General features: G+C 70.4%; 53 protein-coding genes and 3 pseudogenes. 29 read left to right on the plus strand and 27 right to left on the minus strand.

Going from position 1 to position 57,594, the window contains the following annotated elements:
* The 6 genes and pseudogenes from BL253_RS31335 to BL253_RS45565 all read right to left on the minus strand — a co-directional run.
* Positions 1 to 578 (minus strand): annotated as a pseudogene (locus BL253_RS31335) (hypothetical protein); the annotation flags it as partial.
* Entirely contained in the window at positions 575 to 1,147 is a 573-nt protein-coding gene (locus BL253_RS45560; RefSeq protein ID WP_420801736.1) for a nucleoside-diphosphate kinase, read from the minus strand. The gene BL253_RS45560 and the pseudogene BL253_RS31335, both read right to left, overlap by 4 nt.
* Positions 1,093 to 2,085 (minus strand): thymidylate synthase, encoded by a 993-nt coding sequence (locus tag BL253_RS31345; protein WP_076820918.1) that lies wholly within the window; start codon positions 2,083 to 2,085, stop codon positions 1,093 to 1,095. The genes BL253_RS45560 and BL253_RS31345 overlap by 55 nt, the downstream gene beginning before the upstream one ends.
* Positions 2,082 to 3,089 (minus strand): hypothetical protein, encoded by a 1,008-nt coding sequence (locus BL253_RS31350; protein ID WP_198946477.1) that lies wholly within the window; start codon positions 3,087 to 3,089, stop codon positions 2,082 to 2,084. The genes BL253_RS31345 and BL253_RS31350 overlap by 4 nt, the downstream gene beginning before the upstream one ends.
* A gap of 80 nt (positions 3,090 to 3,169) precedes the next feature.
* Entirely contained in the window at positions 3,170 to 3,334 is a 165-nt protein-coding gene (locus BL253_RS44195; protein ID WP_241835309.1) for a hypothetical protein, read from the minus strand.
* Between the two features lie 84 nt (positions 3,335 to 3,418).
* Positions 3,419 to 3,796, minus strand: a pseudogene (locus BL253_RS45565) (ATP-binding protein); the annotation flags it as partial.
* A gap of 206 nt (positions 3,797 to 4,002) precedes the next feature.
* Here BL253_RS45565 and BL253_RS31360 point away from each other — a divergent pair.
* Entirely contained in the window at positions 4,003 to 5,220 is a 1,218-nt protein-coding gene (locus BL253_RS31360) for a helix-turn-helix domain-containing protein (protein WP_076820920.1), read from the plus strand.
* 43 nt (positions 5,221 to 5,263) lie between these two features.
* Here the strand turns inward: BL253_RS31360 and BL253_RS41940 are convergent, their stop codons facing one another.
* On the minus strand, positions 5,264 to 5,875 hold the full coding sequence (locus BL253_RS41940) for a hypothetical protein (RefSeq protein WP_131831615.1): 612 nt from the start codon (positions 5,873 to 5,875) through the stop codon (positions 5,264 to 5,266).
* Between the two features lie 128 nt (positions 5,876 to 6,003).
* Between BL253_RS41940 and BL253_RS31365 the strand changes: the two genes are divergently transcribed.
* Positions 6,004 to 6,918 (plus strand): hypothetical protein, encoded by a 915-nt coding sequence (locus tag BL253_RS31365; RefSeq protein ID WP_131831616.1) that lies wholly within the window; start codon positions 6,004 to 6,006, stop codon positions 6,916 to 6,918.
* Between the two features lie 151 nt (positions 6,919 to 7,069).
* Here BL253_RS31365 and BL253_RS31370 read toward each other — a convergent pair whose 3' ends face one another.
* Both BL253_RS31370 and BL253_RS31375 read right to left on the minus strand, forming a co-directional pair.
* The gene (locus BL253_RS31370) at positions 7,070 to 9,040 is read right to left on the minus strand and encodes a WD40 repeat domain-containing serine/threonine protein kinase (protein ID WP_076820922.1); all 1,971 of its coding nucleotides are present in this window, start codon (positions 9,038 to 9,040) and stop codon (positions 7,070 to 7,072) included.
* Positions 9,041 to 9,052: 12 nt separating this feature from the next.
* On the minus strand, positions 9,053 to 9,610 hold the full coding sequence (locus tag BL253_RS31375) for a hypothetical protein (RefSeq protein WP_076820923.1): 558 nt from the start codon (positions 9,608 to 9,610) through the stop codon (positions 9,053 to 9,055).
* A 434-nt stretch (positions 9,611 to 10,044) separates the two neighbouring features.
* Between BL253_RS31375 and BL253_RS31380 the strand changes: the two genes are divergently transcribed.
* The 8 genes from BL253_RS31380 (at position 10,045) to BL253_RS31415 (ending at position 15,040) form a co-directional block, all read left to right on the plus strand.
* Positions 10,045 to 10,239, plus strand: a complete 195-nt coding sequence (locus BL253_RS31380; RefSeq protein WP_076820924.1) for a hypothetical protein — start codon at positions 10,045 to 10,047, stop codon at positions 10,237 to 10,239.
* Positions 10,236 to 10,469 (plus strand): hypothetical protein, encoded by a 234-nt coding sequence (locus BL253_RS31385; protein ID WP_076820925.1) that lies wholly within the window; start codon positions 10,236 to 10,238, stop codon positions 10,467 to 10,469. Before BL253_RS31380 ends, BL253_RS31385 begins: the two co-directional genes overlap by 4 nt.
* A 147-nt stretch (positions 10,470 to 10,616) precedes the next feature.
* Positions 10,617 to 11,489 carry a DNA cytosine methyltransferase gene (locus BL253_RS31390; RefSeq protein ID WP_076820926.1) on the plus strand — a complete coding sequence of 291 codons (873 nt, stop codon included), beginning with the start codon at positions 10,617 to 10,619 and terminating at the stop codon, positions 11,487 to 11,489.
* Positions 11,490 to 11,529: 40 nt separating this feature from the next.
* Positions 11,530 to 11,739 (plus strand): hypothetical protein, encoded by a 210-nt coding sequence (locus tag BL253_RS31395; RefSeq protein WP_076820927.1) that lies wholly within the window; start codon positions 11,530 to 11,532, stop codon positions 11,737 to 11,739.
* Between the two features lie 109 nt (positions 11,740 to 11,848).
* The gene (locus BL253_RS31400; RefSeq protein ID WP_076820928.1) at positions 11,849 to 12,172 is read left to right on the plus strand and encodes a hypothetical protein; all 324 of its coding nucleotides are present in this window, start codon (positions 11,849 to 11,851) and stop codon (positions 12,170 to 12,172) included.
* Positions 12,173 to 12,177: 5 nt separating this feature from the next.
* Positions 12,178 to 12,387, plus strand: coding sequence for an ABC transporter permease (locus BL253_RS31405; protein WP_076820929.1), 210 nt, complete (start codon positions 12,178 to 12,180; stop codon positions 12,385 to 12,387).
* A gap of 73 nt (positions 12,388 to 12,460) precedes the next feature.
* A complete protein-coding gene (locus BL253_RS31410) occupies positions 12,461 to 14,596 on the plus strand; it encodes a cell division protein FtsK (RefSeq protein ID WP_076820930.1) in 2,136 nt (711 codons plus the stop codon).
* Positions 14,597 to 14,782: 186 nt separating this feature from the next.
* Positions 14,783 to 15,040: a hypothetical protein gene (locus BL253_RS31415; protein WP_076820931.1), complete on the plus strand. Its 258-nt coding sequence runs from the start codon at positions 14,783 to 14,785 to the stop codon at positions 15,038 to 15,040.
* Here the strand turns inward: BL253_RS31415 and BL253_RS31420 are convergent.
* Positions 15,037 to 16,473, minus strand: a complete 1,437-nt coding sequence (locus BL253_RS31420) for a recombinase family protein (RefSeq protein WP_076820932.1) — start codon at positions 16,471 to 16,473, stop codon at positions 15,037 to 15,039. The genes BL253_RS31415 and BL253_RS31420 overlap by 4 nt on opposite strands.
* Positions 16,474 to 16,542: 69 nt before the next feature.
* Here BL253_RS31420 and BL253_RS31425 point away from each other — a divergent pair, with 69 nt between their 5' ends.
* The 3 genes from BL253_RS31425 to BL253_RS31435 all read left to right on the plus strand — a co-directional run bounded on the left by BL253_RS31425 (position 16,543) and on the right by BL253_RS31435 (position 18,605).
* A complete protein-coding gene (locus tag BL253_RS31425) occupies positions 16,543 to 17,010 on the plus strand; it encodes an SAM-dependent methyltransferase (protein ID WP_076820933.1) in 468 nt (155 codons plus the stop codon).
* Between the two features lie 97 nt (positions 17,011 to 17,107).
* A complete protein-coding gene (locus BL253_RS31430; protein WP_198946478.1) occupies positions 17,108 to 17,755 on the plus strand; it encodes a TetR/AcrR family transcriptional regulator in 648 nt (215 codons plus the stop codon).
* Positions 17,756 to 17,789: 34 nt separating this feature from the next.
* A complete protein-coding gene (locus tag BL253_RS31435; protein ID WP_076820934.1) occupies positions 17,790 to 18,605 on the plus strand; it encodes a PIG-L deacetylase family protein in 816 nt (271 codons plus the stop codon).
* 9 nt (positions 18,606 to 18,614) lie between these two features.
* On the opposite strand, the pseudogene BL253_RS31440 reads toward BL253_RS31435, so the two are convergent.
* Positions 18,615 to 18,875, minus strand: a pseudogene (locus tag BL253_RS31440) (DUF2277 domain-containing protein); the annotation flags it as partial.
* 171 nt (positions 18,876 to 19,046) lie between these two features.
* On the opposite strand from BL253_RS31440, the gene BL253_RS31445 reads away from it, so the two are divergent.
* Positions 19,047 to 20,768: an AMP-binding protein gene (locus BL253_RS31445; RefSeq protein WP_076820935.1), complete on the plus strand. Its 1,722-nt coding sequence runs from the start codon at positions 19,047 to 19,049 to the stop codon at positions 20,766 to 20,768.
* Here BL253_RS31445 and BL253_RS31450 read toward each other — a convergent pair.
* Together BL253_RS31450 and BL253_RS31455 are read right to left on the minus strand one after the other, a co-directional pair.
* Entirely contained in the window at positions 20,765 to 21,772 is a 1,008-nt protein-coding gene (locus BL253_RS31450) for a DMT family transporter (RefSeq protein ID WP_076820936.1), read from the minus strand. The two genes, BL253_RS31445 and BL253_RS31450, sit on opposite strands and share 4 nt — an antisense overlap.
* 148 nt (positions 21,773 to 21,920) lie before the next feature.
* The gene (locus BL253_RS31455; protein ID WP_076820937.1) at positions 21,921 to 22,463 is read right to left on the minus strand and encodes a CGNR zinc finger domain-containing protein; all 543 of its coding nucleotides are present in this window, start codon (positions 22,461 to 22,463) and stop codon (positions 21,921 to 21,923) included.
* Between the two features lie 39 nt (positions 22,464 to 22,502).
* Between BL253_RS31455 and BL253_RS31460 the strand changes: the two genes are divergently transcribed.
* Entirely contained in the window at positions 22,503 to 23,633 is a 1,131-nt protein-coding gene (locus BL253_RS31460; RefSeq protein WP_076820938.1) for an EamA family transporter, read from the plus strand.
* Between the two features lie 112 nt (positions 23,634 to 23,745).
* On the opposite strand, the gene BL253_RS31465 is transcribed toward BL253_RS31460, so the two are convergent.
* Together BL253_RS31465 and BL253_RS31470 are read right to left on the minus strand one after the other, a co-directional pair.
* Positions 23,746 to 24,174: a VOC family protein gene (locus tag BL253_RS31465; RefSeq protein WP_076820939.1), complete on the minus strand. Its 429-nt coding sequence runs from the start codon at positions 24,172 to 24,174 to the stop codon at positions 23,746 to 23,748.
* A gap of 54 nt (positions 24,175 to 24,228) precedes the next feature.
* The gene (locus BL253_RS31470; RefSeq protein ID WP_241835311.1) at positions 24,229 to 24,672 is read right to left on the minus strand and encodes a helix-turn-helix transcriptional regulator; all 444 of its coding nucleotides are present in this window, start codon (positions 24,670 to 24,672) and stop codon (positions 24,229 to 24,231) included.
* A 198-nt stretch (positions 24,673 to 24,870) separates the two neighbouring features.
* Here BL253_RS31470 and BL253_RS31475 point away from each other — a divergent pair, with 198 nt between their 5' ends.
* The 4 genes from BL253_RS31475 to BL253_RS31490 are packed head-to-tail and all read left to right on the plus strand — an operon-like array spanning position 24,871 to position 31,887.
* Positions 24,871 to 26,391, plus strand: a complete 1,521-nt coding sequence (locus BL253_RS31475; RefSeq protein ID WP_081438885.1) for a DUF3375 domain-containing protein — start codon at positions 24,871 to 24,873, stop codon at positions 26,389 to 26,391.
* Positions 26,384 to 27,040, plus strand: coding sequence for a DUF4194 domain-containing protein (locus BL253_RS31480; protein WP_076820940.1), 657 nt, complete (start codon positions 26,384 to 26,386; stop codon positions 27,038 to 27,040). Before BL253_RS31475 ends, BL253_RS31480 begins: the two co-directional genes overlap by 8 nt.
* Positions 27,037 to 30,489, plus strand: coding sequence for an ATP-binding protein (locus BL253_RS31485; RefSeq protein ID WP_081438886.1), 3,453 nt, complete (start codon positions 27,037 to 27,039; stop codon positions 30,487 to 30,489). The genes BL253_RS31480 and BL253_RS31485 overlap by 4 nt, the downstream gene beginning before the upstream one ends.
* Before the next feature lie 39 nt (positions 30,490 to 30,528).
* A complete protein-coding gene (locus tag BL253_RS31490; protein WP_076820941.1) occupies positions 30,529 to 31,887 on the plus strand; it encodes a Wadjet anti-phage system protein JetD domain-containing protein in 1,359 nt (452 codons plus the stop codon).
* Between the two features lie 58 nt (positions 31,888 to 31,945).
* Here BL253_RS31490 and BL253_RS31495 read toward each other — a convergent pair whose 3' ends face one another.
* A complete protein-coding gene (locus BL253_RS31495; RefSeq protein ID WP_076820942.1) occupies positions 31,946 to 32,560 on the minus strand; it encodes a TMEM175 family protein in 615 nt (204 codons plus the stop codon).
* A 377-nt stretch (positions 32,561 to 32,937) separates the two neighbouring features.
* Here BL253_RS31495 and BL253_RS31500 point away from each other — a divergent pair, with 377 nt between their 5' ends.
* From BL253_RS31500 to BL253_RS31510, 3 genes are read left to right on the plus strand one after another with little or no spacing between them, the layout of a single operon-like run.
* On the plus strand, positions 32,938 to 33,720 hold the full coding sequence (locus BL253_RS31500) for an enoyl-CoA hydratase/isomerase family protein (protein WP_076820943.1): 783 nt from the start codon (positions 32,938 to 32,940) through the stop codon (positions 33,718 to 33,720).
* A gap of 4 nt (positions 33,721 to 33,724) precedes the next feature.
* Positions 33,725 to 34,732, plus strand: coding sequence for an SDR family oxidoreductase (locus BL253_RS31505; RefSeq protein WP_198946479.1), 1,008 nt, complete (start codon positions 33,725 to 33,727; stop codon positions 34,730 to 34,732).
* Between the two features lie 49 nt (positions 34,733 to 34,781).
* Positions 34,782 to 35,996 (plus strand): LLM class flavin-dependent oxidoreductase, encoded by a 1,215-nt coding sequence (locus BL253_RS31510; RefSeq protein ID WP_081438887.1) that lies wholly within the window; start codon positions 34,782 to 34,784, stop codon positions 35,994 to 35,996.
* A 179-nt stretch (positions 35,997 to 36,175) separates the two neighbouring features.
* On the opposite strand, the gene BL253_RS31515 is transcribed toward BL253_RS31510, so the two are convergent.
* From BL253_RS31515 to BL253_RS31530, 4 genes are all read right to left on the minus strand, one after another.
* Positions 36,176 to 37,183, minus strand: coding sequence for a lipocalin family protein (locus BL253_RS31515; RefSeq protein WP_241835312.1), 1,008 nt, complete (start codon positions 37,181 to 37,183; stop codon positions 36,176 to 36,178).
* Positions 37,184 to 37,822: 639 nt separating this feature from the next.
* Entirely contained in the window at positions 37,823 to 38,680 is an 858-nt protein-coding gene (locus BL253_RS31520; protein ID WP_076820944.1) for an SMP-30/gluconolactonase/LRE family protein, read from the minus strand.
* 31 nt (positions 38,681 to 38,711) lie between these two features.
* Complete coding sequence (locus BL253_RS31525) at positions 38,712 to 39,503, minus strand: enoyl-CoA hydratase/isomerase family protein (RefSeq protein WP_076820945.1); 792 nt, start codon at positions 39,501 to 39,503, stop codon at positions 38,712 to 38,714.
* A 114-nt stretch (positions 39,504 to 39,617) separates the two neighbouring features.
* Positions 39,618 to 40,937 carry an ABC transporter substrate-binding protein gene (locus BL253_RS31530; protein ID WP_081438889.1) on the minus strand — a complete coding sequence of 440 codons (1,320 nt, stop codon included), beginning with the start codon at positions 40,935 to 40,937 and terminating at the stop codon, positions 39,618 to 39,620.
* A 296-nt stretch (positions 40,938 to 41,233) separates the two neighbouring features.
* On the opposite strand from BL253_RS31530, the gene BL253_RS31535 reads away from it, so the two are divergent.
* Positions 41,234 to 42,289, plus strand: coding sequence for an NAD(P)H-dependent amine dehydrogenase family protein (locus BL253_RS31535; protein ID WP_076820946.1), 1,056 nt, complete (start codon positions 41,234 to 41,236; stop codon positions 42,287 to 42,289).
* 143 nt (positions 42,290 to 42,432) lie between these two features.
* A complete protein-coding gene (locus BL253_RS31540) occupies positions 42,433 to 43,236 on the plus strand; it encodes an enoyl-CoA hydratase/isomerase family protein (protein WP_081438890.1) in 804 nt (267 codons plus the stop codon).
* A gap of 34 nt (positions 43,237 to 43,270) precedes the next feature.
* Here BL253_RS31540 and BL253_RS31545 read toward each other — a convergent pair whose 3' ends face one another.
* The gene (locus BL253_RS31545) at positions 43,271 to 44,029 is read right to left on the minus strand and encodes a FadR/GntR family transcriptional regulator (protein WP_076820963.1); all 759 of its coding nucleotides are present in this window, start codon (positions 44,027 to 44,029) and stop codon (positions 43,271 to 43,273) included.
* Between the two features lie 304 nt (positions 44,030 to 44,333).
* On the opposite strand from BL253_RS31545, the gene BL253_RS31550 reads away from it, so the two are divergent.
* Complete coding sequence (locus BL253_RS31550; protein ID WP_076820948.1) at positions 44,334 to 45,515, plus strand: amidohydrolase family protein; 1,182 nt, start codon at positions 44,334 to 44,336, stop codon at positions 45,513 to 45,515.
* A complete protein-coding gene (locus BL253_RS31555; RefSeq protein WP_076820949.1) occupies positions 45,512 to 46,843 on the plus strand; it encodes an acyl-CoA dehydrogenase family protein in 1,332 nt (443 codons plus the stop codon). The genes BL253_RS31550 and BL253_RS31555 overlap by 4 nt, the downstream gene beginning before the upstream one ends.
* A gap of 356 nt (positions 46,844 to 47,199) precedes the next feature.
* Here the strand turns inward: BL253_RS31555 and BL253_RS31560 are convergent, their stop codons facing one another.
* From BL253_RS31560 to BL253_RS31570, 3 genes are all read right to left on the minus strand, one after another.
* Positions 47,200 to 48,330, minus strand: coding sequence for an acyl-CoA dehydrogenase family protein (locus BL253_RS31560; protein ID WP_096336130.1), 1,131 nt, complete (start codon positions 48,328 to 48,330; stop codon positions 47,200 to 47,202).
* Between the two features lie 127 nt (positions 48,331 to 48,457).
* Complete coding sequence (locus tag BL253_RS31565; protein WP_076820965.1) at positions 48,458 to 49,219, minus strand: SDR family oxidoreductase; 762 nt, start codon at positions 49,217 to 49,219, stop codon at positions 48,458 to 48,460.
* A 251-nt stretch (positions 49,220 to 49,470) separates the two neighbouring features.
* On the minus strand, positions 49,471 to 51,144 hold the full coding sequence (locus BL253_RS31570; RefSeq protein ID WP_081438891.1) for a class I adenylate-forming enzyme family protein: 1,674 nt from the start codon (positions 51,142 to 51,144) through the stop codon (positions 49,471 to 49,473).
* 562 nt (positions 51,145 to 51,706) lie between these two features.
* On the opposite strand from BL253_RS31570, the gene BL253_RS31575 reads away from it, so the two are divergent.
* Positions 51,707 to 52,486, plus strand: a complete 780-nt coding sequence (locus BL253_RS31575; protein ID WP_076820950.1) for a FadR/GntR family transcriptional regulator — start codon at positions 51,707 to 51,709, stop codon at positions 52,484 to 52,486.
* 119 nt (positions 52,487 to 52,605) lie between these two features.
* Here the strand turns inward: BL253_RS31575 and BL253_RS31580 are convergent, their stop codons facing one another.
* The 3 genes from BL253_RS31580 to BL253_RS31590 all read right to left on the minus strand — a co-directional run bounded on the left by BL253_RS31580 (position 52,606) and on the right by BL253_RS31590 (position 55,882).
* Positions 52,606 to 54,138 carry an acyl-CoA synthetase gene (locus tag BL253_RS31580; RefSeq protein WP_076820951.1) on the minus strand — a complete coding sequence of 511 codons (1,533 nt, stop codon included), beginning with the start codon at positions 54,136 to 54,138 and terminating at the stop codon, positions 52,606 to 52,608.
* A 243-nt stretch (positions 54,139 to 54,381) separates the two neighbouring features.
* Positions 54,382 to 55,053, minus strand: a complete 672-nt coding sequence (locus tag BL253_RS31585; RefSeq protein ID WP_076820952.1) for a PaaI family thioesterase — start codon at positions 55,051 to 55,053, stop codon at positions 54,382 to 54,384.
* A gap of 88 nt (positions 55,054 to 55,141) precedes the next feature.
* Positions 55,142 to 55,882 (minus strand): TetR/AcrR family transcriptional regulator, encoded by a 741-nt coding sequence (locus tag BL253_RS31590; RefSeq protein ID WP_076820953.1) that lies wholly within the window; start codon positions 55,880 to 55,882, stop codon positions 55,142 to 55,144.
* A 391-nt stretch (positions 55,883 to 56,273) separates the two neighbouring features.
* Here BL253_RS31590 and BL253_RS31595 point away from each other — a divergent pair, with 391 nt between their 5' ends.
* Positions 56,274 to 56,771 (plus strand): lipocalin family protein, encoded by a 498-nt coding sequence (locus BL253_RS31595; protein ID WP_274535280.1) that lies wholly within the window; start codon positions 56,274 to 56,276, stop codon positions 56,769 to 56,771.
* Positions 56,772 to 57,233: 462 nt separating this feature from the next.
* Complete coding sequence (locus BL253_RS44910; protein ID WP_274535279.1) at positions 57,234 to 57,359, plus strand: hypothetical protein; 126 nt, start codon at positions 57,234 to 57,236, stop codon at positions 57,357 to 57,359.
* The last annotated feature ends 235 nt before the right edge of the window (positions 57,360 to 57,594 follow it).

Raw genomic sequence — 57,594 nt, forward strand, 5'->3', positions numbered from 1 at the left:
ACTCCCGTGCGGCGCTTGTGGCCGATCGCGGTACGGAGCGAGCGGACGGTGGTGTCACTCTTGGAGATCGGCTCTACGCGAGTGTCCGTGATTCCCGCGTAGGTAAACAGCAACGTGACCCGCAGATGCTGTAGCTGCTCTAGCTCCCCTAGATCGGCTTCCGTGACCTTGAAACGGGTGATGACGAGAACGTGGTTAGTAAAGCCACGGACATCAAGGGCATGAAGAACGTGGAAAAGATGTGGCTTCACGCCCGGAAGGAAAGGGTCGGTGGCCTTGTTGAACAGTTGCACGGGCGTGACGTGAGGTCGGAACGCCGGATGGGAAACTAGCTGCTCGACAGCATCGTCGGTCGAGCACAGGAGGTGTGGAACCTTGACCTCGAAGTTGCCCCAGAAATGCCGAACACAATAGCCGCAGTCCAGGGGACAGCCGATGATGTGATTGAGCGATAGTCCCGACTTCCGGTAGCCGACCACGAGGGACATGTAGGGGTCGAGCTTCGCCTTTTCGGGCTCGGAGAGGTACGGCAGKCTTCGGGGTCCGGGATCAATGATCATCGTTGGGTCGATCGTCATGAAGTCACTCCTTCAATCGTAGCGTCGTGGAGTAAATGACGGTTTGCGGTGCCGTACCAGATGGCGAATTCGCGTTCGGCGCCGRCTGGATCATCGGAGGTGTGGATTACGTTCGCGACAAGACGTCCGTCGGCCCTAGCTCGCTGGAATGAATCGACGCCAAATCGCCCACGAATGCTTTCTGGGGCCGCGTTGGTCGGGTCAAAATTTCCTATGAGGATGCGTAGCCTGCGGGCAATATCTGGGCCATATGCGAGCGCGATAGCGACGGGGCGACCAACGTAGGTGGAACACAAGTCGGCCTGTACATCAACCCACGTGAAGYGGGGGCGCCGTGTAGTAAGTAGGTCGTCGTAGTGCGCGAAAATTTGCGTCTCGGATGGTCTCACAATACGGCGGTCTACTAGCGCGGCCTCAACAGCGACAGCCTCTAGTACCTGGTCCATTAGGCCGCGCGCGAGACAGTCCGGTTTGAGTAAGACGACAGACCATTTTGTCCAGTCGATAGCGATGCTCACCGTCCTACTCCGGTCGGCTGCTGGGACGGCCATCTTTGCTCGATGAGCCATCGGTGTCCCGGTCGTAGAAGATCGAGTTTCTCAGGCGTGAGGCTGCCGTCCTGCGTGATTTGCCGATGAACCTCGAACAGAGCTACTACTTGGCGCCAGTACGGGTGCATTCCTTTCCCGTCGTCCGCACCAAAAGCACAGCTATTAGCCCGGAGTCGCTCTTCCCAGTGTGCGACTTCAGAAAGTATGGCCATGGTAACCGGCGGCATGGCTACGGGTCTGAAAGTAGGGCGGGGCGGCTCGGCAAGGATCGCGTCGACCTTCTCTCGGTCTTCCATATTCAGATGCATCGATCCGACATGATGCGAGTAGGTGCCGACCTCGACTCCGAGTAKCCGGGCTGCGAACTCCTGAATAAAGGTGAATGCAAAAATGTCACCGAGCATGCCGACGACCGCGTCATTGCCACGCATGTACGCGGACATGTGAAGTCGGTCCCGCCGTAGCATGAACTGGAGTCCGAGAGTGCAGGCGACGTCGGGGTTGGCCGGATCGACGAGTTCATCGGGACGCATTATGATCATCGCGGCACGCTTACTGTCGGCATCCGAGCGCAATAGAGCGAGTACCCGATCGAATTGACTACGTCCGTCAGCGCCACCCGTGGTGAACAGTCTGGGGCCGTATGCGGTGCCGGTCAATGTGTACCCATCGGCGGAAAACTTGCGCAGCGTGGGAGCGTAGTGAGCGATCATCTCAAGGTCGTCACGACCGGTCAAATACCACAGCGCCTCGGCGTGGTTGAAAATGATGTTCGCCTTGCGCGCCGCAATGTACGGTGTCCGCGCCCGAGGATCGGCGATCGTAAAGCTGACGTTCGTGATCTCGACGGCCGCTTTTCCTCGCGTCCAGGTCGAGTGGGCGGGTTGGTCGCGGAGTTCCGTGAGCACGCGCCGGTACGCAGGCTCGAACGTGGGAAACGTAGGTCCGCCGATCATGAACGCTCCTTGAGAATGCGTACTGCTGCGCGAGCCTGAGTCGAGCAACGAAACGGTTCAACCCGCGCCAGACATGCTGCGATCAGGTCGGCATGTCTTTCCGTACCGGCGATCGACCGGAGCCACGCCACTCTGTCCGTGACGTCACGGCCATTCGTTACGTGAAGCTCCGGCGGCGCGTACCGGTCCGCGTCGTATACATCGGCCGGTACGAGCGGGAGACAGCCAGCCAGCGATGCTTCCCACCACCGCGAGGTCATGTGACCGACTCGCCGGTATCGGTGAGGCAGCAAGAGAACGGTCGCTAGGGCGGTGCGGTGAATTTGTCTCACTTCGCGGTAGCGAACCCTGCCAGTGAAACTCACCCACGGCCACTTCTCGAYGCGCGGCCACTTCCCCGAAACCTGATGTGAAACCAGCGCCGCAGCCGGGGCGAAGAAGTTGTTGAAGTGGTCGTCACGGTCGTACTGGTTACCGACGTAGACCAGATCGAGCGAACGCGGGCGAGCGGCCAGAGATCCTGGGTCTGCTTCGTCGACGAGTTCGTCAGGAACCGGGCAAGGAAGAAAGTCGGTGCCCGGCAGAGGAGACGTTGCAAATTCGCAGACGCGAACCTGAGGAAGGTTGCGTAGCGGACTGTCGATGGCCAACTGTCGGTCGAGATCCCATAGCAGCGTCGGAAGTCGCCTCGCGCGCGTGTAATACTCAACCAAGTCATTTTGGCGATGCAGGTCGCAGGTGTGCCCCGGACTACCACAGACAGTGGTGTTTCTTCCGAGAAGCGGCCACCGCCATTCCAAGAGAACCGCATCCAAAGGTGGAAAATTCACAGAGTCCCACCGGTAACGGTCGGTCAGATCGCAGCCGGCCTCATCAAGGTCACGGTTCGTTTGCAGAAAGACAATTTCGCATCCGGCGGTGACGAGTCCATCTACAAAAGGTCGCCGGTAGGCGCGTGCTCCATCCGGTGTGTCCAGGACTCCGTTTCCCAGAAATCCCCACATGCTGTAGCCCAGACGTATCGGACTTAACAAGGTTCCCGCCCCGCCTTTCGGTCGATCCGCCGCGCAGCGCTACCGGACGCTCAGCGACCGGTTATGAGCGTCGCGACGTCGGGTGAGGTCCGGTCGGTCGGGTCTTCGTGCCAAGCATCGAGCKCACGTAGCCGGTCGGCGACACGCGACAGAACCTTCGGATCGGTGCTGTACTCGATGATCGGCGCGTTCGACATGGGCGCGGGATCGGGCACGGGCTGGGGCCTCCGCGTCGGCATCGGTGCCTCATCAGGCTCGCTCTGTGGGCGCAAGACCTGCCCAGGGAACCGTGCCCACACGACTACCCCGCCGCTTCGCGCGCGATAGGCACCCCATCGGCTAGTGATCGCCGCGACCAGTGCAAGGCCCCTACCTGACTCGCAGTCCACGGGAGGGTGYCGGACGTGCGGCTGGGTAGCGTCAGGCCGGTTCCAGACCTCGATGGCCACGTTCCCGCTCATGACCGACAGACGGGCTGCGATGAACTCGTCATCCGGCCGGCTTGCTTGTACGGCGTTGGTGACCAGTTCTGACACAACGAGTTGGGCGACCTCGACGGCCTGCGGGTCGACGGACCACGCTGTGAGCGTTTGAACGGTTCTCGCGCGTACGGCCGGTACGGCTGCGGCTACCGGCGCGAACCGCGTGACGGCCTGAGCAATGACGCCAGCGGTCACCGCGGCTTCCTCCCTTGGTTGTGCTGTGGCCGGCAGCCCAGCCCCAGGACCGCGCAGGCGGTGAGGTCGGCGGGGCTGGGCGCCTAGAGGAAGGCTCTCAGTACATCAGCGTTAACTGAACGGGCGTGGCGTCGTAGTCTGCTGACGCGGGGCGTCATAGGTAGGACGCTACGGGTGAGTTTCCGGCGACGAGGGTAGGCGGTCCGATGACGGATACGGACCTGGGGGGACGTCTGAGCCAGGTACGGCGACGGCGCGGACTGACGCAGGAGGAGCTAGGCGAACGATCCGGCGTGTCAGTGGCCGTGATCAATAAGCTAGAGCAGGGGCAACGGGAGAGCGTCCGTGTCGTGACGCTGCATGCGCTCGCGCGGGGCCTCGACATACGGACGGCAGAGTTGTTCGAGGGAGCGGCCTACATGGACGACACAGAGGAACGCGGCAGGGTGGCGCTGCTGCCGCTTCGCCGCGTCCTAGAACCAGCGCCGCCCGGACACGGTCCATCAGCGGACGCTGTGTCGGTCGGTGCGCTGCGAGTCATGACAGAAGACGTCGCGCGGCTGTACAACGACTCACGGCTGAACGATGCCGTGACCGAGTTGCCCGCCGTGCTGGCCACAGCCCAAGCGGCCGTAGCAGCGTCCGACGACAGCGACCGCGCGACTACGGGGCGACTGCTCGCGTTCACCTACATCATCACCGGTTCGGTACTGATCCAACTTCGGCATGAAGATCTCGCCTACAGCGCGATACGCCAAGCGGCCGATGCTGCCGCGTCGGTGGGAGACGACCTCATCCGGGGCTCCACCGCGTCCTACCTAGCGTGGATCTTCCTGCGGCAAGGGCGTTTTTCCGACGCGGAAGAGACAGCCGTACGAATGGCGGAGGAAATCGAACCGTCGTTGTCGCAAAGTACCCCAGAGCACATCTCGATATGGGGYCGGCTTCTCGTTCGCGCATCGGCATGCGCGGGGCGCAACAACTCCCCTGAACGGGCGAGCGACCTTCTGAGACTCGCCAGATCTGCCGCMGCAAGGGTGGAGCGAGACCGTCTCGACTATGGCCAATACTTCGCATCGTTCGGACCAACGACCGTGGCCGCGATGGAGGTCGAAATGGCGCTGACCACGGGCGACGCAGTCCGAGCACTGGCGCTGGCGCGCACTGTGCCGTTCTCTGCACATATACCCCAGTCAACATGGACCCGACACCTGCTGGCGGTAGCAGAGGCGCAAACCGCCGTGCGGGACTATAACGCCGCTGTAAATACAGTGGGTCAACTGCGGGACACCGCACCTGAGTGGCTACGAAACCAAAAGCTTGCGCACTACATCGTGCGTGATTTGCTAGACGCCGCGACCGTGCGGCGCGCGCGCAAGGTGGGGCTTGCGGATCTCGCGTCGTATATGGGTCTGCGCCCTTAGCCCGCCCACTCGCTTGCAGTTGCAAGCGGGCTGCAAGCGCAGGTCAGGGCTGTTGTGGTGTGCATCGGTGTGTCCGGGGGCCGCGTCGCGGTCGGGCATAGGTGAGGCCCTCCGCGCGCATGGTCTTGTTGGCCATGATGCGGAGGGCCTCATGTATGTCCGAGGGAGCGACCCGCCGGAAGGTCCGTAGGGACGGCGGTCGGCGGGCGGGTGTGTAGGTAGCGGGAAGTGTGACGTCGGGGTCGGTGCGCTCGGCGAGCGCGAGCGCGAGTTCAATGATCACGTCTGGCTCGTAGGCGCGGGCGAAGCGGTCGACGCTGATGCCGTAGCGCTTTGYGATCAGGGTTCTGCGGCTGGTGAGGGTGGTCCGGGGCTTCCCTTCGAGTGCGAGAAGCGTGCGAGCCGCGTACTGGGCGTCGCCGGTCAGGGAGTCGACCGCGTCGACGAGCTTGGTATGCGCGTCGCGTGCGGCGGTGGGGGCGCGTCGCCCGGCGAGGCTGGCCCGGAAACTGGCTCTACGGGGCTGCGACGGCCTCGGGCGGGCGCTACCCGCTACCCGGGAACGCCCCGGCCCGGTCGTCGCCCGTCGTGCGGCGGGGCGCAGGCCTCTTTGACGTGCGTGACCGCGCTCCGGCGCGGAACAGTCCGCGTCCATGGCTCCCGCCTGACCTAATGGCGGGAGGAATTCGGCACGTGCCGCCTGTAAGGCGGCCCCGAACCGGCGTTGGCGCGCCGACCCGGGGCCTTGATCCACATCCCTGCTGAGACAGGAGACGAAGACCCATGTCCAGTGTCCCGCCATCCGGTGGCTCTGCGTGGCGCAACCCCCCACGGGCGTATGTGGCGTCGATCGGTGACCGCCACCATCTGACCGTCCTTCCCGGTGCCGACCCCGGCGACGTCCGCGCCGCGGTCGCCGCGCTCCAGCCCGGCTCCTACCTGACGTCTCGCCGCTCGCCGCGTGACCGCGACGGGGTGGTGCTGGTGTTCCGGTCGTGGCCCGACGGGGACGCGCCGGTGGACGCCGACGCGCCGACCACTCCGGCCGGCGGCTGGACGCCCGAGGTCGCGGCGCCGGTCGCCGAGGTCCCGCCGGACCTGCTGCGTACGGTCCGCGTGCGCCATGACCGGGCTCCGGTGCCCGCGTGGTGGACGACCGTGTTCAGCACGATCGTCGGCGGGCCGTGGGCCGACCGGCACGACGCGACTAAGGCCGGAGCCGATGACCCGGACGCGCGCGCGGTCTACGGCTGCGCGCAGCCAGACGGCACCGTGGCCGCCCGCCCCGCCCCGGACCAGCTCTCCTGGGAACGCCACCTGTGCACCCATCTGGACCGGTTGCGCGACGACGACGGCGGCCCCGTCCGCTCCCTGCGGGACGACGTCGCGATGCTCGCGCTCCAGGTCGCCGGGGCGCTGGTCGCTGCCGGGTTGCCGCTCGCCGAGACCGGCGGCGCCGAGCCGCACGGCGGCGCGCTTGTCGTCCCGGCCCGCCACGCGACCCCCGCCGGGGTCGCCATCGGCTGGGCCACCCACCCCCACCTGCCCGCCCTCGGCGTCCACAGCGAGGCCACCGCCGCGACGCTGCCGGACGTCATGGGCTACGCCCTCGCGTCCCTACTGGGCACCCTCGGGTTCCGCATCCAGCGGGGTGCTGGCACCCATGCCCATCTGGTGACCGCCGCCCCGACCACGTAGCCGGCACCGACGCGCGTCCACGCAGGCGGCCCCCGACCCCACCGGTCGGGGGCCGCCTGCGTTGCGGCGGCATCGCCGTACGTCCGACCCTGTGCCCCCACCATCCGGCCTCGGGGCTGTTCCGGGGCGACGCCCCGGCGCGTCTTTCGGGTTACGCCGGTGCGGGCCAGATGGTGACGGCGCCGTCCTGGTATGCGGTAGCGAGGGTACGGCCGTCGCGGCTGGTGTCGATGGCCGTGAGTTCACCCGCGTTGCTGTTGAGCGTGGTGACGGTCCGGAGCGCGGCGGGGTTGCTGAGGTCGAGAATGCGTGCGGTGTGGTCGGTGGCCGCGATGGTGAGTGTCTGGCTGTCGGGTGTGAAGGCGGCGGCTCGGCCGGGTCCGAGGGCGTCGCTGATTTCGGTGGCGATTGTCGGGTTTTCGATGTTCCACAGGTGTATGGAGTTGTCCTTTTCGATGGTGGCGAGTCTTTTCCCGTCGGGGCTCACGGCCATGCTGGTGATTTCGTCGAAGCGTGCGATGGCGGCACCGGTCAGCGTTCCTGTGTCGTCTCGTAGCTGGGCCGCGAGGGCGGTCGCGACGATGGGAAAGGTGTTTCCGGGGACGTAGGCGATTCCGACGATCGGGCCGGCCTGTGTCTGGAATTCGCCGATGTGTTCCGGCGCGGCGGGGTCGGTGATGTCCCAGAAGTGGACGACGCCAGCGGTGTTGCCGCCCGCGAGGGTGCCATCGGCGCCGACGGCGAGGTGGTGTATCTGGCCGCTGGTGATGGTCGAGAGCGCGGCGGGACTCGCCGGATTGCTGAGATCCCACAGGTGGATGGTGTCGGCGTCGGCGGTCGCGAGGATACGGGCGTCGGGGGTGAAGGCGGCGGCGGTGGCGGGTGGGGTGTCCAGCTCGGCCAGGGCGCGTGGGTGGGTCGGGTCGCGTAGGTCGATCAGCCGGGGCTTCGCGGTGTCGCTCGCGACGAGCAGGAGTGCGCCGCTGGGGGCGTAGCGGACCGCCGTGACAGCGCCGGTGGTACGCAAGGTGGCGAGCGGCGGGCGTGTGTCGGTGGTCGACGACGCGGCGGGTCGCGTCGTGGCTGCCGCCGGAGCGCCTGTACGCGGCGTGGATGCGCCGCGAACCAGGATGAGGGTGATGGCGAGGGCCGCCGCGAGGACGCCCGCTGTGGCCGCCGCGAGGATCCGGGGCGCGCGTCCGCGGGGGTGCCGCGGTGGCGGCTGGGCCGGCGGGTCGAGCGCGGGCGTGGGCGCCGGCGTCGTCTGCTCCAAGGCTGCCGGCATGTCGGCGTGGGTAAGGCGGCGGGCTGGCGGCGGGGCGGCGGCGGCGGGAAGTGTGATCACTTCCTGGTACAGCTCGGCGGCGGTTGGGCGCTGGTCGGGGTCCTTGGCCATCGCGGCGTGGATGAGCGCGGCGAGCGGCGGGTCGATCCCGTCGGTGTTGGGCGGCCGCCGGGCGATGGCGTGGATCAGGTTTTCGATGTTGTGGGCTCGGCCGAACGGGTAGCGGCCGGTCGCCGCGTGGATGACGAGGCCGCCCCACGCGAAGACGTCGAGAGCGGGGGTGGGTTCACGGCCGGAGGCCTGTTCGGGGGCCATGAACGGCAGGGTCCCGACGAGGCCCGGACCGGTGATGAGCGTCAGTTCGGCGTCGATCGCGCGGGACACCCCGAAGTCGATGACTCGGGCGCCGGTGGGCGAGAGGATGACGTTTCCGGGTTTCAGGTCGCGGTGGATCAGCCCGACGTCGTGGATCGCGGTAAGCGCCGCGGCGACATTGACTCCGGCCCCGAGAACCTCCAGCGGTGAAAGGGGGCCGCCGCGCCGGACGGCTGCGGCGAGAGTCGGCCCTGGAATGTAGTCGGTCACGAGATAGGGCGGTTCGGCGTCGAGGTCGGCGTCGAGGATCGCGGCGGTATAGAAACGCGGAACCCGGCGGGCGTAGTCGACTTCCCGCGCGAGCCGGGCGCGGAACGCGGGGCCGTCGAGGGCTTGGTGCATGACCTTGACCGCGACCAGGTGACCGCCGGGGTTCCGGGCCAGGTAGACGGTTCCCATGCCACCGGCGCCGAGGCGGCTTATGAGCGTGTAGGGGCCGATGTTGCCCGGGGGCGTGGTCACCGGCGGTTCGCGCTACCCGCGTTCGCGGGGCGCGCGCCCGGCGTCTGGTACCGGGGTGCCGGTCCGGTACTGGTCGGGCGGAGCCGGTGCGTGGCGGGGGCGGCTGTGCTCGGGGGCGCCGTGGGTGGTCAGGTCGCCGAGCCGGGCGCGCTGGTAGATCTCCATCGCCAGCCTGCGGACGAGGCGCGGTTCGTGGTGGCGGCGGATGGTGTCGCCCGCGACCCGGTAGTACGTGCCGGCCTGCTCGCGCCGTTCGGTCCGGGTGAGCATCGGGCGGCGCCCGGCGGGCCGGGCGGCCGGGTGCAGGTCCAGGAGGGCCTCCAGCGCGGGGGCGGCGGGCCGCCCGAGCGCGGCGACCGCCGCGACGATCAACCGGTGTGTCCGGATCGCCCGGTCATGCACGCTGCCCGCGCCGCTGCCGGCCGGGAACACCAGGTCGGTCAGCGCACGGCCATCCTCGGACGCGACCAGATCGGCCGGATGCGAGACCCCGTGCGCTAGCAGTCCGCGCACCAGCGCGTCCAGCCGCTCGACGAGGTCAGCCGGATCGGATGGGTCGGGACGCGACATGGCTCCCTCCTGCGTGATCGGTCCGTACCCGGACGGGCACCCTTCGGACACTGCCCGCGATCAGGCAGATACGGCATCGGATTCGTTCGGGCTTGTGACGCCGTTGTGCCGTCCACGCGCCCGCCGGACCGGGCGCGCGCCGAGGCGGCGCACGGGCGCGGGTAGGACGTCGGGCCACATGTCCGGCGTCGGGTGCGTGCCGGATCGGTGCCGGGTTCACGCCGGGCTGGTGCCGGGTTCACGCCGGGGTGGCGCCGCCGGAATGGCGCCGCTCCGGCGCCGGGACCGCGCCGGGGCGGCGCCGGGTTTAGCCCAGGGAATTTGACGGTTTGAGAACTGCGCGGATAGCGGCGGCGGCGAAAAATCGGTAGTGCAAACGCGGCCTCCGGGAATCGCCGGGTCCGTATCTTCTCTCCGTATCGTCGGGAGCTTTCATGCGCCGTTACTACTACCGTTCGCCGTGGTCGCCGATCATCCGCTGGTCGCTCGGTTTCGGCCTGCTGTTCGTTGTCCTTTCTTTGTTCTCGTTCGTCGCGTCGCGCGTCCTGTCGGTCGTCGGCCCGTTCGTGATCGTCGCGGGCCTGGTCTGGGCGGGGTTCGTGGTCGTGTCCCGGATGCGTGACCGGTGAGGTTCGCTATCGGGCTCGACCCGTTTCCCGGCCCTGGAGTCCACCTGGCCAGGTGGCCGACGGCGTTCCTCCTGGTCGACCTGTCCTGGTGGCTGCTGGAAACCGTGCTGGCGGTCGGTCTGAACTGGCGAGCCGTGCGGGCGTATCCGATCTCGGTTCGTATCTGGCTGGCCGTCGTGTGGGTGCTCGCCTCGGCGTCTCGTTTCCTGCTCTTCCTGGCGCCCTCGTAACGCCAAGCGTCCGGCCTGGCCGTGATTGCTTCCACGGTCCGTCACGTAACCACGGCTCGCCGGAACGACAGGTATCCCGGCGGGATCTGCCGTAATTCCCTGCCGCCGCCCTCTGGGTGTCGGCCTCTACATTCCTTGGACGATTTCATGGCGACTGTATTGGACCTGTTCGCGGGCCCGGGGGGATGGTCCCTTGCCTGCGCACGCCTCGGATTCACCGATATAGGAATCGAGTTCGACCCGTCTACCTGCCGTACTCGCGAGGCCGCCGGCCTGGTCACCGTCGAAGGCGACGTGGCCGCTATGAATCCCGCCGACTTTGACGGGGTCGCTGGTCTTATCGCGTCCCCGCCGTGCCAGCCGTTCAGCGTCGCGGGCCGGGGCGGCGGGCTTTCCGACCCGCGCGGGCCACTGGTCTACCAGCCCATGCGCTACATCCGACGGCTGCGCCCCGGCTGGGTGGCGATGGAGGAGGTCCCCACGGTCCTACCCCTGTTCAAGGGCTTCGCGGCCCGCCTACACGGCCTCGGCTACGCCACCTGGACCGGCATTCTGCGCGCCGAACAGTACGGCATTCCTCAGACCCGGCGGCGCGCTTTCCTGATCGCCACACGAAACAGCCCCACCATTCGCCCGCCGGCACCCACCCATAGTCCTTACCAGCGGGGCGGGCCGCGTGTCTCGCCGCCGTTGAAACCCTGGCGGTCGATGGTCGACGTTCTCGGCCGCGGACTCGTCGACCGGCCCTCCTACACCGTCACCACAGGCGGCAACGCGTGGGGCGGAACCTTCGCCCGTCGCACCCTACGGCAGGCCAAGGAAACCGGCCGCTGGACCGGCGCCCCAGACCCCCTCACGGTCGCCGAACTCGCCGCTCTCCAGTCATTCCCTCCGGACCACCCCTGGCAGGGGACTAAAACAAGCCAGATCTCCCAGATTGGTAACGCCGTCCCACCTGACCTCGCCTACGCCGTTCTCTGCTCCCTCGCCGTCGCCGTTCCCCACACGAAAGCGGCCTGAACACTGCTCAATYCCATCAGTCTCCAACCGGAGGTTCTCCGTGCTCTACCGCCGTGACCGTTACTACCACCGTCCGCTTTTCTGGTGGATGCTGGTCCGCTGGTTTCTGATCATCGCACTGTTGTACCTCGTGCTTTTCGCGTTCTCCTACGTGGTGCAGCACGTCCTACCGGTCATCGGCCCCATTCTGATCGTCGGGGGTCTGGTCTACGGCGGAATCGCTCTGGTCCAGCGCGGCCGGAGCCGGTGAGACTCCCGAGCGGCCTCGACGCCCTTTGCGGCGCACATGTGGAAACCGCCTTCCCTGACAACCAGCTAGCCACTGTCCCCGCCTTTCTCATCCTTGAAAAGGAAATCACATGCTTTTCAGCTACAACACGACGCCAGTCGACGACCTCGGGCCGCTGACCCTGGGCGATCTGGCGATGCGATCCGACCGCGCGMACGACGACCACCTCGCGACCTACACCGCGACCGAGGTCCTCCACAAGGTCTTCATGTCCACCCCGGACTATGACCAGGAATTCTTCGACACCATCGACGCGGCACGCCGACTCATCCAGACCTACCGCGCGAAGACCTACCGGGAATGGCGTGCCGCCTATCGCGTCTGGGCCACCGCCGCCGGGTACGACATTCCCCCGGACGAGGCCGCCGAGCCAGGTGACGAGATAGAGGCCTAAGCGACATGCAGACGACAACCACGGTCATCATCCTTCTCGCCCTTCTCCTCGTGACAGCACTGATCGCGCCGCGGCTACGCGCTCGCAGCCTCGTCCCGCTCGTGTGCATCCTGCTCGGCTGGTTCTGGGCCGGGCCGGGATTCGTCCCCACCATCACGGCCGTCACGGAGGCAATCCGCGACTTCTTCGGGTCGCTACCCATCCACCTCAACTAATCCCGTGTGCGTGCCTCCGCCGTGCCCGCACGGCGGAGGCACGCACCCCCGACGTGGTTGCGGAGATATCGCCATGTCCAAGGAAAACCTCCCCGTCCCGGTCGAACGCTCGGGATGGGTTCCCGACCTTCCCGCCGTCCGCACCGAACTTGAGGTAGCCGGGCGTGAGCGCAGCTATGAATGGGCGCTCGATCCGCCCCCGGACCGTCGACCGGTACCGGTCGATCCCGTCTCGCCTCCGGCGGCGGTCGAGGGCACCCGCCGTCCGGTGATCCCGCCGCCCCTGCGGCGCGGACAGCGCGCCGCGACCCTGCGGCACGCCGGCGGCCGGTGGGCGCACACCAGCGCCTACCACGCCGTGCGCGCGCCCTGGTACGCGGTACTCGTCGCCAAGGCGGCCGTCATCGGCGTCGGTCGACTCGCCGTACGGTTCGGCCGGTGGTGGACCGTCGCCGAGTCCGCCCCGGTCCGCCAGGCCGCCGCTGAAAGCCGTGACACCGCGCTGTGGCTACGTCTGGCCCGCGACCTACGGGCCACCCGCCGGACCCGTTCCCTAACCGTGCTGGCGGCCGCCGTGGGCCTCGTGACGGTGCTCGCCGTTCTGGCGCCCGCGTTCGACCGGTGGTCGCCGCTGGAACGCTTCGCCGCCACGCTCCCGCTGATCGGCGCACTGGCCTACGCCGGGCGTCCGACCGGACGGCCGCTGATCGCTCCGGCGATCGTGGCGCCCCGGTTCCGCAAGCTGTCCGCCGATATCGTCCTGCGCGCGTACTACGCGGCGAAGCTCGGCGCGGACAAGGACGACCAGCGGGTCACGTTCGGTTCGCCCATGGCCCGTGACGGCGACGGCTCGCGCGTCACGGTGGATCTTCCCTACGGGAAGGGATTCACCGACGCGGTGAAGGCCCACGGCGCGATCGCCTCCGGCCTCGACGTGGCCGTCACCCAGGTCTTTCTGACCCGTGATCCGACGTCGCACCGCCGCCACACGCTGTGGGTGGCCGACCGCGACCCGCTAGCCATTCCCGCCGGACGCACCCCCCTGCTACGCGGACAGCCCACGGACATCTGGACTCCCGCGCCGTTCGGCCTCGATGAACGCGCCCGACCTGTTGTCCTCGATCTGATGTGGAACTCGATTCTTGTCGGGGCGCAACCTCGGCAGGGAAAGACGTTCTCGCTCCGGCTTCTCGGCTTGTTCGCYGCCCTCGACCCGTATGTGCGTATCACCGTGGCGGACGGTGGAGGGAAACCCGACTGGCGGAAGTTCGAGACCATCGCCGACCGGGCCGTCTTCGGACTCGCGCCCACCCGAGACGGCGACCCGGTGGAAATCCTCATCGACACGTTGCGGGAAATCCGCACCGACGTGCAGGCCCGCTACGTCGCACTCTCCGACCTACCCCCCGACCTGGTACCAGAAGGGAAACTAACCCGAGACATCGCCCGGAACCCGAAGTACGGCATGCCCGTGCGGATGCTTCTACTCGACGAGTTCCAAGAGTTCTTCTCCACGGGAAACCCGACCGCCKACACCGAGATTGCCACACTGCTGGTCTATCTGATCAGGGTCGCTCCGGCGGCCGGTGTCATCATCGGCAGCGCCACACAGCGACCCTCGGGAATCGGGTCCGGGGACGTCGCACGGAAGTTCACCGACTACCGCGACAACCATCTGGTCCGTTTCTCACTGCGTACCGGTTCGTGGCAGGTCTCAGACCTTGTGCTCGGCGCGGGTGCATTCAGCGAAGGACTCGACTCGTCGTTGCTGGCCGCCGAGCACAAAGGCGCCGGGATTCTGCGCGGCGCCAGCGACGTAAACCCCACGGTCCGTACGTTCCTGGCCGACGCCGAAGACGCCGCGCACCTGCTCACGATCGCCCGGAAGTTCCGCGAGTACACCGGCACACTCAGCGGCCAGGCCGCCGGACAGATCACCCCCCGCCAACAGCGCGACGTCCTGGCCGACGCGCTGTCGGTATTCGCGGACGGCGCGTCCGGCCTGCACTGGACCGAACTCGCCGCACGGCTCGCGACCGCCTACCCCGAGCACTACCGCAACGCCACGGCAGAAGCGATCAGCGCGCAGCTACGGGCGCTCGACGTCCCGAGCATCGCCGTCCGCCGAGACGGACAGGTCCAAAAGGGCGTCCGCGTGGCCGCGATCCGCACCGCCCACCAACGCCGGACCACCGGCGGCGGGACGTAACCGCCAGCCGGGGGTGTAACTCCAAAGTTACACCCCCGGTTACCCCCACACCCCGCCTGACTAGCACCGACGCCACCCAGTAACCGGTAACCGCGACCCGCCCCCGACGCCCGAAACCCCCCGCCAACCGCGCCCGCGACCCGCCGACCCCGTTACCCGTTACCCGTTTCCGCAAGGAGCCCCACCGTGAGCGCCGCCGACCCGCCCGAGACAGACGCGGTCCGCCGCTGGCTCGCCGAACAACGCGCACGCGCCCCCGAACCCAGCGACATCACAGGGCCGGAGGAAGACACCCCGGACCCTCCCAGCGGCGTTGACCCTCTCCCGCCCGAGGAGATCGTCGTGATACTCCCGGCCGAAGACTTCAGGCTCCCTGACGTACTCCGGCACATCGAAGCCGGAAGGATCGTGCGCATCATCGCCGTTCCCCCGCCATCCACCTAGCGGCTTTCCCGGCGGAAGCACAACCCATTACCAAGGTCCACGATTGCGCCCGCGTCACCCGTGCCCGTGACACCTGGACCAATCGTGATGCCCCACTGCCCGCCATCCGCGGACAGCGCCAGACCCCATGACTGTTTGATAGCGCGGACCATTCCCCGCTTCACCTCGATGTCACCAGCCGCCCACATCTGGYCGACCGTCTGCCCGGTTTCCGCATAGTCATACATGTCAGGGACAACCACGAATCCGTCGATGGCCGCCCRCAGGGCCTTACGCGCGGCGACCAGCTTGTCTAGCTCATCATCGTCGTCCGTCACGGAAAGACGACCTTGAATCCTGGCAAGTTCCGCCCGCATCTCGTCCCGTTCGTGACCGTTCCCCGCCACACGCTGAAACGCCAGAACCGGCGTGACGTCACCGGACAGCATCGCATCGATGACGTCGATCACGGGCTGGGCGTCACAGCCGGTGAAAACACCGCACGCCTGACGCTGCTTGGCGTGGCCACCACACCGAAGCTTCGGAGCGCGCGGGTTTCCCGCCGGGGTCCGGCCACCGTGCACGTGAAGCTTCGCGCCGCACGACGGGCACCCGAGAATCCCRCTCAGCCAGTTAGCGGCCTGCGCCACCGGACGGCCACCCTTGTTCCCCCGTCCGTCCGTCATGTTCGCGGCAAGTACGTTGTTCGCCCGCCACCACAACGGCGACTCGACCACCGGGGCAACCTGATGCCCCCACACCTCGGTAGCACCCTCATGCGTATATCGGCATTCCACCACCCCCGTGTGATTCGCGGAAAATCGCACAAGGTTCTTAATCGACGCCGGGTACAGATCATAACGGCGACCGATTGACAGCAAGGACTCGCCGTCAGCGACACGCTCGTAAATATCCCTGACCGCGTCCGGGTTGGCACAGTAGGCTTGCTTCGCGTAGCGATCCCCGCGWGTCTCCCAGAACGCCGGCAGCGGACCATGGTGCCCACTGTTCGCGATAATCATGGAGATCCCTCGGTACGTGGTCCGCCGTACCGTCTGGGACTTCTCGGCATTCGCGTGCTGCGCAACCAGAGTGACAATACGGCCGGCAAAATCCGTCTTACCGAACTGAGGCTCAGCAATCGAGATGACGTCACCACCCGCCGACCGAATACCCAACAGGATCTCCGCCTGCGCGTCCAGATCGTCACGAYGGTCAAGCCGGGACGACTCGGTAACCAGAAGCGCCGAGTAGTCGCCGCGCGCAATATCGGCGATCACCTCACGCAACGCCGGCTCCTGCGCCCCATGGCTCGCCGAGTACCCATGAAGCCGGAACCACTTGACGATCGTGATATCGCGCTGCGCGGCCTCCTCCGTAAGGATCTTGACCTGCGACGTCTCGTCCTGGCTACCCGTGGACACCCGGACAAACCCCGCGCCTAGCTCGCCCACTGTCCCACCCTAGGTGTCGGTGCCGATCTCTGACACCGTGCACACTACCCGACACTCTACGACCCGTACGTGCTCRTCCACGCCCGGGCTTTACTGACCAGCGTTCCCAAGGACGCGACCGCGTATCTGCAGGCCGACCTGCGTGACCCGGAGAAAATCCTGCAGGACGCGACGGCCACGCTGGACCTCTCCCGCCCGGTCGCGGTCCTGCTGCACGGCATGCTGCACTTCGTCCTGGACTCCGACAACCCGGGCCAGGCCATCCGGACCCTCGTGGACGCGGTCCCGTCCGGGAGCTACCTCTCGCTTTCCCACATGGCCGCGGAGATCCGCCCGGAGACCATCCGCAGCATGGACGAGGTAAGCCCGAGCAGCCCGGTCTCCACCGTCTACCGGACACATGACGAGGTCGCGCGTTTCCTGGACGGCCTTGAGCCCGTCGAACCCGGCCTCGTCGCGGTCTCGGGGTGGCGTCCCGATCCCGGCGCCGACACCGCCCCGGTACCCATTTGGGCGGCGGTCGCGCGGAAGCCCTGAGCCGCGGCATCGCGGACCGGGAGGAAGACTCTTCGATCAACGTTAGACGTCTGTCGAGCAAGATTCGACAGGCGTCTAGCCGACTATGCTGATGACGATGACCTCGCCTCGATCCGAAGCCCGCACAGCACGCGGGCGTACCCCGTCACGGGGCGAGCGACAGGTCGACGGAGAGCGGACACGGGCCGCGCTGCTCGACGCCGCGCTCGACGAGTTCACGGCCAAGGGCTTCGCGGGTGCCCGCGTGCGTGACATCGCGACGCGCGCCGGCGTCAGCAAGGACCTCGTCGCCTACCACTTCGGCGGCAAGGACGGGCTCTATCTGGCCGTCCAGGAAGCCTGGCTCAGGCGCGAGGACACCTTCTCCGATCCCGACCTCCCCCTCACCGAGCTGGTCGCCCGCTATCTGCGCGACGCGCTCACCGACCCCCGCCCGCTGCGCCTCCTGCTCTGGCGCGGCCTCACCGACCCCGACCACGCCCCACCCGACGCCGACCCCGAGGCCGAGGATCTCACCGCCACCCGCGCCCGCCAGCAGCACGGCGAGCTACCAGACGACATCGAACCGGCGATGCTCCGGTTGCTTCTCCTCGCCGCCGTCGCCGCGCCGGTCGCGTTCCCCGACACCACGGTCCGGCTGTTCGGGACCTCACTCGACGATCCCTCCTTCGAGGAGCGCTACCTACAGGGACTCCGGGGCCTGCTCGCCCATCTTTCATCCGCGGCTGCTACATCTGCGCAGTAGGCCGCGTTCCCGCATCAGGCGTCCGGAGGCGTTCGTGAGCACCGTGGTGGCCCTGCACGCGCATCCCGACGACGAGGCGCTGTGGTGCGGCGGGGCGCTGGCCATGCTGGCGGCGGCCGGCCACCGCGTGGTGATCGCGGTCGCGACCGACGGCCACCAGGGTGACGGGGCCGACCCTGAGGCCGGCGTCCGGCTGGCCGAGCTGGACGCGAGCGCGGCGGCGCTGGGCGCGGCCCGGGTCGTCTACCTCGGCTATGCCGACAGCGGCCACGGCCCGCTGTTCTTTCCGGACCCCGCGGACCGGCAGCGGTTCGCGCGCGCCGACCTCGACGAGGCGGCTGGCCGGCTCGCGGACCTGCTGCGCGAGGAGAAGGCGTCGGTTCTGCTCAGCTACGACGCGCGCGGCGGGTACGGGCATCGTGATCATGTTCGGGTGCACGAGGTCGGGGCCCGGGCCGCCGACCTCGCCGGCGGCGTCCGCGTGCTGGAGGCGACGCTCCCCCGCGAGACCGTCCAGCGGCTGGTTCGGGTCGGCCGGCTCGGCGCCGTGTTCCGGCCGTCCGCGCCGCCTGGCCAGGCCGCGGCGGCGGAGCCTGCTCCCCCGATGTTCACCCCACGCCGCGAGATCGCCTACCGAGTCGACGTCCGCCGGTACACGCGTCAGAAGCGCGCCTCACTCGCCGCGCACGCCTCCCAGCTCGCCGGCCCGCGCGCTCCGGCCCGCCTTCGCCGCTACGCCACCCGTCTTCCGGTTCCGTTGTTCGCCCTCCTCGGCGGCCGCGAGTACTTCAACGACCCGTCCGCCACCCCCGCCGCCTCGTTCCTGGACGTCTTCACCGACGCCGTCTGACGCCACCGCGCGGCCGAGGCGGGCTCGGACCTCGGGACGGCGCAGCGGCGGGAGGGTCGCCGGAGGCTGGCGGCGCGCCGGGAGCGCGTCCAGCAGGCGGTGGACGATCGCCGCCACGTCGGTGACGGCGCCGTCGAACGCCTCCGCCGCGGCCGGCGGTGGCTGGCGCAGACCGCTGACCTTCCGGATGAACTGCAGCGCGGCTGCCTCGATCTCCTCGTCGGTCGCCGACGGCTCGAGACCGCGCAGCTCCGTGATGTTGCGGCACATGCCTCCACGGTAGATCCCGGCGCCGACAAGCCGGGCCCGCGGACCTCTTCTCCTGACTCGCCGGACGAAGGCTCGCTCCCGGGTTCCGTACGCGGCCGATCCGACCTAACGTCAGTGATCGGCGTCACACAATCGGCGGCGGGGCGCCCGGTGGATCTGGAGGCGGGACGGATGGTGGCCACGACGAACGGGGCGACCTCGGGGGCGAGCGACGACGCCGGTACGGGTGCGGGCGCGGGCGCGGGCAACGGCCCAGGCACGCCCGACCCGGCGCTCGAGGCCGCCCGGGCGTACACCTGGGTGACGCAGCTGGTGCGGCACGCCCATCAGGTCCCGGACGGCGTCGCCCTGCGGTTCGACGGGCGCGGCGTCACCTGGTCCGAGCTCGCCGACCGGGTGTCACGGGTCGCCGCGGCGCTCACCCGGCGCGGGATTCGGCCGGGCGACCGGGTCGCGACGCTGATGCTCAACCGGGTCGAGCACATCGAGACGATCCTGGCCGCCGCCTGGGCGGGCGCGGTCGCCGTGCCGGTGAACTTCCGGCTCGTCGGCGCCGAGGTGGCCTGGATCCTGGACAACAGCGGTGCCACGGCGCTGGTCGTGGACGAGATGACCGCGCCGGTGGCCGCGGCGGCGCGTGCCCTGGTCCCGGTCGAGGTGTGCCTGGTGGTGGGCGGCGACCCGGGGCGGGCCGGGGCCGGAGCCGAGGACTTCGCGGCGGCGGTCGCGGCCGAGCCCGAGCGGCCCGACGAGGCCGGCGCGGCGGGGGTGGCGGGTGGTCGCTTCCCGTACGCCCTCGTCCGCGAGACCGACACGTTCCTGATCATGTACACGTCGGGGACGACCGGGAATCCCAAGGGCGCGATGCTGACCCACCTCAACCTGCTGATGCAGGCGATCACGGCGACACGTTCCTACCAGCTCCTCGACGGCGAGGCGGTGGTCCTCGTCAGCGCCCCGCTCTTCCATATCGCCGGGGTCGGCGCGCTGGCACCGGTGCTGCTGACGGGCGGGCGGGCGGTCGTCATGCCGACCGGCGCGTTCGACCCGGTCGCACTCGTCGACCTGATCGCCCGCGAGCGGGTCACCAACGCCTTCCTGGTACCGACGCAGTGGCAGGCGGTGTGCGAGGTGCCCGGGCTGCGTGAGAAGGATCTGGCCCTGCGGTCGATGTCCTGGGGCGCCTCACCCGCGCTCGCGTCGACGTTGACGGCGATGGCGGCGGCCTTCCCGGGCGTGGCGAACGTCGCCGTCTTCGGCCAGACGGAGCTGTCGCCGGTCACCTGCGTGCTGGATGGCGCCGACGCGCCCCGCAAGCGGGGGTCGGTCGGGAAGCCGGTGCCGACGGTGGCGGTACGCATCGTCGACGACGAGATGCGCGACGTGCCGCGCGGCGAGGTCGGCGAGATCGTCTACCGGGGACCGGGGCTCATGTCCGGCTACTGGCGCGACCCGGAGGCGACGGCGGCGGCGTGCGCCGGCGGCTGGTTCCATTCCGGCGACCTGGTGCGCGAGGACGAGGAGGGATTCCTCTACGTCGTCGACCGGAAGAAGGACATGATCATCTCCGGTGGCGAGAACATCTACTGTGCCGAGGTCGAAAGCGTCCTCGCCGGCCACCCGAAGGTGCGCGACGTGGCCCTGATCGGCGTCCCGCACCCGCGCTGGATCGAGACGCCGCTCGCGGTTGTCGAGCCCACCGACCCGAACGACCCGCCGACGCTCGACGACCTCCTCACCTGGACGAAGGAAAGGCTGGCCTCCTACAAGAAGCCGACCGTCGTCGAGATCGTCGACGTTCTCCCCCGCAACGCCAGCGGCAAGGTCCGCAAGATCGACCTCCGAGCCCGCTACGCGAACCTCCCGGCGCGCAACCCGACGACGTCCGACTAGCGGACGGGCCTGTGACGTGACATGGCCCAGCCGCGCACACCCGGCCGGCGGGCCGACGGCACGGCCGACGGGACGGCCGACAGGGCGGCCGACGGGACGGCCGACAGGGCGGACGGGATTACCAGGGATGGCTCGGCCGGTGCCGGTGGCCGCGGGGAGCTCGTCGCCAGGACCGAGCCGACGAGGATCAGCGCGAAGCCGACGCCGATGGACCAGGTCAGCGGCTCGCCGAGGAAGACCGCGCCGGCGGCGATGGCGACCGCCGGGTTGACGTAGGTGATGACGGTGGCACGGGCGTTGCCGACCTCGCGGATCAGCGCGAAGAACAGCACGAACGCCAGCGCCGTGCAGATCACGCCGAGGGCGACGAGCGCGCCGAGAACCCGGGCGCTCGGGACGGCGCTCGGCCAGGTCGCGGCGGCGGGGCCGGCGTAGACGAGCACGGCGAACGTGAGGCAGGCGGCGGCCATCGGCAGCGACGGCACGTCACCGAGCCGGCGGACGGCGATCAGGGGAGCGACGGCGTAGCAGATCGCGACGGCGAGAACCTCGAGGACCGGCCGGAGGCCGAAGCCGTGAACACCGGGCACGGCGAGCGCCGCGACCCCGCCGGTCCCGATCGCGAGACCGAGCCAGCGAGCCGCGGTGATGCGCTCGGGGCCACCGGCCAGTCGGGTCACGACGATCGCGGTGACCGGGGCGGCCGCGACCAGCAGGCCGGTCAGCGAGCTGGACAGGTGCCGTTCGGCGTCCGAGAGCAGAATCCACGGGCCGAGGATCTCGATCGTGGCGAACGCGAGAATCGGCTTCCAATGGCGCACCACCTGGGTGCGGCCCGCCCGGTCACGCAACGCCAGCGGCGCCAGCACCAGCGCGCCAACACCCGTGCGGGCCAACACCAGCACCGGCCCCGACACCCCTTCGACCGCGACCTTGATGAGCAGATAGGGAACTCCCCAGATCACGCTCATCGCCGCGAACAGCGCCCAGCCCCGCCTCGTCATCCACGCACAACCTTCCGGCCGGGCCGGCAACCCGCTTCAGTCCACGGCGGTCCGCGGCAGTCCGCGTACGGCCATCGCACGCGCCGAGCGTGCGCCGGACTTCAGCTCACGTCCATCTACTTTTTGTCGGGGAAAACGCTAAGAATCTCTATATGGTCGACCCTCGCCGGCGGGCACGGTAGGCGGCGACGGCTTCGCGGTTACCGCAGGCGACCGAGCAGAAGCGGCGGGAGCGGTTGCGGGACAGGTCGATGACCAGGCCCTCGCAGCCGTCGGCGGCGCAGACGGAGAGACGGGACATCTCGTCGAGGCGGATCAGGTCGACCATCGCCATCGCCGTCTCGACCATGATCCGGGTGATGAAAGGCGCGTCCGACGGAACGGCGTGGACGTGCCAGTCGAAGCCACCGTGCCGGACCAGGCGCGGGACGGCGTCGGCGTCGGCGAGCACCTGGTTGGTCAGCTCGGCCRCCTCGTCGCGGCTGCCGGCGAGCAGGCGGCGCAGCGTCGGGCGCAGGGCGCGGACCGCGGCGAGCTCGGCCTCGTCCTCGTCGCGGTGGCCGGTGTAACGGAACTCGTCGAAGAAGTCGTCGAGCTGCTCGACGGTCTCGAGGGTGTCCGGCGGCTGGGCGGAGTTGACCAGCCACACCGCCGCCAGCAGCGACGCCTCAGTGTCATGAGCGAACAGCACGTTGACATATTACACCGATCGGACATAGCGTCATCAGTCATGAGGCCCCTGACACATGACGTGACGGCGGCGGGCGCCGCGCGCGGCGGAGCGGGAAGCTCCGGAGGCAGCGGACCCGCTGGCGAGGCTGGCAGGGCTGGCGGGTCCACGGCCGGCACGCTGTTGGCGCTCGTCTCGGCCGCGTCGTTCGGGATGTCGGGGGCGCTCGCGCGCGGGCTGCTGGACAGCGGCTGGACGGCCGGAGCGGYCGTCACCGCCCGGGTGACGATCGCGGCCGTGGTGTTGCTGGTGCCGGCGTTGGTCGCGCTGCGCGGACGGTGGGGATTGCTGYGGCGCAACGCCGGGCTGCTGGTCGGCTACGGGCTTATCGCGGTCGCCGGCTGTCAGCTGTGCTACTTCAACGCCGTCAATCACATGGAAGTCGGTTCGGCGCTGCTCATCGAGTACACCGCGCCGGTGCTGGTCGTGCTGTGGCTGTGGGCTCGGCACGGGCAGCGGCCAGGATCGCGGACGCTCGTCGGCGCCATCCTCTCGGCGCTCGGACTCGTCGGCGTGCTCGACCTGGTCGGCGGCACCCAGGTGAGCCTGACCGGCGTGCTGTGGGCTCTTGGCGCGATGGTCGGCGCGGCGATCTACTTCGTGCTGTCCGCGGCCGACGACACCGGCCTGCCGCCGATCGTGCTCGCCGCGGGCGGCCTCGTCGTCGGCGCGGTCGCGCTGGTCGTCGCGGGCGCGGTCGGGGTCGTGCCGATGGCCGCGTCGGCGGCGCCCGTGACCTACCGGGACGTGACAGTGCCCTGGTGGGTCCCGCTGGCGCTGGTCGGGCTGGTCGCCTGCGCGCTGGCCTACTGCGCGGGGATCGCCGCCAGCCGGCGGCTCGGGCCGCGCCTCGCCTCGTTCGTCGCCCTGTTCGAGGTGGTGGCCGCGCTCGGCTTCGCCTGGCTGCTGCTCGCCGAGCTCCCCCGGCCCGTCCAGCTGCTCGGCGGCGTTCTCGTCCTGGCCGGCGTCATCACCGTGAAGTCCGGCGAGTCCAGGACCGTCGCACCCACCGAGCCCGCGTCCGCGGCGGCGGCTGTGCCGGCCGCGGCCGCGACCGCGACCGCGGCCGAGGGGCCGGAGCTGGAGATCGAGGTTCCGACGGTCGAGGGGCTGACGGCCGCCGGCGTGTGAGCCGCGGGCGGCGTGACCACGGGCGGCGCGATCACGGGCCGCGCCGCCCGTGGGGCCGCGAGGGCGAGGCCTGCCCGCGTGCCTCCCGCGGCCCGCGCTCCGGCGGCACCGGTCAGACGAAGTCCGCCGGGTTGAAGTTCCGAGGCTCGACGAGGACCAGCCAGTTGCCAGAGTTGTCGCGCATGACCGCCTCGACGCCGTACGGCCGGTGGGATGGCTCCTGGACGAACTCCACACCCTTGACGGTCAGTTCCTCGTAGGTCTTGCGGCAGTCGTCGACCCGGAGCCCGAGCCCGCCTAGCTGGCCCTTGCCGAGCTGGCGGCGGTAGAAGTCGGCGGCCTCCTCGTCGAGCGGCGGCCCAGGGATCATGAGCGTCACATCCAGGTCCGGCTGGCTCGGGTGGCCGATGGTAAGCCAGCGGAAGCCCTCGCCCATCGTGATGTCGGTGCGCACCTCGAAGCCGAGCAGGTCGACGTAGAAGTCGCGGGTCGCCTCCTGGTCGAGGCAGTAGACGGTCAGCAGGGAGATGTTCGTGATCATGCGATCAGCGTAGGCGCGGCTCGGCCGAGCCGGCTTCTCCGAGATTGCGCGAGTTCAGGCCACCGGATCGCCCGCGGTGCCGCGCAGGTCCATGGAACCGCGCATGAACAGGTAACAGCCGGGGACATGCGGGGCGCCGCGGGCCGCCCAGCGGTCGCGGTAGGCCGAGGGCGTCTCGCCAACGAGCTGGGTGAAGCGCGCCGAGAACGACCCGAGACTCGAGAAGCCGACCAACATGCAGATCTCGGTGATGGTCAGGTTGGCGTGCCGGAGCAGGTCCTGTGCCCGCTCGATCCGGCGGCAGGTGAGATAGCGGATCGGAGTCTCGTCGTAGGTCGCCTCGAAGCAGCGGACGAGGTGGAACTTCGATACCCGCGCGACCCGGGCCAGCTCGTCGAGGTCGAGCGGCTCACGGTAGTTCCGATCGATGTGGTCGCGCACCCGCCGCAGGTGCGGCAACAGCTCCAACGGCACCGCCCGTGTCACCGTCGCGGCCACGTCGCACCTCCCCGGCTGGTGATCGGACCACGCCCCGACTGCGCGCCTCCCACCCTCCAGCATCCTCGGTCGCTCGGGCTCGTCACCGGACTGTCCCCAGACCCGCGCCGACCGCGCCGTCGTGCCCCGCGCCAGGCCTGGGCATGCGCTGTTGTCGGAGGTGCCGCCTACGATCGCAGTGATCGGAGGGAGCGGCCATTGGACGACCAGCTGGACTACGAGACGGTCGAGCTGCTGCGGCGCGGCCCGGCCTGGCGGTTGCTGCGCGCCGAGCACGCCCCACTGGTCGTCAGCTTTCTCGCCCAGGTCTTCGTCGAGGAGAACGTCCGCGACATCGCCGCGTCGGCGCTCGCCGGCCGGCTCGACGACACGCTGTACGCGTTGAACCAGCGGCTGGGGGACGGCGCCTACCCACGGCCCGCGAAGGCCTACCTGGAGGACTGGGCCAGCGCGGAACAGGGCTGGCTGCGCAAGTACTACCCGTCCGGCTCCGACGAGCCCCACTTCGACGCGACCCCGGCGCTGGAGCAGGTCGTGTCGTTCCTGTCCGGGCTGCGGGCGAGGACGTTCATCGGCACGGAGTCGCGGCTGAACACCCTGTTCGACCTGCTCCGCCAGATGACCCTCGGGACGGAGACCGATCCGGAGCGGCGTCTCGAGGAGCTGCGGCGCCAGCGCGACGCGCTCGACCGGGAGATCGACCGGGTCGGTCGCGGCGAGCTCGATGTGCTGGATTCGTCGGCCCAGCGGGACCGGTTCCAGCAGTTCTCCGACATGGCGCGCGAGCTGCTGGCGGACTTCCGCCAGGTCGAGACGAACTTCCGCGAGYTCGACCGGAGCCTGCGTGTCCAGATCGCCTCCTTCGACGGCGCGAAGGGCGAGCTGCTCGACGAGGTCCTGCGCAGCCGGGGCAGTATCACCGAGTCCGACCAGGGCAAGAGCTTCGGCGCCTTCTACGACTTCCTGCTCTCCGCGGACCGCCAGGCGCGGTTCACGGCGTTGCTCGACCAGGTCCTGGAGCTGCCGGCACTCGCGGACGCCGACCGACGCCTCGGCACGATCCACCACGACTGGCTCGCGGCGGGCGAGCGGACCCAGGCGACGGTGCGGCTGTTGTCCGCGCAGCTGCGCCGCTTCCTCGACGACCGGGTGTGGCTGGAGAACCGCCGGATCGGGGAGATCCTGCGCGGCGTCGAGGCACACGCCCTCCAGCTGCGCGACGCTCCCGGGCCGCTGCCAGGAGCCGAGCTGGACGAGACGGCGCCCCGGATCGTGCTGCCGATGGAACGCCGGCTGTACGCGTCGAAGCGCCGGGCGGCGATCGACAGCACCGGGCTGGAGGAGGGCGACGGCGAGTTCGACTCGGGCGCGCTCTACGACCAGGTCCATGTCGACCCGGCGGAGCTCGCGACGGCCGTGCGCGACGCGCTGGCCAGTCGGCCCCGGGTCGGCCTCCCCTCGTTGCTGGCGGACCGTCCGCTCCAGCGTGGCCTGGCCGAGCTGGTCGCCTATCTCTCCCTGGGCGATGAGGCGTTCAGCGTGGTCTTCGACGACGGCGCCACGGACGAGCTGACCTGGGACGGCGACGATGGGACGGTGCGGGTGGCGACGGTTCCGCGTGTGACGTTCGTCCGCGCCGGTTGGGCCGCCGTGCCTGACTCGGTCGCCGCGACCGGCCCGGGCCGCGCCGCGGTCGGTGAGGAGCGCGTGGATGGCTGAGCCCACGAGCGGCCGGGGCGGTGGCCGGGCCACCTCGTCCGCGCGGGCCGCGACGGCGGCCCAGTCCGACCTCGAGCTGTCGCTCGTCGTCACCAGCCTGATGAAGGGGCCGGTATACCGGGACCAGCACGAGAAGGTGTGGCGCCACCTGCTCGGCCTGCGCGCGCGGGTGTCCGACTACGTCGCCGTGCTCGGCCTGCAGGTCATCGTGGACGACGCGGAGGGATACGCGTTCCTGCGATCGCGCCCGGATGACGACGGCGGCGAGGCCGTGCCCAGGCTGATCGCCCGGCGGGCGCTGTCGTTCCCGGTCAGCCTGCTGCTGGCCCTCCTACGCAAGCGGCTCGCCGAGTTCGACACCGACAACGCCGACACACGGCTGGTGCTGGCCCGCGACGACCTCGTCGAGATGATGCGGATGTTCCTGCCGACCGGCCGCAACGAGGCCCGGCTGGTGGACGAGATCGACACCCATCTCGGCAAGGTCGTCGACCTGGGGTTCCTCCGTAAGCTGCCGGGCTCCGACGAGACATACGAGGTGCGCCGGATCCTCAAGGCGTTCGTGGACGCCCAGTGGCTGTCGGGCTTCGACGAAGGCCTTGCCCGGTACGCGCGGTCGCTGACCGGCTCAACCGAGGAGGACGCATGACCGCCGTTCGCTCGGAGAACGGTCATCGGAAGCCGCTCGCGGTTACCCCGGACGCGGATGGGGTCGACGCGGTGGGCGACGTGGACGCGGCCGGGCCGCCGCGGCCAGGCTTCCGGCTCGACCGGCTCGAGCTGCTGAACTGGGGCACGTTCCACCGCCGCGTCTGGACGCTGCGCGTCGGCGGGGACAACGGCCTGCTCACCGGCGACATCGGCTCCGGCAAGTCGACGGTCGTCGACGCGGTCACCACGCTGCTGCTGCCCGCGCAGCGGATCTCCTACAACCGGGCCGCCGGCGCCGAGTCCCGCGAGCGGACGCTGCGCTCCTACGTCCAGGGCCATTACAAGTCCGAACGCGTCGAGTCGTCCGGCGGGTCCCGTCCGGTCGGGCTGCGAACCGACGGCAGCACCTATTCGGTGCTGCTCGGGGTGTTCGTCAACGAGACACTCGACACGACCGCGAGCCTGGCGCAGGTCTTCTGGCAGGCCGCGGACGACACCGGACAGCCGGAGCGGTTCTACGCGACCGCCGAGCGCGACCTGGGGATCGCCACGGGCTTCGCCGACTTCGGCGAGGACATCCCCGCGCTGAAGCGCAAGCTGCGCCGGGCCGGTGTCGACGTCCACGACGGCTTCCCCGGCTACGGCCGTGCCTTCCGGCGCCTGCTCGGCATCGAGTCCGAGCAGGCGATGGAGCTGTTCCACCAGACGGTGTCGATGAAGTCCGTCGGCGACCTCAACGAGTTCGTCCGCTCGCACATGCTCGAGAAGCAGGACGTCGGGCGGCGCATCGACGAGCTCGTCGCCCATTTCGAGGACCTGACCAGGGCGCACGCGGCCGTGCGCCGGGCCCGCGACCAGGTCGAGACGCTCACCCCGCTGCTCGCCGACTGCGACGAGTACGACCAGCTCGKCGAACGGGAACGCGCGCTCGCGGCCGAGGCCCAGACGGTGCGGTACTTCGTCGCCGACCGCACCGCGACGTTCCTGCGCGGGGAGATCCGTCAGCTCGACGTGCGGATCGAGCGGGATACGGCGCGCGCGGGCGAGCTCGACGCCCGGATCCGGGCGCTGCGCGCGGACGAGAAGCGTCTCGAGCTTCAGCGCGCCGGTCTCGGCGGGGGCCGTCTCGGCGAGATCGAGCGAGAGCTCGGCCGGCTCGGCCAGGACCGCGCGGCCCGCGAGGCCCGGGCGCGGGTGTTCGACACCCGGCTTGCCGCGCTCGGCCTGGACGCGGTCAGCGACGCCGGGGAGTTCGACGCGCGGCGTCGTGAGTTCACCCAGCTCGGCGAGACGCTGGCCGGCCAGCGTCAGCGGCTGGAGAGCCGCCGGTCGGACCTGGACGTCCAGAGCAGGATGATCCGCGACGAGTCCGGGGCGTTGCGTGACGAGATCGCGAGCCTGCGGCAGCGGCGCAGCAACATTCCCGTGCGGAGCCTGGAACTGCGCGGACGGCTGTGCTCCGAGACCGGCCTCGACACGGCGGAGCTGCCGTTCGCTGGCGAGCTGATCCAGGTCTCGCCCGAGCACCGCGAGTGGGAAGGAGCCGCCGAGCGGCTGCTGCGCGGCTTCGGGCTCTCGCTCCTCGTCCCGGACCGGCACTACCGGGCCGTCTCCGACTGGATCGACCGCAACCACCTGCGGGCGAGGCTGATCTACTTCCGGGTGCCGTCGGCCGCCGGACCGCCGAGGCAGCGGCAGGCTGGCGGCGGAAACGCGCTGCTCGTCGACCGTCTCGACCTGAGGTCCGACTCGCCGTTCCTGCCGTGGCTGCGGCGCGAGCTGGAGTCGAGGGCCGACCACGAGTGTGTCACCACCATGGACGACTTCCGCCGCGCGGCGAAGGCCGTCACCCGCGCCGGGCAGATCAAGCACACCGGCGGCCGGCACGAGAAGGACGACCGCTGGCGGGTCGACGACCGGACGCAGTACGTCCTGGGCTGGAGCAACGAAGAGAAGATCGCCGCGATCGTCTCCAGGGCGGCCCAGGTGCAGGCGGACCTCTCGGAGATCACCAGTCGCCTGGACGCCGTCGCGGGGGACCTCGACGCGGTCGGCGGCCAGGAGAACAACCTCCGGCTGCTCGCGGACACCCAGGCCTGGCGTGACCTCGACTGGCGCACGGTCGCCCAGGAGATCGACGCGCTCGTCGCGGAGAAGGCCCTGCTCGAGAAGGCCTCGGCGGAGCTCGCGGACATCACCCGGCGCCTCGGGGAGCTCACCGACGAGCTGACCCGGGCTGATGCGCAGGGCGACGAGTTGCGCAGACGTCTCGGCGGGCTGCAGACGCGCCGCGGCGACGCCGAGACCGAGCTGGCCGAATGCGAGCAGATGCTGTCCGCGGCCGAGTTCGAGCCGGCGAGCGCCTCGTTCAGTGCCCTGGTGGCCCGGCTGACCGAGCCACGCCCTTCGGCGCCGCGCCAGTGGACGGACGCGGGCCGACGGCTCGACGACGCCCTTCGTCACGAGTCGCGGCAGGTGAGCGACCGCCGCGCCGTGACGGGCCGGCGTCTGGTCGCGAAGATGGGGCGGTTCCGGCAGGCCTACCCGCTGGAGACCGCGGAGCTCGACGACTCGGTGGAGTCGACCGGTGGGTACCGGGAGCTGCACGCCCGGCTGGTCCGCGACGATCTGCCGCGGTTCGAGGCCGAGTTCAAGACCCACCTGAACGTGAACACGATCCGCGACATCGCGACGTTCCAGGCCGAGCTGAACCGGCAGCGCGATCTGATCAGGAGACGTGTCGCGACGATCAACGAGTCGCTGACGTCCATCGAGTACAACGTGGGCACATTCATCCGGCTCGAGCTCGACGACACCCCGAACACCGAGGTCAGACAGTTCCGCGCGGACCTGCGGGCCTGCACCGAGGGGTCGCTCTCGGGCGGCGGCGAGGCCGACCAGTACTCGGAGGAGAAGTTCCTGCAGGTCAGCAGGATCGTAGAACGGCTGCGCGGGCGGGAGGGGCAGACCGAGGCCGACCGGATCTGGACCCGGCGCGTCACCGACGTGCGCAACTGGTTCGTGTTCTCGGCGTCGGAACGGACGCTCGCGGACAACACCGAGCGGGAGCACTACACCGACTCGGGCGGGAAGTCCGGCGGGCAGAAGGAGAAGCTCGCGTACACCATTCTCGCGGCGTCGCTGGCCTACCAGTTCAAGCTCGACTCCGGGCCGCGCACCTTCCGGTTCGTCGTCATCGACGAGGCGTTCGGCCGCGGGTCGGACGCGTCGACCCGGTTCGCGCTCGGCCTGTTCGAACGCCTCGGGCTTCAGCTGCTGATCGTCACACCGCTGCAGAAGATCCACGTCATCGAGCGGCACGTGTCGTCGGTGGGCTTCGTCGACAACGAGTCCGGGAGCTACTCACGTCTACAGAACCTGACCGTCCAGGAATATCGGTCCAGGCGGGTCGGCCGGCTCGCGGCCGAGCTGGCCACCGCGCGGTGACGCGATGACCGTTGACGCGACGGCTGGTGAGGCGATGACGTGGGTGGGGGCGCCGTCAAGGTGAAGGCCTCTGGATGGACGACGCTGGCGGACGTGCGGGCCCGGCTGCGCCGGCGTTGGGAGAACGGCCAGTATCTCGCGGCCTGGGCCAGGGGTGAGCCCTTCGAGACGGTGGAGGTCGTGCTTCGGGGGCCAGCGGCCGGTGAGCTGGCCAACCGGTTCGATGAGGCGCGGGCCTGGAGCCGGGAGTGGCTCGCCGCCGCGGGCCGGTCGGCCGACTTCCGGGTGCCGACCAGGACCGTCGGCGGGCGCAGCATCGGGACCAACGAGATCCCCGCCAGATTTGTCGTCGACGGCGGCTGGGACACGCTGTGGCGGTTCCTCCAGGTGACGGCCGAGGTCCGACGGTTCACCGAGCTGCGCGACATCACCGCGGGCGAGGGTCACATCCTCAGCGCGGCCGGAGTCGTGGAGGCCAGCGCGATGGAACGCCGAGAGGTCGCCGCACCCGACCCGCACGAAGGCACCGTGCCCGGGTTCCGCGGAACCCCCGCGACCGGACCCGGCGACGGCTCCGCCGCGGTCACGGCGCTCGTGGACTGGGTGAACACCCATCCGGCCCGCGTGCTCCAGCACTCGCCCGAGCAGTGGGCCAGGATCCTCGCGACGACCCGATGGCTCGTGCGCGAACGCGGCATGGGGCGGTACCTACGGCAGGTGCCCGTGCCCGGCGTCGACACCAAGTTCATCGAGGCCCACCGAGCGCTGCTCGCCGAGCTACTCGATCTGCTGCTGCCGGACGGCGCTGTGGACCAGGCGGTTCCTCGCGCCCAGTTCGCCCGGCGGTACGGGTTCCGGAGCCAGCCGGTCTACACCCGGTTCCGGTCACTCGACCCGACCTCGAACCGCCTCCCGGGCGTGGGCGAGCTGAGCGTCCGGGTCGAGGACCTCGCGGCGGCGGCGCCAGACGTCGGCACCGTGTTCGTCCTCGAGAACGAGATCACCTACCTGGCCTTCCCCGATGTGCCCGACGCCGCCGCGGTCTTCGGCGGCGGGTACGGGCTCAGCGGGCTCGCCGCGCACCTGTGGTTCGCCGGCCGTCGCGTCCTCTACTGGGGCGACCTCGACACCCACGGCTTCGCGATCCTCGACCGGCTTCGCGCCGAGATACCCGGCGCCAAGTCCTTCCTGATGGATCGCGCCACGCTGCTCGCGCACACCGACCAGTGGGTCCGCGAACCGTCGCCGACCCGGTCTTCGCTCGCCCGCCTCACCCCCGACGAGGACGAGCTCTACCAGGACCTCGTCAGCCACGCCTACGGCAACGCGGTCCGCCTCGAACAGGAGCGCGTTGGCTTCCAGCACCTCGAAGCCGTCCTCGCACGCCTGCACCCGTAACTACCCCAGCCGCCGAATCCGATGGTTGGGCTCGGGCTTCACCGGGCCACCAGACGGGTCAGTCCGGGGTGTCGAGGTCGCGGATGGCGCGTTCGATGCGGCGGTCGGGGATGAGCCATATGAGCGCCCCGCCCGCGTAACACGCGATGGCGATCACGACACCGACGTGTCCGTGCGGGTCGACGAGCTGGGCACACAGAATACYGGTCAGGTAGATCACCGGCGATATCTTGCCTTTCACATCCCGGCCGACGGCCTGCCGCAGCGGCGAACCGGAGCCCTGCCCGCGGATGATGACCAGCTGAAGGATGTAGTACGCGATCGCGGCGAGCATCAGGTTCACGCCGTACAGGACGACGGGGCTGTGGGCGAACTCGCTCTCGTCCATCCAGGCGGTGGTGAACGGGAACAGGGAGAGGAAGAACAGCAGCCCGAGGTTCGCCCACAGCACGACCCCGGTGACCTGGCGCGTCAGCTGGAACATGTGGTGGTGGTTGTTCCAGTAGATCCCGACGTAGACGAAGCTGAGCAGATACGTCAACAGGCCCGAGCCGGCCGCGTGCCGTAGCGCGGCGAAGTCATGGCCCTCGGGAATCTTCAGCTCCAGGACCATGATCGTGATGATGATGGCCAGAACGCCGTCGCTGAACGCCTCCAGCCGGCTCGTCCGCACCGCGTGACCRCCTCACCGCCGCCCTGACCGGCGGCCCTCGGGCGCGGCGTCCATCTCGCCGCACGCATCAATCCGTGTGCCGCCCATAAGACCATCCCGCGCCCAGCGCGCCGCCGGGGCTTCCCCACCCGCGGGACGACCCAGGCGAGGCCGGGCTCGGCGGGCGTATCGCGTCACTTGCGGACGAAGACATCAGGAAGGTAGAACCGTGTTACAACAGGAGCCCCACGGGCTCACCGGAGCGCCCTCCTGACCAAGGAGCGGCCGTCCGCGCTCCCCTCCTGGTGGCCGCGGACCGCGGACCGCTCCGGGGCCGGAGTTCCAGGCCGCTCCTGGGTCGGCCTCGCGGCCGTTGGTGAGGCGGAAGGCGTGCGCACATGGCTGACGAACGGGTCCGGCTCGAGATCGACGGGCCGATCGCCACGATCACGAACAACCACCCGGACAAGCACAACGCCTTCGACGACGCGATGGACCTCGCTCTTTTCGAGATCCTCGACGAGCTGGCGACGCGGCGCGACCTGCGGGCGGTGATCTGGCGGGCGGAGGGGAAGTCGTTCTCCTCGGGCCGCGACGTCGCCGCGATCGGCGGCGGGGCCGTCGAGCTCAGCCACCACGAGCTGATGAGACGCGGTCACCGCGGCATACTGCGGATCCTCGACATCGAGGCCCCGATCCTGGTCGCGATGAACGGCTGGTCGATTGGAGCGTCGTTTCAGCGCGCGCTGATCTGTGACATCCGGGTGGCCGCCCAGGGTGCCCGGATGATGCTGCCCGAGCTTGGCTACGGCGTCATCCCGGACACCGGCGGCATCGGCCGGCTGTACCAGATGTGCGGCCACGGCGTCGTGAGCGACCTGGTACTCACCGGCCGGGCGATGGGCGCCGACGAGGCGCTGGCGCACGGTGTCGTCTCCCGGGTCGTTCCGGCCGACGAGCTGGACGGGACGGTGCGCGAGATGGCCGAGAGGATCGCCGCCGCGCCGAAGGTGTCCGTGAACATGGCGCGCCGCGTGATCCGCCACCTCTCGGAGCCGACGCTGCGCTCGTCGATGGCGGACGAGCTCGTGTTCCAGACCTTCATCAGCAGGTCGGACGACATCGCGGAGATGCGGACGGCACGGGCCGAGGGGCGCCCGCCCCGGTACACGGGGAGCTGACGACATGACCGGCGACGGACCCAGGGGAACGAACCCGACAGGCGATGGGGCCGGTGCGGCCAAAGCCAACGCCGCGGATGGGGCGAGGGCGGCGAACGCGGCGAACGCAGCGAGCGCCGGGACCGGCGACGCTCAGGGTGTCATCGGGCTGTCCGAGCCGCCCGGTCCCGGCGAAAGCGCGTTACCGCCCGGCACGTTCGACGGCGTCGTGGTTGTCGTCACGGGTGGCGGAACGGGGCTCGGGCGGGCGATCGCCACCGAGTTCGCCCGTCTCGGCGCGGCGATCGTCATCGGCAGCCGCAAGCCTGAGCATCTCGAGGCCGGCCGGGAGGCCATGGAGAAGCTCGGTGCCCCGGTCCTCGCGGCCCGCTGTGACATCCGCGACCCGGAGAAGGTCGCGGACCTGTTCGACGCCGCCGAGGCCGCGTTCGGCCTGCCCACCGTGCTGGTCAACAACGCCGCCGCCAACTTCCCCGTCCCGGCCGAGGACATGTCGCCGAACGCCTGGCGCACGGTCGTCGACATCACTCTGAACGGCACCTTCTTCTGCGCCCGCGAGTTCGCCCGCCGGTTGATGGCCGTCGGTCGGCCCGGCTCCATCGTCAACGTCGGCGCGTCCTACGCCTGGACGGGCGGGCCTGGCTTCGCCCATTCGGCCGCGGCCAAGGCCGGGGTGAAGAACATGGTCGAGACGCTCGCCGTCGAGTGGGGGCCGTACGGGATTCAGGTGAACGGGCTGGTTCCCGGCCTCTTCCCGCATGAGGACATGACGGCCGACATCCAGGCCAACCTCGCCCGCACCCACGACAAGGCCGTCGCCCAGCCGGCGATGCGGGTCGGCCGGCCGCGCGAGCTCGGCTGGGCGGCGACGTTCCTGGCCTCGCCCTATGCCCGGTTCATCTCCGGGCACACGCTGGTCGTCGACGGCGCGAACTGGCAGCGCCGCGCGCTGACGAACCCGGCGGTGGTCACCGTCCGMGACCAGATGGGCCGCGGCCCCTTCACCCCCTGATCACCGGTCGTCTGACCCCTACCTGGCTTCTCGCCGACGGAGGCTCGTCTTGTCCCTGTCTCGCACGATCACCAACGAGGTCGCGGCCGGGGCACGCTGGCCGCTGCGGTTCGGTGTCTTCCTGGCGCCGTTCCACAAGGCCGGACGCAACCCGACGCTGCTGCTCGAACAGGACCTGGCCCTGATCGAGCATCTCGACCGGCTCGGCTTCGACGAGGCGTGGATCGGCGAGCATCACTCCGGCGGCTGGGAGATCATCTCGTCGCCGGAGGTGTTCATCGCGAGTGCCGCCGCCAGGACCCGCCGCATCCGGCTCGGTACCGGCGTCGTCTCGCTGCCGTACCACCATCCGCTGCACGTCGCCGACCGGATCGTCCTGCTCGACCATCTGACCCGCGGCCGGGTGATGCTCGGTGTCGGCCCGGGCCAGCTCGCCTCCGACGCCCACATGCTCGGCATCGACACCAACCGGCAGCGGGAGATGATGGAGGAGTCCCTTGAGGCCGTCGTCGCGCTGCTGGCCGGTGAGGAGCCGGTGACCCGGCAGACCGACTGGTTCACCCTGCGGGACGCGGTCCTGCAGCTCGCCCCGTACACCCGGCCGCGTCCGGAGATCGCCGTGGCCGCCACCTTCTCCCCCGCCGGCCCGCGCACCGCCGGCCGGTTCGGTGCCGGGATGCTCTCGATCGCCGCGAGCCAGGCCGCCGGCTTCGACATTCTCGGCTCCCACTGGCAGGTCGCCACCGAGATGGCCGCGCGGCACGGGCAGACGATGGACCGGCGCGGCTGGCGGCTGATGGGCCAGATGCACCTCGCCGACACCGTCGAGCAGGCAGCGAAGGACGTCGCCTACGGGCTCACCGACGTGCAGAACTACCAGGCGAAGGTGCTGCCGATACCGTTCGACCCGTCGACCCCGCTGGCCGAGCGCACCGAGCACGGCAACGCCACCGGCTCGTTCATCTGCGGCACCCCGGACATGGCGATCGCGCAGATCGAGCGGCTGTGGCAGCAGTCCGGCGGCTTCGGGGGCTATCTGCTCCTCGCCGCCGACCTCGCCGACCCGGAGGCCACCCGGCACAGCTACGAGCTGTTCGCCCGGGAGGTCGTCCCGCATTTCACCGGCGCCTCCGCGGCCCCGCTCGCCTCGGAGAACTGGCAGTTCGGCAAGTCGGAGACGTGGCGTAACCAGACCTCCGCCGCCATCGGCAAGGCGATCCAGGACCACGCCGCCGCCGCCGCTCCCACCCCCGCGAACAGCTGAGACATTTCGCCGCGCTCGCGAAACACGAGACGCATGGCGGCGGATGGAATGAGCCCGCCCGCTCCGCCCCGGCACGGCACGGCACGGCATAGAAAATTCGGCACAGCGAACCGGGCGGCGAGCTCGCCATCGCGAGCCCGCCGCCCGCCGCCCGGCGGATGCCGGAATGAGGGTGGCGGTTACAGGCCGAGGAGATCCAGGACGGACTGCCAGACGTAGCCGTGGCCCGGCATCTCGATGTCCGGAATGACCTCCGCGTAGGCCATACCGGTCACGGCCTGGCCGTTGACCGTGCCGCTCACGGTCGCGGTGCCCTCCCAGTACTGGCCCACGGTGATGAGGCCGCTCCACACCTCCTGGTCGGGCAGCTGCGGCGTTACGGACAACGTGCCGCCCGGGACCGTTACCGTCGATTTAATGGGATATGTGATGTTGGTGTTCGGGCTGGTCCAGGTGCCGGTCGTGGCGCGGCCGAGCTGTGCGGGCGGCAGGTTGGTGGTCGACCCGTTCGGCTGGACGAGCGTGCCGATCGTCTGGACGTAGTTTCCGTTCGCGTCGCGGATGAAGTAGAGCATGTACTGGGTGTTGTTGGACAGCTGGATGCTGTACCACTCCCAGCCGCCCCGCTTCGACGTCCAGTCGCCCCACTGGTGGTCCATCCAGCCGGTGCCCGTCACCTGCACCGGCATGCCGTGGTCGAACAGCGTGCCGCTGACCTTGAGGTTCGTCTGCGAGTAGTAGCCCGACTGCCCGAACGGCCCGTAGGGAATGATGCCCGCGTCGCCGTGCAGCGCGGCCGGCGTCGACTGGCTCGCGGTCATGTTCCCGAACGTGTAGCTGAGGTCCGGGAAGCCGCCGGAGAAGTGGTTGACGCGGTTCTTTCCGTCCATGTGCACGGATCCGACGGTGAAGTTGTAGCCGCCCCCCGCCGGGACGACGTCCGGCTGGAGGCTGTAGATCTCCTTGGTGCTCTTGTACGTCCCCCGGGTGAGGTCCGCGATGGCGAAGTTCGCGTTGTAGATGGTGAGGGCCGGCGCCGTGGACAGCCCGTTGTTGCGGTTGATCATCGTCTCGAAGCCATAGGAGTGGCTCTTGCCGAGGAGGTCCTTGCCGCTGAGGTGTCCGGTGACGTACCACCATTCCATTCCGGCGTCGACGTGCGGGGACTCGTCGGCCGGCAGCGACACGGGGTGGTACGTGATCGCGGATGCCGGTGGCGCTCCCGCCGTGAACAGGACCAATGAGCCGGCAACCGTGGCTAAGACGGCCGCTGCCAGTTTTCGAAACCGTGCTCGCCTCGCCCGCGAACCCAAAGATGACATCACGACGCCGCTCCTTCGCGTGGGGTGGGGAAAACGATGCGGAGGACAGCTCCGCATCCCTGGGTGGGCGTTCGGGCCGCCCAGGCCAATAGGTGTCCACGGCAAAGGGCCGCGCGGGCGAAAACGCCGGGGGGCCATCCAGTCGAGAAGCAGCTCGACTACTAACCGCGACGATCAGACCGTAGCGGAAATATGTAAATACTTCAAGAGCGCGTCGAGAGGGCGGCCGTCGGCCCGACCAATGTCGTGGTCACCGGCGAACGAGCGCCCGCCAAACCGCCAGGAACCCGCCGGCCGACCTTTACCCTCATTCGGGCGTTTTGTATGCGCGGGTGGAATGCTCACGCCCTGGTCACGTCGAACGTTTCAGGCCGCGAACGCGACAGACCGCGACGCGAGGACGGCGAGATCGCGGCCCGGACACCTCTAGATATTTTGCCGCCGCGGACCATGATGGCGATGACCTATGGCCGCCGCGCGGAGCCGGCAGAGCCGGGCAGAGGGTCAGGGCAGGCCGTCGCCCGGCACACGGACCCGCACCACGGAGACCGTGGACGTCCGCGCGCCGCCCAGGGCCGCGGAGTTCCAGTCGACGGCGGACAGGAGGAACAGCGTCCGGCGGTCCGGCCCGCCCAGCGCGCAGGCGATGGCCACCCGGTCCCCCAGCGGGACGCGGTCCGTGACCTCGCCGCCCGGCAGAATCCGCCGGAACTCGTGGGCCAACGGAAAGGCGGCCCAGATTCCTCCCAGCGCGTCCAGGGCGATCCCGTCCGGGGCCGCGTCGGGAGCCGTGGCGACGACTCGACGACCGTCGAGGTTCAGGTCGGCGTCGAGGTCGAAGGCCGTGAGACGCCTGGCCTTGGACTCCGCGGCCGTCAATGTCCGGCCGTCCGGCGATATCACGGTGCCGTTGGGGAAGTTCATCTTCTCCGCGGCCACCGAGACCTGGCCGCCCGGGGTGACGCGCAGGAGCAGCCCGGCGTCCGGCTCGAGCGAGTAGCTGCCCACGAAGGCCGTCCCGTTGGCGGCGACGACCATGTCGTTGAGCTCGTCGTCGACGAGGTGGCCAAGCCGGGCGTGCACGGAGCGCGTGCCGTCCGGGGAGAGCCGGAGCAGTTCGCGGTCCGCCATCGAGACGATCAGCAGCGAACCGTCCGGCAGGAAGCCGAGGCCGGACGGCTTCCTGCCCGGCATCTCCAGCACCCGGGTGGTCTCGCCGGTCATCGTCGTGGCGTACACGGCCTCGCCGTGCATGTCCGAGAACCAGAGCTTCCCGTCCCGCCAGCGCGGCCCCTCGGCGAAGACGAACCCGTCGGCCAGCAGCTCCGGGCGGGCACCCGGCTCGAGCACCGCCATGGTCATTGCCCGCCTCCCGCGCCCGTCCGACGAACCACTAGCTGCCAGTAAAGCGCGGGTCCCGGCGCTCGAGGAAGGAGCGGATGCCCTCGGCCATGTCCTTCGTCGTGTAGGCGATGTGCTGGGAGCGCGCCTCGTCCTCGACGGCCTGCTCGAACGTGAGCGAGCCGCTCGCGTCGAGCTGGCGCTTGATGAGGGAGAGCGTCGTCGTCGGCCCGGCGGCGAGCCGGCGGCCCCAGGCGGCCGCGACCTTCGGCAGGTCGTCCGCCGGGACCACCTCGTTGACCATCCCCCAGGCCAGGGCGTCGCCCGCCTCGACGATGTCGCCGAAGAACGCGATCTGCTTGGCGCGGCGCAGCCCGACGTGGCGGGGCAGCGTCCACGACGTGCCGCCGTCGAGCGCCAGGCCGCGCCGCGCGAACACCTCGCAGAACCGGGCCTGCTCGCTCGCGACGACCAGGTCGCAGGCGAGCGCGAGCCCCAGCGCCACCCCCACGCACACCCCGTCGACGGCGGCGAGCGTCGGCTTGGGCAACCGGTGCAGCCGGTTGATGAGATCACCGACGATCCGCATCTCGTGCAGGATCAGCTGCCGGCCGTGGCCGGTCAGCCCGCCCGTGTTCCCGTTCGGCGACAGGTCCGCGCCGGACGAGAAGTTGCCGCCGGCGCCGGTCAGCAGCAGCGCCCGGTCCTCCGGGTTCACCGCGACCTCGGTGAGGATCCGGTCGAGGTCGCCCCAGTTCTCGGCGTTCAGTGCGTTCTTCTTCTGCGGGCGGTTGAACGTGACGGTGACGAGACCGTCGTGCCGCTCGACGAGCGTGGACGCCATCGGGGTCCTCTCCGGGTCTTCTCGGTGGGAGCCAGGGGCTGCCGGGGGTCGCTGGAAGCCGGGCCCGGCCGGATCCACGGGATCCAGCCGGGCCGGTGTGAGTCAGGGCCTGTCTCAGTCCTCGATCGGGGACACTCCGGCAGGCCGGTAGGGAAGCGTGGGCTGGCCCTTCGCGTCCAGTGTGGTCAGCAGCGCGCCGCGCACACAGACCGCGGGCGTCAGCGGAACCGCCTTGCCGTTGCAGCGGAAGTTCAGGCCAGGCCCCGCTGGCACCGGCTTGGACGGCATCGCGTGCAGCCTGTCGGCGATCACCGTCGGGGTCAGCTCGCCGGTGAACCCGTCGAACGCCTCCCGCAGCCCCATCATCGTCATGTAGATCGTCAGGCCCATCGAGTTGGACAGGTCGACCTTTCCCTTGGCGTAGGTGTCGACGATGGCGTGCCACTGCTTGATGTCGGCGTTGCCGGTGTCGCTGTCCGCGACCGGCGTGGACAGGACGACACCCTTCAGGTACGAGCCGACCGCCTTGCGCGTCGCGTCGGTGACGCAGCTGTAGAGCGTGCTGATCGGCCCGGTGAAGTTGACGGCGCGCAGGCCCTGGAACGCGGCGATGCAGAAGCTGTCGTTGCCGATGATGTGCACCTCGGTCTCACCGGTCTTGATGCTGGCCAGCTGCGGGGTCATGTCCGCGGTGCCCGGTGGCACGGGGATGACGGTCAGGTCGATCCCCGCGTCCTTGAAGACGGCCTTGCCGATCGCGTCGTAGAAGGCGGTGGCCTGCGGCACGTCGATGACGACGACGGCCACCTTGGTGAGCTTGTTCTCCTTGGCGACGCTGATCGGCTGGTCCGACAGCCCGGCCGCCGGGCTCACCATGACGAACGTCCGGTCCTTGTCGAGCAGCGCGTTCGGCTCGGTGGTGCCGTAGATGAACATCGGGATGTTGGCGTCGTGCAGCGGCTTCCACACGTTGCCGAGGCTGGAGGTCTCGCCGAGGACGGTCACCGCCACGTTCGCCTGGACGAGCTTCGCGGCGCAGTCGGCGGCGGCACCCGGGTCGGAGTGCGTCTCGCAGGTCACCAGCTGGATGGGCCGCCCGCCGAGGCCGCCGCGGTGGTCGTTGAGGAACTTCGCGACCGCGTCCGCGGCGGACAGCTGGATGGAGTTGTCGAGGGCCGGCGCCTTGCCGTCGCTGATCACGCCGACCTTGACGGGGGTGCCGCTGGCCGGCTGCGCCGGGCCCAGAGCGGAGGCGCCGGTCGGCACGGCGGCCGGCGCGGCGTCCTTCCCGTCGCCGCCGCCGCAGGCCGCCACCGTCACGGCGAGCGCGAGCGCGGCGGCGATGACCGCCGCCCGCCGCGGCCCGCGCCAGCTCCGGAGCCGGGGCCGGGGCGCGTCCCTCGCTAAGTCACCGATCGGCGAGGAGTCGTCCATGGCTTGTCCCCTCGGGGTCGACGGTGCGCGGCACTGCCCACCGCGTTCCCGGTGTCGGGCAGACGCGGCCGTCCCGGTCGGGCGGCGTCTCCCTGGGTGCACCCGAGCGGCCAGATACTATCGAGGCACCGCCTTAGTATCTAGATGTTTCCCCGATCCTTTGGGCCCTGGCCTGCTCCGGCACCCGCCACCCGCGCATTGCGCGCGCCCTTAGATGTAGATATTTTCGAGCGGGCCGGACCGGTAGGCGGCGCGGCCGGGCGACCCGGAGCAGACCCGGGAGCAGGAGGTGGGCGGTGCTTCGCGTCGTGCAGTGGGCCACTGGGGCTGTCGGACGGCATGCGGTGCGGGCGGTCCAGGCCCACCCCGACCTCGAGCTGGTCGGCGCGTTCGTCTACAGCGACGCCAAGGCCGGCCGTGACGTCGGCGAGATCGCGGGCCTCGCCCCGATCGGCGTGACCGCCACGAACGACCCCGCCGAGATCGTCGTGCTCGACGCGGACTGCGTGCTGTACATGGCCCAGGGCGAGATGAACCCGGCGGGCGCCCTGGACGACATCTGCCGGCTGCTCGCCGCCGGCAAGAACGTCATCTCCACGGCGGTCACCAGCCTCATCTACCCGGCGAGCCTCGATCCGGCGGTCGCCGCGCGGCTGGAGGAGGCGTGCGCCGAAGGCGGGACGTCGTTCCACGCCACCGGCATCGAGCCCGGCTGGGCCTCGGAGGTGCTGCCGCTGACGATGTCGGCCCTGTTCGAGCGGATCGACACGCTGGTGGTCCAGGAGCTGCTCGACTACTCGTCCTACGACAGCCCCGGGATGATGTTCGACATCATGGGGTTCGGGCGGGCACCCGACGCTCCCGTGCCGCTGGCCGACCCGGTGCTGGCCGGTTCCGTGTTCCGCGCCCCGCTCCTGCTCGTCGCCGAGGGGCTGGGCGCGACGATCGACGACTTCGTCTACGACCGCCAGGTGGCGCTCGCCGACAGGGCCTTCGACATCAAGGCCGGCCGCGTCGAGGCCGGAACGGTCAGCGCCCAGCGCTTCTCGGCCACCGCGGTCGTCGGCGGCCGCCCCGCCCTGACGGTCGAGCACATCACCCGCGTCGGCGAGGGGCAGGCGCCCGACTGGCCCACCGGCCGCGGCTGGAAGGTCACCGTCGAGGGCAGTCCCTCGATGGTGCTCGAAGCGAAGATCGCGATCCATGGCGAGGACGAGAACGACCAGGGCTGCCTGGGCACCGCCATGCACGCCGTCCACGCCATCGCCCCGGTCTGCGCGGCCGCGCCTGGCATCCGGACCTTCCTCGACCTCCCCATGATCAAGGGCCGCCACATCCTGTCCCAGCGGTAGGCCGCGGGAACACGCCAGGAGTCACCCGGGCCCTGCCCCCGGAGGCGCTCTCGTCCCGGTCTCGCGAATCCGGCCCGGACAGACCGCGGCCGGGACCTGGCCGGGATCCGATCTGACGACGAACGATGCGGGAGGCTGCCACCATGGGATACGAGACCATCCAGTACGAGGTCCGGGATCGGATAGCGACGATCACGTTCGACCGGCCGGACCGGCTCAACGCCCTGTCCCCCGAGATGATCCGCGAGCTGCGGCAGGCGTACACGGACGCCGAGGCGGACGACGACGTGTGGATCCTCGTCGTCACCGGCAACGGGCGGGCGTTCTGYGCCGGCGCCGACGTCACCGAGATCCCGGACGACGGCCGCGTCGTCTACGACGAGCCATACCTGTCGACGTTCCCGCAGTGGGAGGCGCCGCAGGAGGGCACGCCGCCGTTCCGGACGATGACCAAGCCGATCCTCACCGCCGTCAACGGGCTGTGCTGCGGCGCGGGGCTGGACCTCGTCACCACCGGCGACATCGTCATCGCCTCGGACCGGGCCGAGTTCTTCGACCCGCACGTCAGCATCGGCCTCGTCTCCGGCCGCGAGGTGGTCCGGCTGGCCAGGGCGCTGCCGACGAACATCGCGATGCGGATGGCGCTGATGGGCCGCCACGAGCGGATGAGCGCGGCGCGCGCCTACGAGCTGGGGCTGGTCTCCGAGGTCGTCGAGCACGACCGGCTGCTGGAGCGGGCCCTGGAGCTGGCGGCCATCGTCTGCCGCAACGCGCCGCTGGCCGTGCGCGGCACGCGCCTGGCCATCCGCCAGGGCCGCGACCTGCCGCTGCGCGAGGCGGAGATCATGGGCGAGGCGTTCCGGGAACGGGTCGTGCGCACCGACGACGCCAAGGAGGGCCCGCGGGCGTTCGTCGAGAAGCGCCAGCCCGACTGGAAATGCCGGTGACGGCTCCTGCCCGGTCAGTGGCGGTGGCCCGGTGTCAGTAGTGGTGGACCAGGTCGACGACCGTCCCCGCCTCGGCGCCGAGCATGACCTTGTCGACGACGGCCATATGCGACCGCCAGTGCTCCTCGGCGGCCGGGCCGTCGCCGGCCTGGATGAGCTCGACGAGGCGCCGCTGGGAGCGCACGCCGCGGCGCCGGGTTGCCAGGGAGCCGGTGGTGTCCTCGGCGCGGCTGAGCGCGGTGACGGCGCGGGCCACGATCTCGTTCAGCATCTCGGCGACGATGGTCAGCGTCTGGTTCCCCGCCAGTGCCAGCAGCCGCTCGTGGAACTGGGCGTTGGCCCGGCCGAACTCGTCGGGATCCGCGAGCGACTCCTCCTCCCGGCCGATCAGCTCGCCGAGCTCCGCGCCGGCCGCCTGCCGCCGCGGCGACTGGGCCAGGCGCCGGGCCGCGAGCGGCTCGAGCAGTGTGCGCGCCGCGCAGACGTCCATGAGCGGCACACCCCGGGCCTGGAGCAGCAGGGCGGCCGTGCGGGCGGTGAGCCGCTCGTCCGGCTGGCGCACGAAGATCCCGCCGAGAACGCCACGCTCCACCGAGATCAGGCCCTGGGCCTCCAGGATGCGCAGCGCCTCCCGCAGCGACGGCCGGGAGACGCCGAACCGCTCCACCAGCTCCGGCTCACGGCCGATCAGGTCTCCGTCCGCGAGCTCGCCGCTCACGATGAGCGAGCGGATCTCGTCGGCGATCCGCTGCGGCTTCTCCCGAGGGGGGCGCGCACCCTTCTTCGCGACCACGAACACTCCCAGGCTGATGCGGGTAGGCGAGGCAGGGTGGTTCGACCAGCCCACCGAGGTCTGTCTCATCGTGTCACGCCCGCCGCCGGGCGCCGCCCAGCGATCCGTCATCCGGGCCGCCGCGCGGAAAGGCCATCCGATGGCGGCCGCGTCACCCGCGTCAGCCGCGCCGTTCCCTTTCCGGACTGCGGACTGCGGACTGGCTGATGCGAGCGCGTCAGCGTACAGTCCCCATTGTCGGAAAGCCACACTTTTCCTGAGTGAAAGCACCACTTCCCAGCCGAGGACGACGCCGAGGAAGACGATGACGAGCTCGAAGCCAATCGACGCCGACAACCACTACTACGAGCCGCTCGACGCGTTCACCCGTCACCTCGACAAGAAGTTCGCGCAGCGCGGGGTCCAGGTCGTCCAGACGGGCCGGCGCACGCAGTTACTCATGGGCGGGCAGGTCAACCGCTTCATCCCGAACCCGACGTTCGACCCGATCATCGTGCCCGGCTGCCTGGACCCGCTGTTCCGCGGCCAGATCCCGGACGGTGTCGACCCGCGGACGCTGATGAAGGTCGAGCCGCTGCGGCCGGAGTACCGCGACCGCGAGGTGCGCCTGGGCGTCGTCGAGCGGCAGGGGCTGGACGGGGTGCTGCTGTTCCCGACGCTGGGCTGCGGCGTCGAGGAGGCGCTCAAGGACGACATCGAGGCGACGATGGCGAGCCTGCACGCCTTCAACCGCTGGTTGGAGGAGGACTGGGGCTTCGACCACCGCGGCCAGCTGATCGGCGTGCCGATGATCTCGCTCGCCGACCCCGCGGCCGCCGTCGCCGAGGTCGACAGCCTGCTCGCGCGCGGCGCCCGGATGGTGCACGTCCGCCCGGCGCCGGTCCCCGCGCCCTACGGCAGGTCGCGCTCGCTCGGCGACAAGCTCTACGACCCGGTCTGGGCCCGGCTCGCCGAGGCGTCCGTCCCGGTCGCCTTCCACCTCGGCGACAGCGGCTACGAGGCCTCCACCACGGTCTGGGGCGGCTCCGAGCGATTCGAGGGATACGGCCGCGTCAGCGTCCTCACCCGCGTCCTCGTCGCCGACCGCGCCATTCACGACACGGTGGCCTCGCTCGTCGTCGACGGCGTCTTCACCCGCCATCCCACCCTGCGCGTCGCCAGCATCGAGAACGGCTCGGACTGGGTGGCGCTGCTGGTGAAGCGGCTGCGCAAGCAGGCCAACCAGACGCCCTGGGCATTCGCCGAGGACCCGCTCGACGTCCTGCGCGCGCACCTGTGGGTGACGCCCTACTACGAGGAGGACCTGCGCAAGCTCGCCGACCTCGTCGGCGTCGAGCGCATCCTGTTCGGCTCCGACTGGCCGCACGGCGAGGGCCTCGCCGAGCCGGCGGACTTCCTCAAGGAGCTCGACGGATTCACCGACGACGAGATCCGCAAGATCATGCGGGACAACTGCGTCGACCTGCTGGGGGCTGGCCGCTCATGAGCACCGCCGCCGACGACGCCAACGACGCCACCGCTGCCGCCACTGCCGCCGCTGCCGCCGACGAGGGCTCCCAGGGCGGCCTTCGGGCCGAGGTCGAGGCCTGGCTGGCCGAGCACTGGGACCCGGAACTGTCCGTCGAGCAGTGGTGGCGCCTGGTCGCCGCCGCCGGCTGGGTTGCGCCGCATCTCACCGTCGAGCAGGGCGGCCGAGGGCTGCCGCAACGGGCCGGACGCACGGTCCGGGCCACGTTCGCCGCCTTCGGTGCGCTGCAGCCCCCAGGTGGGTTGGGCCTGCTGATGGCGGCGCCGACGATCCTCACACTCGGCACGCCCGAGCAGATCGCCCGGCACGTGCCGCCGATCCTCGAGGGCCGGCTCGGCTGGTGCCAGCTCTTCAGCGAGCCTGGCGCCGGCTCCGACCTCGCCGGGCTCACCACCCGCGCCGAGCGCGACGGCGACCGCTGGATCATCAACGGCCAGAAGGTCTGGAGCAGCCAGGCCCGGGAGGCCGACTACGGCATGCTGCTTGCCCGCACCGACTTCGACGTCCCCAAGCACGCCGGCATCTCCTGGTTCGCGCTGAAGCTCGACCAGCCGGGCGTCACGATCCGCCCGCTGCGCGAGATGACCGGGGACGCCGTCTTCAACGAGGTCTTCCTCGACAACGCGGTCGTCCCCGCGGACGACCTCGTCGGCGGCGCGGGCAACGGCTGGATGGCCGCGAACACGACGCTGCACTTCGAGCGGACCGGCATCGGCGCCGGCGGCGCCCACGCCGGCTTCCCACCGCCCGGCCCCAAGGGCGGCGTGCTCGGCCTGAAGGCCGGCGACGCGGCGCGGCTGCGCCCGCCCGAGGGCATGGTGGTGACGTTCGCCGACCTCGTCGAGCTCGCACGTGAGCACGGCAGGGCCGACGACCCGGCGATCCGCGAGAAGCTCGCCCGGCTGCACTGCTATCTGCAGGTCGGCCAGTGGAACGCCGTCCGTGCCAAGGCCGAGGCCGCCGGCGGCGACGCGGCCGCCGGCGCCTCCATCGCGAGCACCGGCAAGATCGCGCAGACCAGGATCACCAAGCTCTCCGCCGAGATCGGCCTGGACATCCTCGGCGCCGGCGGCCTGCTCGCCGGGCCGGACGCGGCGGCGAGCGGCAAGTTCGCCAAGGCCTTCCTGTTCGCGCGGGCCTCCTCCATCTACGGCGGCACCGACGAGATCCAGCGCAACATCGTCGCCGAACGCACCCTGGGACTCCCCCGCGAGCCCAGCCCCGACCGCAAACGCCCCTACCGCGAGGTCCTCCACGGCCTAACCCGCCGCGACGACACCTCCTGACCAACGCCATCCAGGCTTCCGTGGTGGATGGGCGTGTCGATAGGCGCGCCCATCCACCACACTTCGCTGGTGGCCTGGTGGACCGTGTCAGATGGGCAAGCCCATAGGCAGGGTGATCCGCCACAGTTCAGGTTCGCGGCGGGATGGTGGTGGAGGGGCAGTGAGACGGCGGGCGTATCTGGCCCAGGGGATGGCACCGGCCCGATCACGATCGGGCCTGAGCGGGCCGCTCAGCCGTACGCGCGCGACTACATAATGTGGCCGGGTGCGTGTCGGGGCCTGGTCTGCGGTCCAGGCATCGTTCAGGTCGGCGCCGCGACCCCTGCCCGCGGTCGCGGCGCCGACCTCAGCGCTCGCTACAGGCCGACGCGGCTGGCGAGGCGGTCGCGCCAGGCCGACGGGGCGCCGAAGAGCAGCTCGTCGGACTTGGCGCGGCGGAAGTACAGGTGGGCCGGGTGCTCCCAGGTGAAGCCGATGCCGCCGTGGACCTGGATGTTGTCGGCGGTGACCTGGGTGTAGGCGTCGGAGCAGTAGGCCTTCGCCACCGCGGCGACCTTCGTCAGCTCCGCGTCGTCCTCCTCGGCCGCGCACCAGGCGGCGTAGTACGCGGCCGAGCGCGCCGACTCCACCTCGAGCAGCATGTCCGCGCAGCGGTGCTTGACGGCCTGAAAGGAACCGATCGGCCGGCCGAACTGGACCCGGTCCTTGGCGTACTGGACCGCCATGTCGAGCGCCACCTGGGCGCCGCCGGCCTGTTCGGCGGCGAGCGCCACGGCCGCGAGGTCGAGCACGTGCTCGAGGACCGGCCAGCCCGCCCCGTCCTCGCCGACGAGCGACGCGGGAGTGGCGGCGAGCTCGACGCGCGCGAGCCGGCGAGTCTGGTCGAGGGTCAGCAGCGGAGTGCGGGTGAGGCCGGCGGCGGCGCCGGGGACGGCGAACAGGGACACGCCCGCGCCGGTACGGGCGGCGACGAGCAGCAGGTCGGCGGTGTGCCCGTCGAGGACGTAGTGCTTGGTGCCGGTGATCGTCCAGCCGTCGCCGGCGGGCGTCGCGGCGGCGGCGACCCCGTCCGCGTCCCAGCTCCCGCTCTCCTCCGCGAGCGCCACCGTCGCGAGCGTCTCGCCGGCCGCGATGCCCGGAAGCCACGCCTTCTGCGCGGCCGCGTCACCCGAGCGCAGCAGCGCGGCGACGGCCAGCACCGCCGTCGAGAAGTACGGCGCGCAGAGCAGGCGGCGGCCCATCTCCTCGCAGACGAGCGCCACCTCGACGAAGCTCGCGCCGCTGCCGCCGAACTCGGCGGGAACGGCGAGGCCCACGAGGTCGAGCTCGCCCGCCAGCCGCGCCCACACCGCCGGGTCGTAGCCCTCGGGCGTCTCCATCAGCCGGCGCACCTCCGACTCGGGGGAGGCCGCCTCGAGGAAGGCGCGCACCGCCCGGCGCAGGTCCCGCTGCTCGTCGGAAAACATGAACGGTCTCACGACCCGCACCCACTCCCGTCGGCCGTCGTCCCCACGAGGCCCCGCCACCGGCCGGCCGGCCACCCAGAGGCCTGGGTTATAGATCTATATATTTTCAATCGGGTGGAGCTGGTGGGACCACGTCGAGGAGAGCGGCCTACTTCGGCGCGAAGCGCTGGCCGCCGTCCAGGCGGATGGTCTGGCCGTTGAGCATCGGGTTCTCGATGATGCCCACGGCCAGGCGGGCGAACTCCTCCGGGCGTCCCATCCGCTTCGGGAATGCGGCGTCCTTCGTGAGGACCTTCTCGTACTCCTCGGGAATGCCCTTGGTCAGCCCCGTGTGGAACAGGCTCGGCGCGATCGCGTTCACGCGGATGCCAAGGGAGCCGAGCTCGCGGGCCATGGTGAGGCTCATGGCGGCCACGCCGCCCTTCGCCGCGGTGTAGGCGATCTGGCCGATCTGGCCCTCGAACGCGGCGATGGACGCGGTGTTGATGATCGCTCCGCGCTCGCCGTCCGCGTTCGGCTCGTTCTTGCTCATGTGCCAGGCGGCGAGCCGGGCGACGTTGAAGGTGCCGGTCAGGTTGAGGTTGACGATCCCCTGGAACTCCTCGATGGGCATCGGGCCGTTCTTGCCGATCGTGCGGCCCGGAGTCGCTCCCCCGGCCGTGTTCACGGCGACGTCGATCCCGTCGAGCGCGGCGACGGCCGCCTCGATGACGCTCTCCATGCCCGCGAAGTCGGTGACGTCGCAGGCGTGGAAGGTGCCCTTCAGCTCGTCCGCGACCTCCTGGCCGGCGCTCGCCGGGCGGTCGAGGATCGCCACCCGGCCGCCGCGCGCGACGACCAGCTCGGCCGTGGCCCTGGCCATGCCGGAGGCGCCGCCCACGACGAGCGCACGCAGACCATTCAGCTCCACCTGATGTCCCTCTCCTGTGGTGAGCTCGGCGAGCACGCGCCCGCGAGCGTCCGGGCCCCATCGGCGCCGCCCGTACCCGCCGCCGACACCCGTTTATATATTTTATTCATATCGTCTCGACCGATGCCGGGTATCCCCGAGGCGGTCGACGGCCTTCACGGTGGCCTTACCCTCCGGGATCTCAGGACCTTTCGGGATCTGGGGACCTTCCGGGATCTGGGGACCTTTCGGGATCGCGGCCTTTCGGGATCTCAGGCTCCCTTCTCCCGCAGGAGTCGGCGAAGCGCGCCGCCGTCGACCTTTCCGCTGGCCAGCCGCGGCACGTCGTGAGGATCGCTCACGACGAGCCACCTGGTCGGGACCTTGAAGCTGCTCAGCCGGGCCCTGGCCTGCTCGACGAGGCCAGCCCGGCCGGCCGGCGCGGCCCGGCCGGCCGGGTGGTTCTCGCCGTCGGGTAGCGCGACGACGAGCGCCGCCACCTGCCTGTCACCCGCCTCGCCGGCCACGTCGGTGACGAACGCCTCGCGGACGCCCGGCACGGCGCGCAGCGCGGCCTCGACCTCCAGCGGGTACACGGTCGCGCCCTTGACCTTGAACATGTCGTCGAGCCGGCCCCGGTACCAGAGGTAGCCGTCCTCATCGAGCACACCGGCGTCGGCCGTCGGGTAGAACCCGTCCGCGTCGAACACGTCGGCGCGGTCACGGCCGCGGATGCCACGCATCAGGTTCGGCCCGCGCAGCCGGATCTCGCCCTCCGTCCCGGGCGGGACCGGTACGCCCGTGACCGGGTCGGCGATGCGCACCTCGACGCCGGCGAACGGACGGCCGCAGCTGCCGTGCTTGCCCGCGGGCAGGTCGGTGTCCAGCGGCGAGCCGCAGTACGGCCCGAACGTCTCGGTCATGCCGAACAGGTTCGCCCGCGCGCCCGGGCCGGCGCGCAGGCCCGGCGGCAGCACCGCGGCGAGGCTGGCCGGGCGCAGCGACGACAGGTCCGTGCTGGCGAAGTCCGGATGGGCGGCGAGCCGGGCCGCCTGGTCGGGCCAGCCGCGGAAGAGGGTGACCCGCTCGCGCTCCAGGAAGCGCAGCGTCCGCGCCGGTTCCGGCGCGGCCTCGGTGAGCAGGGTCGCGCCGGCGACCAGGGCCGACAGCAGGCCGCCGCCGAGGCCGCCCGTCCAGAAGAACGGCATCGGGATGTACAGGCGCTCGCCGCGGCCGATGCGACGGGCCTCGAGGCCGGACGCGACGGCCCGCAGCGCGCCGCCATGGGTGTGGATCACGCCCTTCGGGCCGCCCGAGCTGCCCGAGGTGAACAGGATGACCAGGTCGTCGGCCGGGCGGACCGACTTCTCCAGCCCGTCGACCACCGCCCCGGGTGCCTCGCCGGTAGGCAGCTCGTCGGGGGTCCAGAGCCGGCGCAACGACGGGACCTCGGCGTGCGGGACACCCCCGCGGACCCGCTCCGCCAGGCCGGGGACCGCCTCGTCCAGGTCGTCGAGGTACGCACGGCCGCGGAAGCGCGGGACGACGACCAGCTCGGTGACGGCGGCGGTGCGCAGCTGCGCGAGCAGCTCGGGCGGACGCAGCAGGGTGGACAGCGGGACGAGCACGCCGCCGACCCGCGTCACCGCCAGCGCGAGGACCGCCCAGTCGATCCCGTTCGGCATCACCAGCCCGACCCGACTGTCCCGCCCGACGCCGGCGGCGACCAGACGGGCCGCGAGCCGGCGGCTCGCCTCGTCGAGTCCCGCGAAGGTGATGGCGTCCTCGTCGCTCACGAGCGCCTGGACCGAGGAGTCCAGCCGCCGCCGGACGGCGAGCAGCGCGGGGATGGTCGGCTGATCCGGAACGTGTTCGTCCGGAACGCTCCCCTCCGGAGCACGTTCCTCCAGAGCCCGGTCCTCCGGGGCGCGCTCATCCGGCGGCATGCGGGAGCTCCCTCCGGGCAGGTATGTCGATCTCGCGGCTTGACGATGGCCCGTCACCGGCGCCGACCGCGGTGATGATCACTACATCGACCTCCGCGGCGATGCTACCCAGACCCTGCTTAAATGTCTAGAGATATAGACTGGCTCGCGGCGCCGTCGCCCGGTGGGCACGAAGGTCTCCGAATGCGGAGGGTCCCCGGATACGGAGGGTCCCCGGATACGGAAGGTCCCCGGATACGGAAGGTCCCCGGATGCGGAGGGTCTCCGGATGCCGGCCGGCGGGACGTCATCGTGGGTGAGGCGTTCCGGCTCGTCGAACGGTCGCGGCACTCGTTCGCACTATGCGCCGTGGTGCGCGGGTGCCCCAGTAGGCTGGACGCTACGGCGGGCCTCGCCCGTCCCGTGGCATGGGCCGCGAAGAGCGCCTGGACACATCGACGAACGCATCGAGTCGACGGACGCATCGAGTCGACGGACGCATCGAGCAGTGCCAGTGCCCCGGTCAGTACCGCATACAGGACCGTCCGGCGGCTGCAGGCGGCCGACGGAGAGAAGGTCGATCGTGGTGGCGGAGCCGAGACGGGCGCGCGGGACCAGCCGGCCTCCTCTCCGCGAGAAGCCACAGCAGATCGCCGACGAGCTTCGGGGCCTCATCGTGCGGGGCGAGCTGGCGGACGGCGAGCTGCTCGGGCGCGAGCCCGAGCTGGTGGAGCGCTTCGGCGTCTCGCGCCCGTCACTGCGCGAGGCGCTGCGCATTCTCGAGGCCGAGGGCCTGATCTCGGTCAAGCGCGGCGTGCTCGGCGGGGTCGTCATCCATCGCCCGGATGAGCGCCTGACCGCCCGCACGGCGGCGATCCTGCTCCAGGCGCGCAACGTGCCGCTCGCGGACGTCTATGACGCTCGCGGCATGGTGGAGCCCGTCGCCGCGCGGCTCGTGGCGTCGTCGCGTTCCCGCCGAGCCGCGGCCGCCGAGCTGCGGCGGCTCATCGCCGAGCAGCTGGAGGCGGTCGACGACCCCGAGGCGTTCGGCGAGGCCAACGCGCGCTTCCACGCCCGCCTCGTCGAGCTGGCCGGGAACCAGACGCTGAGCCTCGTGGCCGAGATGCTCAAGGAGATCGTCGCCCGGGCCGTCGCGGCGGTCAGCCAGCCCGACGACGGCAAGGACACCGGGGCCGTCCGGATGCGTGGCCTGCGCTCCCAGGCGAGGCTCGCGTCGCTCATCGAGGCCGGTGAGGCGACCGAGGCCGAGGCCCACTGGGCCGAGCACATGAAGGTCGTCGGGCGGGTGCTGCTCGCGCAGCGCGCGAAGACCGTCATCGACCTGATGCAGCACGACTACTGATCCCCTGATCCGCTGATTGCCCAGCCCACCCGCTGATTCCTCAGCACGACCACTGAACGACCAGTAGGACGACCGAGGGAGCAGCCACACCGGCTAAAGGACCAGTACCGACCGAAAGATCAGGCGCTGACCTCGGGCGGCAGGAGCCGGCGGGCGATCTTGCCGGTGGGCAGGCGAGGGAGCTCGGCGAGGAAGCGGACCGAGCGGGGCGCCTTGAAGCGGGCGATGCGGGCCCGGCAGAAGTCGATGATCTCCGCTTCCAGCGCGGCGGGATCCGCCGGCGGGTAGGTCGCCGGTTGGACGACGGCGCGGACGGACTCGCCGAGGTCGGCGTCCGGGACGCCGATCACGGTGACGTCGACGAGATCGGGGTGCTGGATCAGGGCGTCCTCGATCTCGCGCGGGTAGATGTTGACGCCACCCGAGACGATCATGTTCGTGGCGCGGTCGGTGAGGTAGAGGTAGCCGTCCTCGTCTACGTGGCCGATCTCGCCGTAGGTGGCCCAGCCGCGGTCATCGAACACCGACGAGGTCTTCTCCGGGTCGCCGTGGTACTCGAAGCGTCGCGCGGGCTCGAAGTACACCCGCCCGTCGGTGCCCGCCGCGACCTCCGCGCCCCGCTCGTCGACGATGTKGACCGCGCCCTGCATCGAGCGGCCGACGGAGCCCGGGTGAGCCAGCCATTCCTCGGGACCGATGTAGCAGAAGCCGACGCCCTCGCTACCGGCGTAGTACTCGTGGATGACCGGGCCGAGCCAGCCGAGCGCGGCCCGCTTGACCTCGACGGGGCAGGGCGCCGCGGCGTGGACGAGAACCTTCAGGCTGGACAGGTCATAGCGGTTCCGCTCCTGTTCGGGGAGCTTCAGCAGCCGGACGAGGTGCGTCGGGACGACCTGGGCGAGGGTGACCTTGTGGCGCTCGATCGTCTTCAGGAACTCGACCGGCTCGAACCGCGGGCCGACGACGACCGTGCCGCCTATCCGGTGCACGGCGGCGGCCCAGCCCGATGGCGCCGCGTGGTAGAGCGGCGACGGGCTGAAGTACACGGTGGACTCGTCGCCGCCGAACAGGTGGCGGACCATGGCCGTGAACCCCGTGGGCACGCCGACCGGGCCGCCGACCTGCGTCGGCTTGATCCCCTTGGGACGGCCCGTGGTGCCCGACGAGTAGAACATCCAGTTGCCCTCGGCCTCGTCGTCGAGCGCAGATGTCGGCTGGCCGGCGACGACCTGCTCGTAGGGCTCGAACCCCTCGATCCGCCCGCCGACCACCAGCCGGAGCTTCGCGGCCACCTCACCGAGCCCGGCGACGACGTCGGAGCAGCCCGCGGACGCCACGAGGGCGGCGGCGCCGCAGTCGGCGATGATGTACGCCGCCTCGGCCGCGGAGAGATGCCAGTTGATCGGCGTGACCAGCAGGCCGGAACGCAGCCCGGCCCAGACGACCTCGAAGTACTCGGCCCGGTTCTCCATCAGCACGGCGACGTTGTCGCCGGTCCTCAGGCCCGCCGCGCGGAAGGCGTGCGCGAGCCGGTTCGACCGCGCGTCCAGCTCGGCGTAGGTGATCGTGGTGTCGCCGACGATGACCGCGGGCCGGTCAGGCGCGGACGCGGCGAACCGTTTCGGGTGCTCGATCTGCTGCTCGGTCTGCATGGCACTCCCACGAGAGACGGGGGGCGAGGTCTTACGAGGTTCGTCCTGTCACTGAAGCAGCAGCCGTGTGACCGGCGCCACCCATAGCTCCGCCGGCCGCCACCGCCGCCGGTTGTCACCGCTGTCGGCCGCTACCGCCGCCGGCTGTCACCGCCGCCGGCTGTCACCGCCGCCGGCTGTCACCGCCGCCGGCTGTCACCGCCGCCGCCGGCCGTCGTCACGGCGTCCGGTGCGAAGCTGTCGTCATGGCACCCGGCGCGGGGATACGGCCGGCAGCCGGGAGCGTTGGCCGCGGGCGGCGTCCACCCGCGCGTCACACAACACCACGTCCCCGGACAGGAGCCGGCCCGCCGAATGGATACGCGTCCCCTCCACCGTCCGGGTCAGCTCAAAGCTCAGATCGGTGAGCAACGGCGTCGGCCGCCGGTAGCGCAGCTCTAGACCAGCCGTCTTGCCCGCCTCGCCGACCTCGCAGTTGTGATGCTGGATCGCCGCGTCGAAGAACAGCGCGAGGAAGCCGCCGTGGACGAGGCCGGGCGGGCCTTCGTACACGACCGGAAAGTTCACGGTGCCGGTCGCGCGGCTCCCGTCCACATCGATCGTGTACTCCGGGAAGCAGGCGTTGAACGCCCCGATGTGCCGGGAGTGATCGACATACGCCCGCCCGTCGCCGTCCGCCGCGGGACCGACCCTGGGCGCCGGGTCCGCGGGCACGCGCCGCGACAGCGCCCGTTCCGCGCGGTCCAGCGCGCCGAGGAGCTCATCGAGGGCGGGATCGGGGCGCTCGAGCGCGAGGACGAGACCGGCGACGCGACGCAGCCGCGCCGCGGTGTCGGCCGCCTCGGGCAGCGGCTCCACGCCGAACGTCCACCGGCCCGTCTCCTCGACAAGCGCGGCCGGGACACGACCGTCCATCACAGGCTCCTCATCAGCGCCCCGGGGCTTCTCATTGCGGCGATGCTAGCCAGCAGACCGATTAACGTCTAGATGTATCCGAACGCCCTCAGGGAGTCRCATCCTCTCGTGCCGCACGGATGACGGCTGATTCTCGGACGAGTTCGCGGGTGTAGCCGGCGAGGACGGTACGTACGTCGTCCAGGTACCGGTCGAGCGCCGGCCCGGCGTCGACGGCGGCGAGGATGAGTGCCGCCGTGACCGTCATGTAGGTGCGGGCGGCCTGAATCCGGCGATCGGGCGGCAGGTCAGGCGCGTGTCGGGCGATGTAGCGCTCAAGGTAGGCGATCCACTGCCCGGTCTCGCCGGGTGGCTCGCGCAGGGTGGTCGCGAGCAGGCCCCTGGCTCCCGGCAGGTCGACGAGCACTCGACGCAGCGTGCCGACGAACTGGTCGATGGATTCGTCTATGCCCGCCGTCGAGTCGGYGTCGAGGCCGTCCAGTCCGGCCGATCCGGCCGGTCCCGCCGGCCCCGCGGGGGTGAGCGTCGGGGCGCCGGTCGCGGGGCTGTCGCCCGGCGCGGCGTCCCCGGTCAGCAGCGCGGGCTCGACGGCGTGGCGAATCCGGTCGATCCAGCGGGCGGTGAGGGTCTCCGTCAGGGCGCTCTTGTTCGCGAAGAACCGGTAGACCGAGCCGATCGAGACTCCGGCCCGCTCGGCGATCGCGTTCATGGTCGTCGCCTCGACGCCGACCTCGTCGAACAGCGCGCCGGCGGCCTCGAGGATCCGTTCGAGGGTGGCGGCGCTGCGGGCCTGCTGCGCCTGCGCGCGCACCCCGACGTCGCGCGGCATCTGCGTCCTCTCGGTAGAAGTGATGACAGGCTTGAAACATGAGGGCATCCTCACTTATTGTTCCACACGACGAGGGAGGGGGCTCGCGGACGGGCGTCGCGGGACGCTCGCCACACAGACCCATCCGAACCAAGAACCTGGTTCTCGAGTCCGCGCCGACGGTGGGACGTCGAGGGTGACACGTGGTCGTGGCGGTGGCCTCAGCCGCGAGGCGCGCTCCAGCCCGACGCCGCGACCCCCAAGGCCGCCTGACGAGATGACGACGTTTCCACCGACACGACGAGGAACAAAAGAACAGACGGCCCGCGCCCCGAACGGTGCCGAGTGACGCCGGCGCCCAGAGCCGCGCCGAGCGCCGAAACTCCGAAATTTTACAAACAGCGTCACCGGTATCGCCTGGCAGGATCACCAGTGGGGTCATTTCGCTCCCGGTACCGGCGGCTGGGACTGGTTCAGTATCCAGCTCTCGAACAACACCCAGTACATGCTGTACTACCTCAAGAACGCGAGTGGGCAGATCGTCCAGACCGTCGGCACCCTGGTCAAGGCCGATGGCAGCACGACCGACCTGAACCCGTCCCTGGTCACCGAGACGCCGTTGGGTACCTGGACAAGCCCGCACACCGGACACGTCTTCGACCAGAAATGGCGGGTCACCGTACCCGGCGGCACGCTGACCATCACGCCCCAGCTCGCCGACCAGGAGCTGTACGTCCCGGTGATCGCGAACGCGACCACCGGTTCCTACTGGGAGGGCTCGTCCGCCGTCACCGGCACCATCAACGGCCAGGCCGTGACCGGGCAGGCCTACGCCGAGCTGACCCCGACCTTCGACATGTTCACCAAGGGCTTCATCTTCGACGCGATCAGGCAGGCGCTCGGGCTGTAGCCGCTGTTCCGGAGGCCGTCCGCATGGGCCATCGGACATCCGCCGCGGGCGGCCGACCCACGGCCATGACGACCTGAGGAGGCGGGGCGGGGCGAGACGGAGACCAATACCGCGGGCACCGTGCCCGCGCCAGTCGCTCCGCTCGCCCCGTCCCGTCCGGTTCGCCCTGTCCACATGAAGGCGGACGAATTCCGCGTGAGGCCGGCGGCCGGGTCATCCAGCTCCGCGGCGGGTCCGGGCTCCGGTTGGAGAACTCCGCCCGCCCCGTCCCGCCCGGCCCCGACGCGGATGGACGGGGGGCTGCCGGTTGTCGTCTGGCGGCGGCGTGTGCCACCGTCCGCCTCGGGGTTCGCCCGGCGCTGGTGTCCCGGTGCCGGTGCCGGGGTCCTGGCGGCCGCCGCGCAGTGGTTGCCGCGCGGGATCGGCCGCCTCCGCTCCCCGATGCTGAGAGGAAGACCAGCGGTGCTCATTCCTTTTGACGACTATCCGGTCCACCAGACCGCGCTGCCGCTCGCGCACGCCGGCGACGGCCACCCTGATGCGATGAAGGAGCGGGGCCTCCGCTCCTTGGTGACGGCCCCCGGGTAGGCCGGGGGTTGTTGCCATCGTCACTGGACGAGGAGGCCCCTGTGACTCAAGGGTACGAGGGTTCGCAGGTAGTCGGTATTGATCTGCATCGTCGCCGGAGTGTGGTGGTGCGGATGACGCCGGAAGGTGTTCCGCTCTCGACGGTCCGGATCGCCAACGATCCGGAGACGTTGGCGGCGGAGGTCGCGAAGGCGGGTGCGCACGCCGAGGTGGTGTTGGAGGCGACCTACGGCTG

Origin of the sequence: Pseudofrankia asymbiotica (genome assembly GCF_001983105.1) — a bacterium.
Lineage (GTDB): Bacteria > Actinomycetota > Actinomycetes > Frankiales > Frankiaceae > Pseudofrankia > Pseudofrankia asymbiotica.

What these genes read in the sequence shown, in the direction of transcription:
- BL253_RS31365 (WP_131831616.1), top strand. Translation starts at nt 6,004, where the DNA reads ATGTCCAGTGTCCCGCCATCCGGTGGCTCTGCGTGGCGCAACCCCCCA.
- BL253_RS31375 (WP_076820923.1), bottom strand. Translation starts at nt 9,610, where the DNA reads ATGTCGCGTCCCGACCCATCCGATCCGGCTGACCTCGTCGAGCGGCTG.
- BL253_RS31380 (WP_076820924.1), top strand. Translation starts at nt 10,045, where the DNA reads ATGCGCCGTTACTACTACCGTTCGCCGTGGTCGCCGATCATCCGCTGG.
- BL253_RS31390 (WP_076820926.1), top strand. Translation starts at nt 10,617, where the DNA reads ATGGCGACTGTATTGGACCTGTTCGCGGGCCCGGGGGGATGGTCCCTT.
- BL253_RS31405 (WP_076820929.1), top strand. Translation starts at nt 12,178, where the DNA reads ATGCAGACGACAACCACGGTCATCATCCTTCTCGCCCTTCTCCTCGTG.
- BL253_RS31430 (WP_198946478.1), top strand. Translation starts at nt 17,108, where the DNA reads ATGACCTCGCCTCGATCCGAAGCCCGCACAGCACGCGGGCGTACCCCG.
- BL253_RS31445 (WP_076820935.1), top strand. Translation starts at nt 19,047, where the DNA reads ATGGTGGCCACGACGAACGGGGCGACCTCGGGGGCGAGCGACGACGCC.
- BL253_RS31450 (WP_076820936.1), bottom strand. Translation starts at nt 21,772, where the DNA reads ATGACGAGGCGGGGCTGGGCGCTGTTCGCGGCGATGAGCGTGATCTGG.
- BL253_RS31465 (WP_076820939.1), bottom strand. Translation starts at nt 24,174, where the DNA reads ATGATCACGAACATCTCCCTGCTGACCGTCTACTGCCTCGACCAGGAG.
- BL253_RS31480 (WP_076820940.1), top strand. Translation starts at nt 26,384, where the DNA reads ATGGCTGAGCCCACGAGCGGCCGGGGCGGTGGCCGGGCCACCTCGTCC.
- BL253_RS31500 (WP_076820943.1), top strand. Translation starts at nt 32,938, where the DNA reads ATGGCTGACGAACGGGTCCGGCTCGAGATCGACGGGCCGATCGCCACG.
- BL253_RS31520 (WP_076820944.1), bottom strand. Translation starts at nt 38,680, where the DNA reads ATGACCATGGCGGTGCTCGAGCCGGGTGCCCGCCCGGAGCTGCTGGCC.
- BL253_RS31525 (WP_076820945.1), bottom strand. Translation starts at nt 39,503, where the DNA reads ATGGCGTCCACGCTCGTCGAGCGGCACGACGGTCTCGTCACCGTCACG.
- BL253_RS31530 (WP_081438889.1), bottom strand. Translation starts at nt 40,937, where the DNA reads ATGGACGACTCCTCGCCGATCGGTGACTTAGCGAGGGACGCGCCCCGG.
- BL253_RS31550 (WP_076820948.1), top strand. Translation starts at nt 44,334, where the DNA reads ATGACGAGCTCGAAGCCAATCGACGCCGACAACCACTACTACGAGCCG.
- BL253_RS31555 (WP_076820949.1), top strand. Translation starts at nt 45,512, where the DNA reads ATGAGCACCGCCGCCGACGACGCCAACGACGCCACCGCTGCCGCCACT.
- BL253_RS31570 (WP_081438891.1), bottom strand. Translation starts at nt 51,144, where the DNA reads ATGCCGCCGGATGAGCGCGCCCCGGAGGACCGGGCTCTGGAGGAACGT.
- BL253_RS31585 (WP_076820952.1), bottom strand. Translation starts at nt 55,053, where the DNA reads ATGGACGGTCGTGTCCCGGCCGCGCTTGTCGAGGAGACGGGCCGGTGG.